The organism is Paenibacillus sp. cl123 (assembly GCF_900101595.1).
Taxonomy (GTDB): domain Bacteria; phylum Bacillota; class Bacilli; order Paenibacillales; family NBRC-103111; genus Paenibacillus_G.
The window spans coordinates 57,672-115,342 of the sequence record NZ_FMYY01000005.1; the positions used below are offsets into that span (position 1 = coordinate 57,672).

Annotated in this window: 48 protein-coding genes and 1 riboswitch (2 of these 49 cut by a window edge); of the genes, 39 read left to right on the top strand and 9 right to left on the bottom strand. The window is 57.2% G+C overall.

Features of this window, described 5'->3' with window-relative positions; translation table 11 throughout:
• The 3 genes from BLR08_RS11170 to BLR08_RS31095 form a co-directional block, all read left to right on the top strand.
• Positions 1-1,010 carry the end of a helix-turn-helix domain-containing protein gene (locus BLR08_RS11170; RefSeq protein WP_143014364.1) on the top strand. 1,336 nt of this gene lie to the left of the window's left edge, so 1,010 of the gene's 2,346 nt are visible here — the last part of the coding sequence; the start codon falls outside the window, past its left edge; it ends in the stop codon at positions 1,008-1,010.
• Between the two features lie 217 nt (positions 1,011-1,227).
• On the top strand, positions 1,228-1,389 hold the full coding sequence (locus tag BLR08_RS31090) for a hypothetical protein (RefSeq protein ID WP_176835485.1): 162 nt from the start codon (positions 1,228-1,230) through the stop codon (positions 1,387-1,389).
• Positions 1,390-1,408: 19 nt separating this feature from the next.
• Complete coding sequence (locus BLR08_RS31095) at positions 1,409-1,567, top strand: hypothetical protein (RefSeq protein ID WP_176835486.1); 159 nt, start codon at positions 1,409-1,411, stop codon at positions 1,565-1,567.
• Positions 1,568-1,627: 60 nt separating this feature from the next.
• On the opposite strand, the gene BLR08_RS11175 is transcribed toward BLR08_RS31095, so the two are convergent.
• Positions 1,628-2,380, bottom strand: a complete 753-nt coding sequence (locus tag BLR08_RS11175) for a cupin domain-containing protein (RefSeq protein ID WP_072329425.1) — start codon at positions 2,378-2,380, stop codon at positions 1,628-1,630.
• 468 nt (positions 2,381-2,848) lie between these two features.
• Positions 2,849-2,962, top strand: a riboswitch (TPP riboswitch).
• A gap of 66 nt (positions 2,963-3,028) precedes the next feature.
• Here BLR08_RS11175 and BLR08_RS11180 point away from each other — a divergent pair.
• The 8 genes from BLR08_RS11180 to BLR08_RS11215 all read left to right on the top strand — a co-directional run bounded on the left by BLR08_RS11180 (position 3,029) and on the right by BLR08_RS11215 (position 11,171).
• Positions 3,029-3,799 carry an ABC transporter ATP-binding protein gene (locus tag BLR08_RS11180; RefSeq protein WP_072329424.1) on the top strand — a complete coding sequence of 257 codons (771 nt, stop codon included), beginning with the start codon at positions 3,029-3,031 and terminating at the stop codon, positions 3,797-3,799.
• Positions 3,777-4,565, top strand: coding sequence for an ABC transporter permease (locus BLR08_RS11185; protein WP_256257524.1), 789 nt, complete (start codon positions 3,777-3,779; stop codon positions 4,563-4,565). The genes BLR08_RS11180 and BLR08_RS11185 overlap by 23 nt, the downstream gene beginning before the upstream one ends.
• Positions 4,562-5,617, top strand: coding sequence for an ABC transporter substrate-binding protein (locus BLR08_RS11190; RefSeq protein WP_072329423.1), 1,056 nt, complete (start codon positions 4,562-4,564; stop codon positions 5,615-5,617). The genes BLR08_RS11185 and BLR08_RS11190 overlap by 4 nt, the downstream gene beginning before the upstream one ends.
• A gap of 146 nt (positions 5,618-5,763) precedes the next feature.
• Complete coding sequence (locus tag BLR08_RS11195; protein ID WP_072329422.1) at positions 5,764-6,912, top strand: LuxE/PaaK family acyltransferase; 1,149 nt, start codon at positions 5,764-5,766, stop codon at positions 6,910-6,912.
• Positions 6,913-8,466 carry an acyl-CoA reductase gene (locus tag BLR08_RS11200; RefSeq protein WP_218131563.1) on the top strand — a complete coding sequence of 518 codons (1,554 nt, stop codon included), beginning with the start codon at positions 6,913-6,915 and terminating at the stop codon, positions 8,464-8,466.
• 174 nt (positions 8,467-8,640) lie between these two features.
• Positions 8,641-9,408, top strand: coding sequence for a 3-oxoacyl-ACP reductase (locus BLR08_RS11205; RefSeq protein WP_072329421.1), 768 nt, complete (start codon positions 8,641-8,643; stop codon positions 9,406-9,408).
• A 90-nt stretch (positions 9,409-9,498) separates the two neighbouring features.
• Positions 9,499-10,308, top strand: a complete 810-nt coding sequence (gene thiM / locus BLR08_RS11210; RefSeq protein WP_072329420.1) for a hydroxyethylthiazole kinase — start codon at positions 9,499-9,501, stop codon at positions 10,306-10,308.
• Between the two features lie 68 nt (positions 10,309-10,376).
• Positions 10,377-11,171: a GNAT family N-acetyltransferase gene (locus BLR08_RS11215; RefSeq protein ID WP_072329419.1), complete on the top strand. Its 795-nt coding sequence runs from the start codon at positions 10,377-10,379 to the stop codon at positions 11,169-11,171.
• 128 nt (positions 11,172-11,299) lie between these two features.
• Here the strand turns inward: BLR08_RS11215 and BLR08_RS11220 are convergent, their stop codons facing one another.
• The gene (locus BLR08_RS11220) at positions 11,300-12,220 is read right to left on the bottom strand and encodes a hypothetical protein (protein WP_072329418.1); all 921 of its coding nucleotides are present in this window, start codon (positions 12,218-12,220) and stop codon (positions 11,300-11,302) included.
• Positions 12,221-12,558: 338 nt separating this feature from the next.
• On the opposite strand from BLR08_RS11220, the gene map reads away from it, so the two are divergent.
• From map to BLR08_RS11240, 4 genes are all read left to right on the top strand, one after another.
• Positions 12,559-13,305 carry a type I methionyl aminopeptidase gene (gene map / locus BLR08_RS11225; protein WP_072329417.1) on the top strand — a complete coding sequence of 249 codons (747 nt, stop codon included), beginning with the start codon at positions 12,559-12,561 and terminating at the stop codon, positions 13,303-13,305.
• A gap of 348 nt (positions 13,306-13,653) precedes the next feature.
• The gene (locus BLR08_RS11230; protein ID WP_072329416.1) at positions 13,654-15,714 is read left to right on the top strand and encodes an LPXTG cell wall anchor domain-containing protein; all 2,061 of its coding nucleotides are present in this window, start codon (positions 13,654-13,656) and stop codon (positions 15,712-15,714) included.
• 78 nt (positions 15,715-15,792) lie between these two features.
• Complete coding sequence (locus BLR08_RS11235) at positions 15,793-16,542, top strand: class D sortase (RefSeq protein WP_072329415.1); 750 nt, start codon at positions 15,793-15,795, stop codon at positions 16,540-16,542.
• A 116-nt stretch (positions 16,543-16,658) separates the two neighbouring features.
• Positions 16,659-17,495 carry a transglutaminase-like domain-containing protein gene (locus BLR08_RS11240; RefSeq protein WP_072329414.1) on the top strand — a complete coding sequence of 279 codons (837 nt, stop codon included), beginning with the start codon at positions 16,659-16,661 and terminating at the stop codon, positions 17,493-17,495.
• Here BLR08_RS11240 and BLR08_RS11245 read toward each other — a convergent pair.
• The gene (locus BLR08_RS11245; protein WP_072329413.1) at positions 17,492-18,382 is read right to left on the bottom strand and encodes an AraC family transcriptional regulator; all 891 of its coding nucleotides are present in this window, start codon (positions 18,380-18,382) and stop codon (positions 17,492-17,494) included. The genes BLR08_RS11240 and BLR08_RS11245 overlap by 4 nt on opposite strands.
• A 168-nt stretch (positions 18,383-18,550) precedes the next feature.
• Between BLR08_RS11245 and BLR08_RS11250 the strand changes: the two genes are divergently transcribed.
• The 5 genes from BLR08_RS11250 to BLR08_RS11270 all read left to right on the top strand — a co-directional run bounded on the left by BLR08_RS11250 (position 18,551) and on the right by BLR08_RS11270 (position 24,379).
• Positions 18,551-19,462 (top strand): sugar phosphate isomerase/epimerase family protein, encoded by a 912-nt coding sequence (locus BLR08_RS11250; RefSeq protein WP_072329412.1) that lies wholly within the window; start codon positions 18,551-18,553, stop codon positions 19,460-19,462.
• A gap of 19 nt (positions 19,463-19,481) precedes the next feature.
• Entirely contained in the window at positions 19,482-20,285 is an 804-nt protein-coding gene (locus BLR08_RS11255; protein ID WP_072329411.1) for a M55 family metallopeptidase, read from the top strand.
• Between the two features lie 494 nt (positions 20,286-20,779).
• A complete protein-coding gene (locus BLR08_RS11260; RefSeq protein ID WP_072329410.1) occupies positions 20,780-21,616 on the top strand; it encodes an AraC family transcriptional regulator in 837 nt (278 codons plus the stop codon).
• Between the two features lie 34 nt (positions 21,617-21,650).
• Positions 21,651-22,487, top strand: coding sequence for a hypothetical protein (locus tag BLR08_RS11265; protein WP_072329409.1), 837 nt, complete (start codon positions 21,651-21,653; stop codon positions 22,485-22,487).
• Positions 22,484-24,379 carry an FAD-dependent oxidoreductase gene (locus BLR08_RS11270; protein ID WP_072329408.1) on the top strand — a complete coding sequence of 632 codons (1,896 nt, stop codon included), beginning with the start codon at positions 22,484-22,486 and terminating at the stop codon, positions 24,377-24,379. The genes BLR08_RS11265 and BLR08_RS11270 overlap by 4 nt, the downstream gene beginning before the upstream one ends.
• Before the next feature lie 206 nt (positions 24,380-24,585).
• On the opposite strand, the gene BLR08_RS11275 is transcribed toward BLR08_RS11270, so the two are convergent.
• The 3 genes from BLR08_RS11275 to BLR08_RS11285 all read right to left on the bottom strand — a co-directional run bounded on the left by BLR08_RS11275 (position 24,586) and on the right by BLR08_RS11285 (position 28,735).
• Positions 24,586-25,563: an aldo/keto reductase gene (locus tag BLR08_RS11275; protein ID WP_072329407.1), complete on the bottom strand. Its 978-nt coding sequence runs from the start codon at positions 25,561-25,563 to the stop codon at positions 24,586-24,588.
• Between the two features lie 209 nt (positions 25,564-25,772).
• A complete protein-coding gene (gene tnpB, locus BLR08_RS11280; protein WP_072329406.1) occupies positions 25,773-26,861 on the bottom strand; it encodes an IS200/IS605 family element RNA-guided endonuclease TnpB in 1,089 nt (362 codons plus the stop codon).
• A 233-nt stretch (positions 26,862-27,094) separates the two neighbouring features.
• Complete coding sequence (locus BLR08_RS11285) at positions 27,095-28,735, bottom strand: glycoside hydrolase family 13 protein (RefSeq protein WP_072329405.1); 1,641 nt, start codon at positions 28,733-28,735, stop codon at positions 27,095-27,097.
• A gap of 207 nt (positions 28,736-28,942) precedes the next feature.
• Between BLR08_RS11285 and BLR08_RS11290 the strand changes: the two genes are divergently transcribed.
• Positions 28,943-30,730 (top strand): sensor histidine kinase, encoded by a 1,788-nt coding sequence (locus BLR08_RS11290; RefSeq protein WP_072329404.1) that lies wholly within the window; start codon positions 28,943-28,945, stop codon positions 30,728-30,730.
• Complete coding sequence (locus BLR08_RS11295; RefSeq protein WP_072329403.1) at positions 30,705-32,336, top strand: response regulator; 1,632 nt, start codon at positions 30,705-30,707, stop codon at positions 32,334-32,336. The genes BLR08_RS11290 and BLR08_RS11295 overlap by 26 nt, the downstream gene beginning before the upstream one ends.
• Before the next feature lie 33 nt (positions 32,337-32,369).
• On the opposite strand, the gene BLR08_RS31100 is transcribed toward BLR08_RS11295, so the two are convergent.
• Positions 32,370-32,558, bottom strand: a complete 189-nt coding sequence (locus tag BLR08_RS31100; RefSeq protein ID WP_176835488.1) for a hypothetical protein — start codon at positions 32,556-32,558, stop codon at positions 32,370-32,372.
• Between the two features lie 13 nt (positions 32,559-32,571).
• Positions 32,572-33,039, bottom strand: a complete 468-nt coding sequence (locus BLR08_RS11300) for a hypothetical protein (protein ID WP_072329402.1) — start codon at positions 33,037-33,039, stop codon at positions 32,572-32,574.
• Positions 33,040-33,361: 322 nt separating this feature from the next.
• Between BLR08_RS11300 and BLR08_RS11305 the strand changes: the two genes are divergently transcribed.
• The 13 genes from BLR08_RS11305 (at position 33,362) to BLR08_RS11365 (ending at position 51,221) form a co-directional block, all read left to right on the top strand.
• Positions 33,362-35,626: a glycoside hydrolase family 3 protein gene (locus BLR08_RS11305; RefSeq protein ID WP_371117246.1), complete on the top strand. Its 2,265-nt coding sequence runs from the start codon at positions 33,362-33,364 to the stop codon at positions 35,624-35,626.
• Between the two features lie 356 nt (positions 35,627-35,982).
• Positions 35,983-36,852: an ABC transporter permease gene (locus BLR08_RS11310; protein ID WP_083536955.1), complete on the top strand. Its 870-nt coding sequence runs from the start codon at positions 35,983-35,985 to the stop codon at positions 36,850-36,852.
• Positions 36,853-36,874: 22 nt separating this feature from the next.
• Positions 36,875-37,762, top strand: a complete 888-nt coding sequence (locus BLR08_RS11315) for a carbohydrate ABC transporter permease (protein WP_072329400.1) — start codon at positions 36,875-36,877, stop codon at positions 37,760-37,762.
• Positions 37,763-37,832: 70 nt separating this feature from the next.
• Complete coding sequence (locus BLR08_RS11320) at positions 37,833-39,353, top strand: ABC transporter substrate-binding protein (protein WP_072329399.1); 1,521 nt, start codon at positions 37,833-37,835, stop codon at positions 39,351-39,353.
• A gap of 29 nt (positions 39,354-39,382) precedes the next feature.
• Complete coding sequence (locus tag BLR08_RS11325; RefSeq protein WP_072329398.1) at positions 39,383-40,921, top strand: sulfatase family protein; 1,539 nt, start codon at positions 39,383-39,385, stop codon at positions 40,919-40,921.
• Positions 40,918-41,685, top strand: coding sequence for an MgtC/SapB family protein (locus tag BLR08_RS11330; protein ID WP_072329397.1), 768 nt, complete (start codon positions 40,918-40,920; stop codon positions 41,683-41,685). Before BLR08_RS11325 ends, BLR08_RS11330 begins: the two co-directional genes overlap by 4 nt.
• Before the next feature lie 111 nt (positions 41,686-41,796).
• The gene (locus BLR08_RS11335; protein ID WP_072329396.1) at positions 41,797-42,087 is read left to right on the top strand and encodes a DUF3817 domain-containing protein; all 291 of its coding nucleotides are present in this window, start codon (positions 41,797-41,799) and stop codon (positions 42,085-42,087) included.
• A 142-nt stretch (positions 42,088-42,229) separates the two neighbouring features.
• Positions 42,230-42,952: a response regulator transcription factor gene (locus tag BLR08_RS11340; RefSeq protein ID WP_083536943.1), complete on the top strand. Its 723-nt coding sequence runs from the start codon at positions 42,230-42,232 to the stop codon at positions 42,950-42,952.
• The gene (locus BLR08_RS11345; RefSeq protein WP_072329395.1) at positions 42,949-44,715 is read left to right on the top strand and encodes a cache domain-containing sensor histidine kinase; all 1,767 of its coding nucleotides are present in this window, start codon (positions 42,949-42,951) and stop codon (positions 44,713-44,715) included. The genes BLR08_RS11340 and BLR08_RS11345 overlap by 4 nt, the downstream gene beginning before the upstream one ends.
• A gap of 139 nt (positions 44,716-44,854) precedes the next feature.
• On the top strand, positions 44,855-45,778 hold the full coding sequence (locus tag BLR08_RS11350) for an ABC transporter permease (protein WP_072329478.1): 924 nt from the start codon (positions 44,855-44,857) through the stop codon (positions 45,776-45,778).
• Complete coding sequence (locus BLR08_RS11355; RefSeq protein ID WP_072329394.1) at positions 45,772-46,632, top strand: carbohydrate ABC transporter permease; 861 nt, start codon at positions 45,772-45,774, stop codon at positions 46,630-46,632. The genes BLR08_RS11350 and BLR08_RS11355 overlap by 7 nt, the downstream gene beginning before the upstream one ends.
• Positions 46,633-46,762: 130 nt before the next feature.
• Positions 46,763-49,684: an FAD-dependent oxidoreductase gene (locus BLR08_RS11360; RefSeq protein WP_072329393.1), complete on the top strand. Its 2,922-nt coding sequence runs from the start codon at positions 46,763-46,765 to the stop codon at positions 49,682-49,684.
• A gap of 28 nt (positions 49,685-49,712) precedes the next feature.
• A complete protein-coding gene (locus BLR08_RS11365; RefSeq protein WP_176835489.1) occupies positions 49,713-51,221 on the top strand; it encodes an extracellular solute-binding protein in 1,509 nt (502 codons plus the stop codon).
• 65 nt (positions 51,222-51,286) lie between these two features.
• Here the strand turns inward: BLR08_RS11365 and BLR08_RS11370 are convergent, their stop codons facing one another.
• A complete protein-coding gene (locus BLR08_RS11370; RefSeq protein ID WP_072329391.1) occupies positions 51,287-51,859 on the bottom strand; it encodes a glutathione peroxidase in 573 nt (190 codons plus the stop codon).
• 339 nt (positions 51,860-52,198) lie between these two features.
• Here BLR08_RS11370 and BLR08_RS11375 point away from each other — a divergent pair, with 339 nt between their 5' ends.
• The 4 genes from BLR08_RS11375 to BLR08_RS11390 form a co-directional block, all read left to right on the top strand.
• Positions 52,199-53,935, top strand: coding sequence for a cache domain-containing sensor histidine kinase (locus tag BLR08_RS11375; protein ID WP_072329390.1), 1,737 nt, complete (start codon positions 52,199-52,201; stop codon positions 53,933-53,935).
• A gap of 3 nt (positions 53,936-53,938) precedes the next feature.
• On the top strand, positions 53,939-55,528 hold the full coding sequence (locus BLR08_RS11380; RefSeq protein WP_072329389.1) for a response regulator transcription factor: 1,590 nt from the start codon (positions 53,939-53,941) through the stop codon (positions 55,526-55,528).
• A gap of 151 nt (positions 55,529-55,679) precedes the next feature.
• Entirely contained in the window at positions 55,680-57,281 is a 1,602-nt protein-coding gene (locus BLR08_RS11385; protein WP_072329477.1) for an extracellular solute-binding protein, read from the top strand.
• 82 nt (positions 57,282-57,363) lie between these two features.
• On the top strand, positions 57,364-57,671 hold the beginning of the coding sequence (locus BLR08_RS11390; RefSeq protein ID WP_072329388.1) for an ABC transporter permease. 652 nt of this gene lie beyond the right edge of the window; only the first 308 of its 960 coding nucleotides appear in the window; the start codon lies at positions 57,364-57,366; its stop codon lies beyond the right edge, outside the window.

A 57,671-nucleotide genomic window follows, 5' to 3' on the forward strand; every position in this document is an offset into this window, starting at 1 on the left:
AGCCGCTCGTTACATTTGCTGCGGCCAATGTGATTAACGAGGTGGCGCGCAGGCGCTTCGACCAGGCGCATGTGATTCATTTCCAGGACTTGCATGTTGGTCTGGTTGCCGCAGCTCCGGGGCAGCGTGAGCAGCTGCGCTCTGTCGTGCTGGCGACGATTCGGGAGGCGATGGACGCCTTGACGCAGACGCTCCGGCTCCAGGTTACTGTCAGCCTCGGGAAGAGCGCCGACCGCGCCGACCGCATAGCCGAGGCGATGGAAGAGGCGCTGCATGCGCTGCGTTACCGGAATATGAATGAAAGCCAGCAAATTCTCGACATGGAAGAATGGATCGCCCACGGAGACAGCCGGTTTGAGTATCCGTTCGATGAGGAGAAGGCCATTGTTCAGGCATTCAAGATGGGACTGGCGGAGGAAACGACGGCGCTGCTGGAGCCGTTCATGCTTCGTCTGGAGCGGCAGTCGGCGCGGCAGCTTCACGTACAGCAAGGGATGACGCAGCTGCTGGGCAACCTGCATCATGCGATCCTGCAGGCGGGATTTGATCCGTCCGAGCTCTACGAGGGAGCGAACCATTACGTGGAGCTGAGCGAGCTGAAGGATGCCGACAAGATGAAGAAATGGTTCGCTCACAGAGTCATCGAGCCGTATATTCAGGTCTATTTGTCTTCGCAGCAGCTGCATATGAAACAGCTCGCGGAGCAAATTATCCGGTATCTCGAGCAAAGCTACGCGCGGGATATTTCGCTGGAGCAGTGTGCCGACAAGCTCGGCACTTACCCCAAGAAAATCAATCAGGCGATCAAGCTGGCAACGGGGATGACCTTTGTCGATTATTTGACGAGCTTCCGGATGGAGAAGGCGAAGCGGTTTCTGGTGGAAACGGACGAGAAGATCAATGATATCGCCGAGAAGGTCGGCTATCAGCCGTCCTATTTCAACCGCTTGTTCAAGCGACAGGAGGGCGTAACGCCCGGGCAATACCGGGAGCGGCGGGAGCGGGGGTAGGCGCAGATTGGGCTTATGGCTTCCAGGTGAGCCAGAGGCTCATTGAGGCAGGCGATTTTCGGCAGATGAGAAAGAGGCGTTTCTAGGAGCAGTTTTCTGCTTAAGGATGCGCCTCTTTAAATTTATTTGGGGCCTGTCAGCTAGGGCCGCGGCATCTGCCGTTCTGGCTCATACGATAAAGCGAAGTTATCGCGCAAGGAGGGGGAGTGTCGCCGGAATGCTCCATTCCAAGATTAAAACGATCCGTCATCGTGTCGGCAAAAATCATTATTTGATCATCCAGATATTCCAGTCCGCTTCAGCGAAGGCGTTTTCGGGAAACGTGCTGGCCAGCAACGCGGTCAATGTAAAGATCTACAAGTCGGCTAAACGAAAATAGGACAGGAGTGAACGAAAGCATGAAGAAGAAACGGAAATCGTTTACGAACAAGGAAGCCCGCAATGCGGTGAAGGTCGGTCAGCGCGCCAGAGCCAGCACCGGGCAGGGAGGCAATGCATTCGCTATCAATGCCTCGGACGTAGGCGTCGTCCGCACGGATGTCGCGCCCGGCAGGTAGCTCGGATCAAGCGGTTGGAGCGGATGAGCCCTAAACTCGGGTCAAGCGGGCTGGATCTGATCAGCCATACGGGTGATAGGGGTTGAGGTAGCCGTTTCCGATGACCGGGTTTGCGTGTGGCATCGGCTCTTGCGGAGCGAAATGGACATAACTGGGAGGTATCTGAGCGTATCCTCCCGGCCCCGGTGCGCGCATGGCGTTCGGATGTTGAGGATAAGGCTGATGATGCCCCTGCTGCTGCTGGGCATGTTGGGCATGCTGGGCATGCTGGTCTTGCTGGCCGCAATGAGCGGGAGGGCCGATGACTGTCGTGTCGCTGATGGGAGCGAGCGCCTCTCTGAGCTTCGCTTCATCCAGACAATAGGTATGCGACAGCAGGCCTGCCGGAGCGAGCCGAAGAAAGTCGGATACCGCGATAAACTCGGGAACCGGGGCATCGAATACGGCCAGCAGGTGCGTGTGATTTTCTGTAGCCACCTCCCAATGGAACCAGCCCTGCGGCACATTGGCGACCTGGCCGGGCTTGATGGTGAAGCTGAGCAGTTCTTTCGTAAACGGGTTGATCAAAGAAACTACCGCCGCCCCGGATATACAGTATACAAGCTCTGAAGCGTTCTGATGGACATGCGGCTCCACCACATTGCCCAAGCTTAGACGTATATCCAGCAAAGATACGTTGCCAAGGGTATTAAGCTGGCTGATTCCGAGCGCGTTGATGTAATTATGACTGTTTTTCGTGAAAAACCGGTTATTGTTCATATCAAAGGTGAATTGGGTATGAGGCGAAGTAAAATCCATGTAAGATACGGCCATCTGATCATTCCTCCCGTTTAATCGTAGTATTTATGCATGAAAACCTCAGGTTGGGTGCCCGGATATATCTAACTCGGCAGTGTGCCGATGGCGGGATTCCCTATGTTCTTCCGTAGGCATTGTCAGCGATGCAGGAAATAATCTACTGTATTCCGGAGCAAGCGGGATTATGTTTTCGTGCGGAAGGCGGAGTGGAGAGATGGACAGTTGGACGGCTGGAGAGTGTTGGAGTGCTGGAGAACAGGGGGCTGGAAAGTTGGAGACTGTTGTGGAGTGCTGGAGAACAGGGGGAGCTGGAAGGCTGGAAAGTTGGAGACTGTTGTGGAGTGCTGGAGAACAGGGGAGCTGGAAGGCTGGAAAGTTGGAGACTGTTGGAGTGCCGGAGAACAGGGGAGCCGGAAAGCCATTGTGGCAGAGCTCCATCAGCTTGACCAGCCCCCGAGCTTCCTATATGCTAGAGGAAGAATCGAATACGACCATGGGAGTCCGGGGGGAACCGGGCTGAGAGTACGGCTGAGCCGCCGTTAACCATTTGAACCTGTTGGGTCATGCCAGCGTAGGGAGAGGTGGATCAACACACTTTGCTTAAGTCGCGGGGTGTGTTTTTTTGGATGCAAGTTAGCAGGCAGGAACAAGGAGAGAGACAGAATGTCCTATTTGGACTTTGAGCGCATCACCCATACATACAGCCGGGAAGGACAGCCGGTCCTGCGGGACTTGAGCCTGCGGGTGGCAAAAGGAGAGTTCGTCTCGCTGCTCGGAAGAAGCGGCTGCGGCAAGACGACGCTGCTGAAGATGGCTGCCGGTCTGCTGAAGCCTTCGGCAGGAAGCGTGCGGATCGGAGGCGAAGCCGTGACGAAGCCGCCCGAGCGGATGGGGATGGTATTTCAAGCCCCGACTCTGCTCGAATGGCTGACAGTGCTGGACAATGTGCTGCTGCCGGTCGCGCTGCGCGGCAAGCCGACCAAGGCCGACCGCGATGCGGCGGAATCCCAGTTGGCGCGACTGGGGCTCAACGGCTTCGGGCCTAAATTCCCGAGCCAGCTGTCGGGCGGCCAGCAGAGCCGCGTAGCGCTGGCGCGAGCGCTGATGCGTGAGCCGTCGCTGCTGCTGCTCGACGAGCCGTTCGCTGCGCTGGATGCGCTGACGCGGGAAGAACTGCAAGAGGAGCTGCTGCAGCTGTGCGCAGCCCGGACGATGACAGTGCTGTTCATCACGCATGATATTGCTGAGGCCGTGTACGTATCGGACCGTGTCGTCATGCTGCAGGATGGGGGCGTCGCCGGGGATGCGCAGGTCCCGCTGCCGGCTCCGCGGCATTACAAGCTCCGCTATGAGGAGCCTTTCAACAAGCTGTGCCTCGCCCTGCGGCAAATGATGGAAGGCGGTGAGCGCCATGAACATGAACGGCGAGCGTAATCGTACAAGCCGCGGCGGATGGCTGTCAGCTGCGCTGCTTGTCATACTGCTGCTGGTCTGGGAGCTGGGCGTTCGGCTCAGCGGCGTCTCCGCGCTTGTGCTGCCCGCTCCGACAGTTGTGGCAGCCGCCCTGTGGAAAGGACTGTCCAGCGGCTACTTTATCCCGCATATCGGACAGACGGTGCTGGAGATTGTGCTCGGGCTGCTGCTGGGAGGCGCGCTTGGCTTGCTGATCGGCATCGGGATGGGCGAGTGGAGCTGGCTGCGAAGGCTGCTTTCTCCTTATGTTATTGCCAGCCAGGCGGTGCCCAAGCTGGCCCTGGCGCCGTTGTTCATGATCTGGTTCGGCTTCGGCACGACGCCGAAGGTTGTCATTACGGCGCTGATCGCTTTTTTTCCGCTGCTGGAAAGCACGGTGACCGCGATTCAATATGTCGATCCGCTCAAGCAGGAGCTGTTTCGCGTGCTGGGGGCTTCGCGCTGGCAGACGTTGTATCGGCTGAAGCTGCCGGCCGGGCTGCCGGGCATGCTGGCCGGCGTGCGGGTAGCGGTCGTGCTCGCGGTTGTGGGCGCGGTAGTCGGCGAGTTTATAGGGGGAAGCAAAGGGCTCGGGGCGCTGCTGATCGCGTCGCAAGGGATGATGGATACGCCGCTCATGTTTGCGGTGCTGCTGCTGCTGACGGTGCTCGGCATGGCGTTGTATCAGCTCGTGCTGGCCGTCGAACGGATCAAGCTTAGACCATATAAGAGGGAGAACGACCAATGAATAAGCCATCATGGACCATACCGGCGGCCCTGCTGCTCGCGGGGAGTCTGCTGCTGTCTGCATGCGGGTCAGGCGCGGCAACGAAGGGAATGGAGAAAGAAGGACCGGGAGGAGCGGCTGCGCCAGCCGCGCAAACTCAGAAGCTCGTCATGGCGAGCTGGAGCAAGCCGATCGCCGAGCAGACGAATTTGTATCAGGCCGAGGCGCAAGGCTGGTTCAAGGAGAAGGGCATCGACTTTACCTTCGTGCCTGGCGCTGGCGGGGGCGATGCGATCAAAAACATTTTGACGAAACAGGCGGATATTGCCTTCACTGACCCGGGATCGCTGTATTTCGCGCTGGAGAAAGGCGAGAAGCTGCGCGTCATTTACAACATTTATCCGCAAAATGTATTCAACGTGGTATCGCTGAAGGAGAAGGGCATCCGTGAGCCAAAGGATCTGAAAGGGAAAAAAATCGGCGTATACAGTCTGGCCAGCGGAACCCGGCATAATCTGCTTGTGCTGCTGCATCAGGCGGGATTGTCGGAGAAGGACGTCACGATTATCGAGACGGGGGTGTCGAATTTCGCTCCGCTGATTCAAGGCCAGGTTGATGCGACCGCTGCGACGGATACGGGGCTGGCCGATGCGAAGCTGAAGGGGCTGGGCGAGGTGAACGAGCTGCGGGTGGCCGATTCGTTGAATGTGCCGAGCGATGTGTTTGTCGTAACGGAGGAGACGTTGACCCAGAAGAAGGAGCTGCTGAAAAGCTTCCTGGCTGTATACAAGCGCAGCGCCCAGTGGATGATCGACAAGCCGGAGGAGGCGGCGGCCGTGGCTGTTGCCAAAGCGATCGACGGGCAGGACAAAGCTCGCAATAGGGAAGTGATCAAGCTGCGCAATGCCTCGGCGCTGACGCCGGGCGGACAGCCGCTCGGTACGCTGGATGCGGCTTTGCTGCAGCAGGGGGCCGACTTGTACAAGCGGCTGGGGCTGATCCAGAAGGACTTGAGTCTAAAGGATATCGTGACCAATGAGCTGTTGCCCATAGAGGAAGGCGCGAAGAAATAACCCGGGCTGCTGAAAAGTTCAGGAGGCAAGCAGGCGAGAGAGGAAGGCAAGGGAGTACTAACCTGCTCGCCGACTAACCGACTTGACCGGCTTAACCGACTTAACCGACTTAACCGACCTAAAGAGAAAGGATGTGACAGCAGGCGATGAGAACGGAATCCCGGGAACTCGTGGAGCATGTGCTTGCTTATATAGATCGTTATAAAGAAACGGATATGGCGGGCGGAGCTCCTGAAGCACTCGAAGCGGATGCCGGGTTTAACCGACTGGCGCTGGAGGTATTCGCCTATCAGTTCAAACATATTCCCGCTTACCGCAAATATTGCCAGGCGAGGCGCAAGTCGCCGCTGACGGTGCGCAGCTGGACGGAGATTCCTCCGCTGCCGATTCAGGCGTTCAAGGAGCTGACCTTGTCCTGCGAGCCTGTGGAGGAAGCGCAGGCTGTGTTTATGACCAGCGGCACGACGCAGGCAGACAAGCGGGGCAAAAACTACCATCCGACGCTGGAAGTATGGGATGCTTCGATGGCCCCTCCGTTCAAGCGCTATGTGCTGCCGGACCGTGAACGAATGACGATCTTCGTCCTGTCGCCGGCCGAGGACGTGAATCGGAACAGCTCGTTGTCCCGGTATTTGTCCAGGTCGGTCGAACTGTTCGGAGAGCCGGACAGCCGGTTGTTCTTCTCGCCGGAGAGGGGCATAGACCTGCAGGAGGTGCTGGCTGCGCTGCAGCGGCGGGAAGCGGAAGGCCGGCCCGTGCTGCTGATGGGCGCCACCTTCGCATTTGTCCACCTGCTGGACGCTTGCGAAGAGCAAGGCATTCATATCCGGCTGCCCGAAGGAAGCCGGCTGTTCGATACCGGCGGACTGAAAGGACAGGCGCGCGAGGTTACGCCGGAGGAGCTGTACGCTCATATAGAGCGGCATCTGGGTGTGAAGCGCGAGGATTGCGTGAATATGTACGGGATGACGGAGCTCAGCTCGCAGCTGTATGACCGCCATATTCGCAGCCGGTCGCTGCAAGAAAAGCCGGGACATGAGCATGAGAAGGCCGGAGGTCCTTGGATCAGGACGCTTGTCCTGGACCCCGATACCTTGAAGCCTGTAGCCGATGGAGAACCAGGAGTGCTGGCTCACTTCGATCTGGCCAACTGGAACTCCTCGCTTGCCATTCTGACCGAGGATCTGGGTTACCGGACGGAGCGGGGACTGGTGCTGCTCGGCCGCATCCAGGGCTCGGAGGCGCGGGGCTGCTCCATTGCCGTTGACCAACTGATGAATGCCAGTCGAAAGTAGGTGGCCCGCATAGCTGAGCAATATGACAAACAAGCCCCCTCGAGCCGGTCAGACGGAAAGTCCGGCCCTGCCGGGCACGCCGCCAATGCGGTGGCTGCATCCGGGGCTGTCCTGGAAGCCTGCCTTCTGCCGCGCGGGCTGGAGCCGGAGCAGTGGACCGAGCGGAAGCTTGAAGGCCCGGCGGGGACGCTCGTGCTGAAGCTGCCGGTGCTTTCGCCGGAGCTGCTCGGACAGATCGCCCGGGAGGTGGCCGCTCGCCGGGAAGCTTATTTGGCCGGACTGCGCACGGAGCGGATCGTGGAGCTGCTGGACCGGGCTGTCGCCCGCTGGCTGGACCCCGCTTACGAGCTGCGGCTGCTGGCCGAGACCTGGCTGCCGGTTATGACAGGCTATGATGGCGAGATGATCCGGCTGGAGCTGAAGCGTTTTTTTCGCACGTTCCGCCGGAAGGAGCTGCTGCGGTTCCTGGACGAAGAATTCGACGCGGCCGGGGTGCTGGACGAATTCCGTCCGCGCAAGCACGGAGGGATGAGCCGGGCCTATGGACCGGAGCTTATTTTCCACGTGTTCTCCGGCAATGTGCCGGGACTTCCGGTGTGGAGTCTGATCATGGGGCTGCTGCTCAAGTCGGCCGCCATCGGCAAAACGTCCTCGGCCGAGCCGCTTATGGCGGTGCTGTTCGCGCGAACGCTTGCCGAGATCGATGAGGAGCTGGCCGATTGCCTCGCCATCCTGCCGTGGAAGGGCGGCAGCGAGGAACTGGAGCAACCCCTGCTGGAGGCGGCGGATGCGGTTGTCGTCTACGGTTCGCAGCGGACTGTGGAGCAGCTGCGCAGCCGTACGCCTGCCGGGCGGACATTTCTCAGCTACGGGCACAAGATCAGCTTCGCGATGATCGGACGCGAGGCACTGTCGGCGGACCGGTTCCGCGAGACGGCGAGAAAGCTGGCCGAGGATGCCTCGGTGTATGATCAGCAGGGCTGCCTGGCCCCTCATGGGGTATTTGTGGAAGAAGGCGGGGCCGTCTCTGCCCGACAGTTCGCACAGCTTGTTGCGGCCGAGATGGAGCATTACCAGCAGAAGAAGCCGCGGGCCGTGCTTACCGAAGCGGAGGCCACCGCGATCCGGCTGGTCCGGCAGCGTATGGAGCTGCGGGGGCTGCAGGGGGAGCCGATCTCGGTGTATGCGAGCGCCGGGGGGACGGAGTGGACTGTGATCTATCACGGGGCTGCCGGCTTTGAAGCGTCGCCGCTGAACCGGACGCTTCATGTTTTCGCTTGTGAGGAGCTGAGTCAGGCGGTCCGGCTGCTCCGGCCTTACCGCGATTATTTGCAGACGGCCGGCCTCGCGGTCGGTCCCGATCGTTTGGAGCGGACGGCTGCCATGCTCGGGAGCTGCGGCGTGACCCGGCTATGCGCCATCGGCCAGATGGCGCGTACGCCGGCAGGCTGGCATCATGACGGGCGGATGAACCTGCTCGATCTGGTGCGCTGGGTGGACCTGGAACGAAGCGCTGAGCTGGAGGCCGAGCGTTATGACCCGGACTTTGAGTAGCCAGTGACAGCTTTTTGCGGGGTGTGAAGAGGCGGAGCAAGCCTTATCCGCTAGAATCCGGCGCCATCCGCTCTCGCCCGTCTCGTCTAGGCGTTAGGGGCCGTCAGGCGTTTTTCTTAGAGAGCAAGCAACTATCTATCCCGATAAGACTCAGAGCAGGAAGGAGGAGGAAGCATGGATTTTAGCGGCAAAGTCGTGCTGATCACAGGCTCCAGCCGCGGAATCGGCGCAGCCGTCGCGGAGGCTTTCGGTTCGCGCGGCGCCCAGGTTATTGTCAATTATATCCGCAACAAGGCGGCCGCCGAAGCGGTGGCGGAGCGTATCCGAGGGCAAGGCGGGGAAGCGGTCGCCCTTCAGGCGGATGTAACCGATCCGCAAGCGGTGCAGGCCATGGTCAGCGAAGCGGAGGAGGCGTTCGGGCGGCTGGATGTGGTCGTTAACAACGCGCTTAGTCCGTACAGCTTCGATCCGAAGAGGCGTAAAACGGCATGGGAGATCGGCTGGAACGATTACCAGGAGCAGCTTGAGGGCAGCTTGGGCGGAGCGTTCCATGTCTGCCGAGCGGCTATCCCGCTGATGAAGGAGGGGGGCGGCGGGAGGATCGTCAATTTGGTCACCAACCTGATTGATTTCCCTGTCGTGCCCTATCACGACTATACGACAGCGAAGGCGGCGCTGCTTGGCTACAGCCGTAATCTGGCTGCGGAGCTGGGGGCGTTCGGCATAACGGTCAACTGTGTGGCCCCGGGACTGACCTCTCCTACGGACTCGAGCCGGGAAACAAAAGAAGATACGAAAAATGCGATCATCGGGCTCACCCCGCTTGGCCGGCTGGCCTCTCCGAAAGATATCGCGGGGGCGGTGCTGTTTTTCGCTTCCGACTGGGCTGCATTCGTGACCGGGCAATGTCTGAATGTCGACGGCGGACTGGTCATGCGCTAGCGCGCTGCACGGTTGTCGGGACGCTGGGGCCGGACAAAGCGGGAGGTCCCGCTGTCCAAACTTTTAACTTATCAGGGGGATGATCTGAGGATGAGAATCGAAGCAAGCATCGACATGTTGAGCAAGCTGCGCGAACAGAAGCCGCTTGTCCACAATATTACGAATGTAGTCGTTACTAATTTTACGGCCAACGGTTTGCTGGCTCTGGGGGCATCGCCGGTCATGGCTTACGCTCATGAGGAAGTGGCCGATATGGCGAAAATAGCGGGGGCGCTGGTCGTCAATATGGGGACGCTGGATGAAGAGCTGGTGGAGTCCATCCTGATCGCGGGACGTTCGGCCAATGAGCATGGCGTCCCGGTTATTTTCGATCCGGTAGGCGCGGGGGCGACGCCTTATCGAACGGCGGCCGCCAAGCGCATTCTGGAAGGCATACGCGTCTCCGTGCTCCGGGGCAATGCGGCCGAGATCGCCAATGTGATCGGCACGCAAACGGAGATCAAGGGAGTGGACGCCGGAAGCTCGACCGCAGCGGATGCATCCCTGCTTGCCCGGCAGGCGGCTTCCCTGCTTGGGATGGTCGTCGTCGTGACGGGAGCGGAGGACCATGCAAGCGACGGACAGACGACGTACCGGATCAGCAACGGCACTCCGCTGCTGACGGCCGTCACGGGAACGGGCTGTCTGCTGACCAGCGTCATCGGAGCTTTCGCCGCTGTCGAGAAGAATATGCTGGCTGCAGCCGTCACGGCATTGACTTATTACGGCATCGCGGCGGAGCTGGCCGTCGAAATTTCCGGGCCGAACCATCCCGGCACGTTCCAGGTCGAATTCCTCAACAGGCTGCATACGACATCCTCCGAGGATTTGCGCTCGCGTGCCCTGATCAGCCGTATATAGGGGAGTGCGTCGCTGGCTGCCGCGTGGTATGATCAGGGATAACTTGTATAGGTCTGGAGGCTGGGTCCATGTCATCGTCTGCGTCATCATCAACTGCGTCTTCATCATCGTCCAGGAAGGAATTGCTGCTGCTGGAGGAGCTGGCTGCCAATGCTTGGCCTGCTTACATCCAGCAGTCGTACGGAGACTGGAAGCTTCGTGCCACCTTCGGTGTAACAAGGCGAGCCAACAGCGTGCAAGCGATCGGAGCGATGCCGGAGGACGGCTGGCTGGCCGAGGTGGAGCGCTTCTACCGGAAGCGCGGCCTGCCGGTCTATATCCAGGTCAGCGACGTCTCGCCGGAAGGGCTGGATGAATGTCTGGCCGAAGCGGGGTATGAGCTTGAGCTGCCATGCTTCCTGATGACGGCCCAGGCGGACAAGCTGCTCGAGGCTGTCCGGCCGAACGATGAATCGGTTCAATTCGAGCTTGCCGAGCAGGCGGATGAACAGTGGCTGGACGAATTTCTGCGGCTGGAGGGCTTCGGCAAGGAGCGTTTGCGTGGCTATCGGCATATTTTCTCGGCCATCGGGCCGGACAAGGCATTCGCCCGGGTGCTGAAGCAAGGCGAGACAGCCGCGCTCGGGACGGTTGTAGCGGAGCGGGGCTACGCCGGAATCAGCAACATTATCGTAAGCTCCCGGCATCGTCGCCAAGGAATAGCGGAGCAGCTGCTGAGCAAGCTGGCCGCTTGGTCGCAAGAACACGGCGCGCGCAAGCTTTACTTGCAGGTGCTTAGAGACAATGCGCCGGCCGTGGGCTTGTACCGCAAGCTTGGATTCGAAGTTGTGTCGAGCCATCATTACCGGTTCCAACGGACTTGAGTATTCCGCTCGTTAAGGGCGGGCAGTTTCGCGGTGTCCGGCCGGCTTGCCGCGAATGCCGTAACCCGCCGCGGCGCTCCTCGAACCGTTCGGATGAGAGAGAGAACGGTTCGAGGGGACGCACACCGTTAACGGGAATGCGTGATGAGAGGGCTCAGCCAGATGGCTGGGCCCCTCCGGCGTCCTGCCGAGGCCGCTGGCTGCGAGCCGGCGTGGCGTTCCCTGCCGGACTGCCGAGAGGCGCGAGTCCAGACTCGTTGGCCGGTCGTACCCGTCCGTGAAGCCGGAACGGACACCTTGTGCGAAGTGGCGCTCGCTATTGTCGAATAAGCTCCGGAGCCGCCTTTGCCGGAGAGCGACGCCTGCCCGGAACGATGGCTTTTGGTCCGGCTGCTTTTAACGGGACGCGGAGCGGGTTCTTCAGGCTCCTGAGCGAGTGCTGCCGCTGCGTCGCCGATAGCGAGCGTTTTTGTTTTCTGGTTATAGGCAAGCGGTACGGGAGCCCCGGGAGAAAGTCCGAGCTTTCCGCTGAGGAAAGCGGGCAGGCGCAATTCCTCGCTGATTTCGTTCTCGGGCACCACTAGCCGCGCTTTCATGCTTCCGGCGCCGCTTCTGACGGTAAGCACGGTACTGGAGGTCCAAGGGATGCCCAGCGCGGCAGCCAGGGCGGCCCCTACGACGATGCGCGGCTCGCGCTTGCGGTGCCGGTCGGTTTCCAGCACTGCCTGGCTGCGGCTGACGGTAATCCGCGTCAAGGTGAGGGTATCCTGCATCGAATTGTAGTCGGCCAGATACCGGCTTTTATCCTGAAGTCCCAAAGATTTGGCGGCGGCAGGATCAACTTCGAGATAAGGAAATGCGCATTCATCTCCTTCGCCCCGGCGTATGCGGAGCTTTTGTTCCTTACTTCCGTTTTTCAAAGTGACGGAGGAGTCGTTCGGCACATCGCTGAGGCCGTAGGCCGCGCTGCTGAAGCATTCCAGAACAAGCGTCGCTTCGCCGCCAGGCTGATGATGGGTGACCGATATGTCCAGGATGTCTCTTCCCATAGTCGGTTCTTTCCTTTCTGCGCCAAGTCTGCATAGTTTCGCTTTACAACATATGTCATTTGCCCTCCGGGCGCTTGTATAAATGTCCCTGTCCTGCGCATAACGGGCGCTTTCTCTGCAGAAGGATCGATTGTATGCGCGGAAGAAGCCCGGAGGCTGCGCGAAAGCGGCACGAAAAACGACAAGGAAAAGACAAAGAAATCGACAAAGCAGGGAAGACAGGCGCGAACAGAGGAGGCACAGGCGATCCGGTCCCGTGAGTATCCTGCTGCGCGACTATCGTGAATCGGCCCGAAATCTGTTATGATTCAACTAACAGCTAAGGGAGGCGTGCGAGCATGACGGTTGAGTCCCCGGAAGATATGGAAGCTTTGCAAAGGATAGGGAGCATAGTGGCCTCGACGATCGCGGAAATGAAGCGGCTGGCGCGTCCGGGCATGTCCACGCAGGAGCTCGACGATATCGGTTTTCGCTGGATGGAGGAGCGGAAGGCGAGGCCAGCGCCGCGTTTGGCCGTCGGATTTCCCGGAGCAACCTGCATCAGCATCAATCAGGAGGCTGCGCACGGAATTCCGGGACGGCGGAAGCTGAGGGCGGGGGATGTTGTCAATATCGATGTGTCGGCCGAGCTGAACGGCTATTATGCGGACGCAGGGCAGTCTTTCGTGCTGGAGCCTGGCGGCTCGAGCAGGCTTACCTATTTGTGCGAACATACGCGTTTGACGATGATGAAGGTGATTTCGCAGCTGCGGGCCGGGGTGAAGCTGAATACGGTCGGCAAAATTATCGAAGAGGAAGCGCTCGCCGGGGGCTTTAGCGTGATCCGGAATTTATGCAGCCACGGAGTCGGGCGCTCGCTGCATGAGGAGCCGAGACAGATTCTTCCCGTATACGACCCGCATGACAAGCGCAAGCTCCTGGAAGGGCAAGTGATCACGATTGAGCCGTTCCTGTCCACGGGAGCCAAATTTGCCTATGAAGCGGGCGACGGCTGGACGCTGCGCGTACCGGACGACTTTTTCGTAGCCCAATACGAGCATACGATTATTGTGACTAAGCAGCAGCCGATTATTGTAACGCTTTGAGCAGGGATAAATTTTACGAAAACTGATTCGAGCGATGTGTGAGGCCGCATATAGTTAGAGGAGGACGGTGCGGGAGAACTGGGGAAAAGGGCCTTCCGACGGTCCGCTGCTGGATGTACCCGGGGGAGCCCTTAGACGGAAAAAACCTCCTCCGGCAAATTAAGGCTAGAGTTATTTTATAATTTGTGATACAATTTGTATCTAAAAATAGGCCGTACGTTAGGGGGGCGAGCTATAAAAAAACTTTTAAAAAAACGAAATTCCTTGTTTAAATGGCCGTTTCCTGGTGTAACTAGTAACAGGGGCAGTACATATTTCCTAGATTAGGATACAAAAAGGAGCAGAGTCATGAGAGTGAAAAACAAGCACAAATTAGCCCTGTGGTTGTCGATACTTCTTGTGGTAGCCCTAGTATTTCCGGCTATCGGAACTATCGATCTGACCGCCCGGGCCGCCGATGACCCGACGCAGTCATCCCTAACCGTCCAAGCAGAAGTTGACAAGGGTTCGGAGTCGGTGGGGCAGGCCGTCTATTCAAATGCCTGCACGCCAATCGTCGCGACAACGCAACCGGTCTGGCAGAGCATTCTCAAGCCAACCATGACGGCCGGCAAAGTCACCTTCACGATTCCCGACGAGTATTGCAGCATTGAGTTGTCCTTTACAAGCTATGCCTTCCAGGGCAACATACAGCCCGACTATATGGGCAGACCTTACAACAAGCAATATGTGTTCGACAACAAGACAGCAACTTACGGACCGGGCACGCATACGGTTGAGATCGACATGCCTTGCGGGTACTGGCAGATCGACCTGTATTCGGGACCTCTCATCGAATCCGTTCCTTACGGGCACCCGGCAGCGTTATTGATCAAGGCCCTGGTGAATTATCAGGACAATAATTGTCCGCCGGACCCCGAACCGCCTTCGCTCGATCTGATCGATGTGACCGTTATGTGCGTGAACACGACTGGCACCGCACGGTTCGAGCTGAACAACCGCAATGACAGCGACGTTACGCTGGAATACGCCTTGGCCGATCAATCCGGACAAGTGACTTTGGGAGCAAACGAAACCAAAGTGATTGAAATCGTTTCCAACAGCAGCGAGCTGCTGAAGCTGTCGCTTAACGGGGAAACCAGGGATACAGTCGCGCCGAATCCGGCCAACTGCAATCCGGGTCCTGAACCGCAGCCTTCCGTGGAACGGATCGACGCAGCTGCGATGTGCGTCAATGTGCCTGGTGTTGTCCGCTTTCAACTGACGAACCGCAACGAGATGGCTGCTGAAGTCACTTATACGCTTGGCGGCATTGTCAATCAAGTGACACTGACAGCCGGCGAAAGCCGGACGGTGGAAATCGCTTCGGCCAGCACGGAGCTGCTGAAGGTCGCCGTTAACGGCGTCAGCAAAGAAACGGTGGCCGCCGATCGCACCAGCTGCAACCCGGGTCCGGGGCCGCAGCCTTCCGTAGAGCAGATCGATGCAGTGGCGATGTGCGTCGAGGAGCCTGGTATTGTTCGCTTTCAATTGACTAATGGCAACGACATGGCAGCCGAAGTCACCTACACGCTTGGCGGTATTTCCGATCAAGTCACGCTCGCAGCCGGCGAAAGCCGGACGGTGGAAATCGCTTCGGCCAGCACGGAGCTGCTGACTGTCACCGTCAACGGCGTTAGCAAGGAGACGGTGGCTGCCGATCCGACCAGCTGTAATCCGGGTCCGGTAAGCACGGTCGCCCTGATCAACGCATCCGCTATGTGCGTGAATCAGACGGGCATTGTCCGCTTTGCGCTGACGAACCAGAACTCTACGGTTACGGAAGTGACCTACAGTCTGAAGGGCGTAAGCGGTCAAGTTACGATTCCAGCGAACGGAGAGACAATCATTCAATTGGCAGCTCCCGCAGATGGTGAGCTGCTGAAGGTGGCAGTCGGCGGGGAAAGCAAAGATACGGTTGCTCCTAGCGCCACGCTGTGCGGAAGCACTGGCGGCGGCGAAGGTGGCGGCAGTGAAGGAGGTGGCGACGATGACGACACGATCGTGATTGTTGAGCCTCCGGTTCCGACAGGCCCTCCTGCTACCCAGCCGCCTGGAACGACGCCTCCGGGGGGAACGAATCCGGGCACGTCAACACCAGGAACTACGCCTCCTGTTCCGTCCGTGCCTGACACGGAGGTCACGCTTCCTGAAGATTCGGGAGTTCCTCGCGGTCCGGGCCAGCCGAGCGAAGAGCAGCCTGCAGAATCAGATCCGGCGGCTGTTATCGAAGATGCCGAAATTCCGCTTGGCTATCCATCTTTGCCGCAGACGGGCGAGAAGACGCCTTGGGCTTATTACGGGATCGGGGCTCTGCTGATTGCAGCAGGTATCGTATCCGGACTTAAGCGTCGTCGTACCGGCTTGTAGCTCAGTGTAAAAGGGGACCTAGGTCCCCTTTTCGCATGGAAAGGGAATAGATTCACAACAAGGGAAGGAGCTGGTGGTATGCGTAAATGGGCTTTCGCCCTTGTGTTTGTCGGGTTGTGTACGATCGCTTATCCGCATGTTCAGCAAGCGCATGAAGACAAGCAGCAGAGGGAGCTGCTCGCCTCTCTGCAGGAGTATTCGGCCTTGATCGGTACAGAGGATGCAGCTGCGGATACGGAAGAAGCGTCGCTATCGCTGCTGCCCGGACAGGGCGACGAACAAGTGGAGCCGGCTGACGGAGCTGCGGGGCCGGCTGCTGTCCCCGAGACAAGCGGAGAAGCAGCGGCGTCTCCCCGCCAGGAGGCGGTCGCCGTGGAACAGCCTCCGACCCCCAAGGCAACGGCCAAGCCTAAAACTGCGGTCAAACCGGCTGCCATGGGGATCATCGAAATTCCGAAGATCGCCTCCAAGCTTCCGCTGCTGGCGGGAGTAACCGATGCCAATATGAAGCTCGGAGCCGTTCATTTCAAAGGAACAGCGGTGCCGGGACAGCAGGGAAATGCCGTCATTGCCGCCCATCGCAGCTTGAACTACGGCCGTTTGTTCAACCGCTTGGTCGAGCTGGAGAAGGGCGATACCGTTGTTGTGACGATGGGCGGAGAGAAAAAATCGTTCGAGGTCACGGCTACCGAAATCGTCGAACCCGATGAAATTTCCGTCCTGAAGCAGCCCCGGAAAGGCACGTATCTGACCTTGATCACATGCGATCCTATCGACACGGGAACGCATCGCTTTATCGTACATGCCAAAGCTGTCGAAATTTCATAAAAAATAACCTAAAATTCGACAAATAAAGTCGAATTTTAGGTTGACTCTATTGGAAATATCAGGATATAATAGGGGCTGTTGATAAACGATAGAAACTCGTTTGGAGGAGCCCAAAAATGAATAACATCATGATCCTGCTCACCGTATCCGGCTTCCTGCTCGGCAACCCCGTCTCCGTCCCCGCTTCCGCTTCCATGCCTTTGACTGCTGCGGACATGTCTCATCCAAGAGGACAAGCCTTCTCCCATGATGGGGCCGTGCTTGTTCGCGTACCGGAGCATGCCTCCCCGGAGGCCCGTAAGAGAGTGATGGTCCAGTCGGGGATAGATCGGCAATATTATACGCTGCCTTCTTCCTTCCGATCGGGAGAGTTCCCGCTGAAGGACGGCAATGGCACATACACCGTTACTTTGTATCAGTATGAGGGAGGAAGCTCGTACAAGGAGCTCTCCAAGCAGGTCATCGAGCTGCATTTGAAAGACAAGAATGCCGTCTATTTGCGATCGATTCAGCCGATTCATTGGAATGGGCAGATGAGCGCGATACAAAAGGCGCTGGAACTGACCTATAAAGCGACGTCTCCGACCGAGAAGACCGAATTGATCTATACGTACCTCGCGCAGCGCTTCAGCTACGATTATGAGAAAGCCAGAAGCAATCTGTCGCCGGACTATACGCCGGATGTAGAGGCAACGTTTCTGGCAAGCAAAGGAATCTGCTATGACGCTTCTGCGACGTTTGCCGCGATGCTCCGCAGTGTGGGCGTTCCGGCGAAGCTGGTGAAGGGATATGCGCCCGATGTGGGAGAATTCCACGCCTGGAATGAAGTATATATAGAAGGAAAAGGCTGGGTGACGATGGATCTCACATTCGACGCTCCGTATGTCCAGGCAGGACGGACCGTGGAGAAGTGGAAGGACGGTTCGCGGTATCGCCCCGAAGCGTCATTTTAGCCGGACCCCGCCCGCTCCCGGTGTCTGTATACGGCAGGGGTCGCCTGCTCATGCTGCTTAAATACCTTCACGAAGTGGGAAGCGTCGTTAAAGCCGGATTCTTGCGCGACTGCGCCGATGGAAAGCTCTGTTTCGCGGAGCAGCTTTTTGGCATGATGAACCCGCTTGAGCGTAAGAAATTTATGCGGCGTGCAGCCCGTATATTTCCTGAAAATGGTGGACAAATAACTGGGATTTAGATGAACGAGCTCCGCCAGCCGCTCCAGCGTAAGGGGTTCCTGAAAGTTGGAGCCGATATATTGCACCAAATAGTGAATCTCTTTCGGAAGCTGCATCGATTTCAGATCGATGACGGCTTCTTTGGCCTTCAGATGAAGGCGGTAGGTCAGCATAAGCAGCTGCTTCACCAGACTTTGGACGATGGTGGCAAAACCCGCTTCGCGTTCCGTCAGCTCCTCCTGGATGCTGCGGTAGATCGCCTCGATTTTTAGCCGGTGCTCCGCATCGGCCTGTACAAACATGCAATCCTCCGTCAGCGTATGCAGCGGATGCTTGTCCGGGATGAAGGAATCGCCGAGCAGCAGCTGCTCCTTCCAGATCAGCACATGCCTGCCTACATTCTGGTGCAGATCCGTCTGAAGTACCTTGTGCAGCGTATTCGGGCGAATCAGCATAAGCGTTCCCGGCTGCAAAGGGTAAATTTTATTGCCTACGAGATATCCCCCGGCGCCGGACCACACATAATACATTTCAATCCCGTTATGGCTTTGAACATCGGGAAAAGGCGCCACGGAGTCCAAGCCGTAATACAGGGCTACGGGGAAATCCTTAAACAATTCGTCGATGGCGTGCTTGAGTTCGGCAGCCGTGTCGAATGAAACCCTCATGAGGCGGAACCTCCTGTGCAGTCTGGTGTAGTTATTTTACCATGAGCCTGTGGCTCGCAACGAAAATTTCTTCCATAAACCTCAAAAGAATGAACCATTCCCCCCGTGATACCTGCGATACAATGGAGGCATACCGCGCCAGGAGCAGGAAAGGGGAGAAACCGGACAATGAATAAGCATTGGGACGCATATATGAGGCTTGGCATCAATCATCACCTGCTGTTCCCGCAAACCTTTGAATCGGTGGACGATCATGTAAAGACGCTGCCGTTCGTGCTGGAGCATCCGGCCTTCGAAGTAGTGGACATGTTCATCCTGCAGGGCGGCGGCGTAGAGGAGGCGGAGCGGGCGATGGTGCTGGAGAGCGGCAAAGAGCCGGTGTACAACTGCCCGCTGATGACCGGGGAAGGACGCAATCCTCACCACCCGGATGCAGCTGTGCGAGCGGGCACCTTGCAGGAGGTGCTGATGCATGCGGAGCGTGCCAGACGGCTGGGCGCGCGCAAGATGGTCATCGCCAGCGGCATTGACCCGGGAGCGGAGCAGCGGGCAGAGCAGACGGACTATTTCATCGACTACTTGGCGGAGCTTTGCACCCATGTGCCGGAGCTGCTGTTTCTGATCGAGCCGTTCGACCGTTCCATCGGCAAAAACCTGATGGTCGGTCCAAGTCTGGAGGCTGTCTCGATCATTGGCGCCGTGCATGAGCGGGGCGCGAAGAACCTCGGCATCCTGATGGATATGGGGCATGTTCCTCTGATGGAAGAAACGTTCGAGCATGCGCTCGCCGTTTGCGCTCCGTATATTCAGCACATTCACCTCGGCAGCTGTGTGATGAGCAACCCGAGCAATCCGCTATACGGCGATATGCATCCTCCGTGGGGCTACCCGGATGGGGAAAATGACGTGCCGGAGCTGGTCGCGTTCCTGAAGGGACTGTTTCAAATCGGGTATTTGGCCGATGGGAAGCGGCCGACGGTGACGCTGGAGATGCGGCCGTACCCGGACAAGAGCGAGTCGGAGAGCATCGGGATATTTATCGCGAAGCTGGATGAGGCCTGGCAGCAGCTGGAGCTCTAGAAAGGAGAACGTGAGCTTGATGAAGTGGATGATTCGTGTGGATATGGAAGGGCTGACGGGCGTCGTCAACATGAGCCAGGTCGTGCCGGGGGCCGGCGAATATCCGTTTGGGCTGAGCATGCTGAAGCATGATCTGCTCGCGGTGATCGACGGGCTGCTGCAAGCCGAGAATGATCGGGTTGTGCTGTATGATATTCATTTTTTCGGTACAAATGTGGAGTTCTTCTCCCTGGACCCTCGGGTGAGCGTCATCTGCGGCAAGCCGAACTATACGCCGGAGAATAAAGCTTATCTTCAAGAGGGCTATGACGGCATGGTGCTGCTCGGTTTGCATGCCCGCGCCGAAAGACCGGGCTCTGTGCTGAATCATAACTACGAGCATGATATCCGCGTGATGAGCGTCAATGGACTTGTCGTAGGGGAAATCGGTCTGGAGGCGCTGATGGCGGGAGAGGCGGGCGTGCCGCTGGTGCTGGTTACGGCGGATTCGGACGGCGCCAAGGAAGCCCGGGAGCTCCTACCGGGGGTGCTTACCGTAACCGTCAAGGAATCACTGGGGGATGCGGCGGCGTTATGTTATCCTCCGTCCGTGACCGGAGAGCTGCTCCGCGAGGGAGCGAGAGCATGCGCGAAGAAGGCGGCGGAGCTGAAGCCGTTTGTGATCGACGGGCCGATCGAGCTGGATATGCAGTTTAAGCCCGGTGAGCTGTTTCATAAGCTGGTGAAGCGTGTGCCGGAGGCGTTCGTTGCGCCGGACCGGTTTGTATTCAAGGGCGATTCGGTGCTTGAGGCTTGGGAGAAATATTTGGTTGCCAAGGCATAAGCGGGACGAAGGCGAAGAAGCTCCGATTCCACTAGTACGTGGAGACGGGGCTTTTTTTTGCTGATGACATCTAGCTCTAAGTGGAAGGGAGGGGAATAGCTAGTGCTCCAAGCACGCGGGCGGATTTGCTCCAAGGGCACGATGGACGGCGCGTTCACCGCCAATTTGGGCTTTCACGGTAATTGTCACTTGGACCCGATGGTCGCGTATATGATCGGCGATCTCCCTGCGGCAGTAGGCGCTTGCCGTTCACGGTATCGCTTTCTGCAGTCGCCTAGCTCATTATCGATAGCCGCCCTCAGCGTGATTGTGCGTCTGCGGGGCGGCTGTTTGGCATGTCGAAGCCATTCCGTACGGCGGAGCCAGACGGCCCGGATATATTCATACAAAAATCCATGTTGATCATCCGATTGTGAATTTACATTGATGAACAAGGGTTTTATAGTACATATAAAGGCAAGACGATTTTCGATTTATCTAGAGAGGCGAAGGTTATGTCAGCGGCCAAAGAGTTCCTGCATCAATTTTATCCGAACATCATCAATGTGCTGCACAGAGACGCTGCTTTTTGGGAGAACTCCGGATTTCGGGTGACCCGCTCCAGGACGACCCTGAATAATATGGCGTTTATTTATGCGGGAGAGGGACGGCTGGAGCTGGATGGGAAAGGCTTCGAGCTGGGGCCCGGCCGGCTTTTTCACCTCTCCCCGGGCATGAGCATGGCTATTGCCAGCTCGCGGGAGCATCCGCTGCTGTATTATGGCGTACATTTTCATCAGCTGCGGATTCAGTGGGAGGGGACGGAATGTCAGACATCGCTTTCCGAGACGCCCCTTCCGTTCCCGAGAGTGCTGGCGCTGCCCGGGACATCCTTCCATGAGCAGGCTGCCTCCATGCATGCGGCCTGGCAATCGAAGGAGGCGGGCTACGACTGGACGGTCAAGCTGGCGCTGCTTCGTCTGCTGGATGCGTTATGCGACGCAGCCGCCGCAGTCCCGAGTGTCGTTCCCCCAATCGCCGCCCGGCAGGTGGAGGGCGTGGTGCAGTACATTCAAGAGCATTATGGAAAGCCGCTGGACCGGGACATTCTTGCCGGTCAGGCGTCCATGTCCGTCAGCCATTTCGCAGCCTTGTTCAAGTCGGTGGTGGGCATCAGTCCCCAGCGCTATGTAGAGAAGGTGAGGATGGATCATGCCAAATCGCTGCTGGCCGGAACGGTTAAGCCCATCTCGCAAATTGCGGCAGAAGTCGGGTATAGCGACCCTTTGTATTTTACGCGCGTATTTACGAAGACAACCGGGATGTCGCCCAGGGATTATCGCGGCGCTTGACGGTTCCGTCTCAAACTGAGAGGAGTGAAGCAGCATGCAAAAGGAGACAAAAGTGGGCGTTTTGGTGGCGGGAGCGACCTTTGCCGGACTTGGTCTTGCCCTTAGCCTGGGAGAGCAGGCGCTTGTAGTGGAGAGAACGGGGGCCGTAGGGGCTGAATTTACAGCTGCATTCCGCCCTGCCAAGGCCGATTTATCCAGCCGGGTGTCTACAGACACTGCGGAGCTGCGGGAGGAGGCGGTGGGGAGAAATATCGTGGGCGAGGACGGAGGGATGCATTGGCCGGCTTTCGTTCCTGTGCTGCAGCAGTGGATTCACAGCCGGAATATTCGCGTGCGGTTCCTGACCCGCATCGTCGAAGTGAAAGCGCTGCCAGGCGCCGGCTTCGAAGTCACGCTGCTGGATGCCGCGGGGCTGTCCAAGGTGCGCGCGGACCGGCTGGTGGACACGACCAGCTTCTGCGAAACGGAGCCGGCTGCGGCATCCGGCGGCAGGCTGCACGGCAAAAGGCTGAATGCGATCATTCACCGCCCGGACGCTCCGCAGCTGGCTCCGCCGACTATCGCGGGGTACCCGATCCATCGCGGCCGCTTTAATTCCGAATGGGCGGCGTCCTGCCAGCTGAGTCTGAGCGACGATTGGTTCGCAGCGAGGACCCGTCTGCTGTCTTGGTGGGATGCCAGACCGGAGGAGCTGCAGCCGTGGCGGCTTGCTGCGATCGCCGACGGCTTTGACGCCGGGGTGGATGGCGGAACAACGGAGGTGGCGGAAGGCTGGGCGTGGCATCCTTCTGCCGCATATGCCGATCCCTTTGCCGCGTTTGAGGCTGGCGTGCGATTTCGCTATCAATGGGAGGAGGTGTCCAAGCGATGATGATCTCGGAACGGTGGAGCGGCCAGGTGCGGCAAACGGACTGCGCGCCTGACTTGGACGATGCTTATGATGTGATTGTCGTCGGGCTGGGGACCGCAGGCGCTATGGCGGCCATCCGCGCCGCCCGGCTGGGAATGCGGGTGCTCGGCGTGGAACGGATGCACGCCATGGGCGGCGCGGGCACGCTCGGCGGAGTAACCGGCTACTACTTCGGTACGCGGGGCGGCATCTATGAGGAGATGGACAGACAGACCGCCGAGCTGGAAGCGGCTTCGTTTCTCAAGGCCGGAGGCGTCAATGCGGCGGCCAAGAGCATCGTGCTGGAGCGCGCGGCGGCTCAAGCCGGGGTTGACTTTCATTACGAGTCGGTCGTACTGGGCGTTATCATGGAAGGCAGGCGAGTTGTCGGCTTGCGCTGGACCGGTCCGCTGGGGATTCGCCGTTCGGGCTGCCGCGTGCTTATCGACGCCTCGGGAGAAGCGGAGGTATGCGCCCTGGCCGGCTGCGAGACGCGCCAGGGCCGGGATATCGACGGTCAAGTTCAGCCTTTCTCGAATGTCGTGCAGCGGCTGAGCGGGCATAAGGTAGTTCATCATTATACGGATTCCGGTTATGTCGATGCGGCCGATCCTGAGGCGCTGTCGAGGGCTATCGTGGAATCGTCGCTGCTGGAAACCCATTTGAAGCCCGTCTATGAGGAAGAGCCGCTGCTGCTGAAGGTGGTGCCTCAATTGGGCCTCCGTGAAGGCAGATTGATCGTCGGGGAGGAGACAGTGACGTTCCATGACTTTATCGAGGAGCGCTACAGCGGCCAACCGCTTTTCTACGCCTATTCCAATCTGGACAACCACAGCAAGGATATCGCCTTCGAGAGCGAAGCGCAGCAGGACTGGACGGTCGTGGCAGGACTGTGGGGACTGAACTTTACGGTACCGATCCCGATGGGCTCCCATATTCCGCGAGGGACGGAAGGCTTGCTGGTCGCGGGCCGCAGCCTGTCCCTTGACCATGACCTGGCGGGCTGTATCCGGATGAAGCGGGATATGCAGAAGAGCGGGGAAGCGGCGGCGGATATGGCTTACCTCAGCATCCGCAAGGGCTGCTCCCTGAAGGAGCTGCCTTATGAGGAGCTGCGGCCGCTGCTGGAAGAGACGGGCTGCCTGGAGCGGGACAAGGGCGTAGAGTTCAAGGACAGCTCCATGCCGGCGGAGCATGGTTATCTTACGCGGAAGTGGCTGACCGACCCGGCGGAAATCCGGCAGGAGCTTGCCGGCACAAAGCCCGGCATCGCCATCTGGTCCGCGCGTCGCCTCGGCGGGCAGCTCGCGGCCGAGCTGCGCGAATGGATGGCAGAAGCCGCAGAGGAGGAGGAAGAGCATCTGATGAAGCACAGCGCGATGGCGCTTGGGCTGATCGGCGATCCGGCCGCTATCCCGGCGTTGCGGCGGATTGTGGAAGAACGCGACATGTTCGTGCCGTATACGAGCCGCAAGTACAATCAAGTGCGCGGCTACGCGGCCATTTATTTGCTGGGCAAGCTTCGGGATAAGCAAATCGTGCCGGAGCTGCTGCGCATTCTCCGTGATCCGGACGCCTTGCCGGATCTACCGCCCGAGGAACGCAACTGGGAGTTTATCTCCGACTCGCAGGAGTTGTATTTTCAATACGCGTCCTACTCCGTTATGGCATTGCTGCGCATCGGGGACGGCCATCCGGAGCTGAGGGATAGCATAGCCGCCGCCATCCGGGACTGGCTCGGACAGCCGGAGCTGGCGCTGCGGATTTCCTTCAAGGGCTCCCGCGTCATCAAATATGCGATGCAGGATCGCACAAGGATGATCGTGGAGAAGCATCTGAGCGGTTGGAGCCGGAGTGTCAGTGAAGCCCCGTGAGGCAAGCATGACGATTCGTCCATAAACGAAACCAAAGAAGACCTCGGAACCACTGTCGATGTGGATGCCGGGGTCTTCTTGCGCACAGATGAACGAGAGGCGGGTGGCGCGGCCGTAACGGCACCGGAACTCAGCGGCTCCGCTGCGACGAGCTACCTCTAAGCTCGCCCGCGGTTCGAGCCCTCGGGCTCCGCACGGCGAGAGCCTTAAGGCAAAGCTTTGCCGCGTGCGCTGACGTACAGCGTATACCATTCCTCGCGCGTCATCAGTTCCGCCTGGCGGGCGGCGTCGGCGCAAGCGCGGATGCGCGCGGCATTGGCGGTGCCGATCACGGGCTGGATCAGCGCGGGATGGCGCATCATCCAGCCGAGCACGATCGCTTCCGGCGTCGTCTCTTTGTCCTTCGCCATCTGCTGAACAAGTCCAGCCGTTGCCAGCACATGCCCCGGCGCATCCGGCGACGCGTTGCCGGTGAACAGCCCTTTGGACAGCGGCCCCCACGCCTGAAGCTGAATCCGCTCGGTCTGGCAATACTCCAGCAATCCATCGCCGAAGTGGACCGCGGTTCCGGCCTTCTGGTTCACATGAACGGTCTGATCCAGCCAGTCCAGCTTGGACAGACTTATCTCCAGCTGGTTGACGATAAACGGCTCGGGGCTGGCCTGCTGCAGGAAGCGGATTTGCGACACGTTCATATTGGATACGCCGAACCGGCGCACCTTCCCGGATGCTCTCAGCGTCTGGATCGCTTCCGCTACTTCATCCGGCTCCATCAAAGGATCGGGCCGATGCAGGAGCAAAATATCGAGCGTTTCGATGCCCAGACGCTGGAGGGTGCCGTCGACGGAGGCCAGGATATGCTCCTTGGAGAAGTCGAAATGGTTCGGCACGGCGCCTTCGGCAAAGCGGATGCCGCATTTGGATTGAATCGTCATGCAGTCGCGCAAGCCGGGATTGCTTTTCAACACTTCGCCGAACACGGCTTCGGCTTTCCCTCTCCGGTAAATATCGGCATGATCGAACATCGTGATGCCGGCCGAGATAGCGGCTTCGATCGCTTCCTCGGCCTTTTTCACGTCGGCTTGCGTGTAAGGATTAAGATTCCATTCTCCCCCTAGTCCCATACATCCAAGGACCAGGCGGCTTGTCTCGATGCCCCAATGCGAGAGCGGCTGCTGCTTCACACAAACTCCTCCTAACATGATGCGTTTCATCTTGATGATACGTATGCGGATGACTAAGCCTCTTCATCTTGAACACTCCCCCACTTAGCCAAGCTTGAAGTGGCGAATTCTTGGGTAACTGCTTCCAACGAAGCAGAGTTATCAGGTATTTTCTTCGGAAATACCTCTACCAAGCGATCCCTGCGGTTCCCGCAGTTCGAAGAGAGGCGCTAAATCGCAACTCTCTTTATATTCATTGCGGCATTTTCGCCACGGTCATGAACCGTCTGGCACGTCGGACACTCCCATTGTCGCACAGCTAGGTTCTTCACTTCTTTGCACACAAATCCGCATGCATGACACCTTTGGCTCGTTGGCTCGAACGTATCTGCAAGCTTTACTGTGCGTCCATACCACGCGGCTTTATACGTCAACTGCCGTCTGAATTCGCCCCAGGATGCATCTGCAATCGATTTTGCCAGGGTGTGATTTTTTAGCATGCTTACCACGTCCAACTTTTCGATGCTGATCATTTGGTTTTCACGTATCAGCCTTGTGGTGAACTGATGCAAAAAATCGCGGCGAATATTCGCGATTTTCTCATGGATCGAGGCAACCTTGCGTTTGGCTTTCTGCCAGTTGGCGCCGCCCTTTGTGCGGCGAGACATCCGGCGTTGCCACATGACTAGCTGCTGTTCGTGTTTGCGATAGGCTTTGGGATGCGGAACTCGCGGTCCATCGGTGCAAACGGCAAATTCCTTCAGTCCAACATCAATACCAATCTCTTTGTTGCTTGGCGGCAGGGGCTGTACATCCACCTCGCAAACCAACGCAACAAAGTATTTGCCTGCGGCATTTCGCCGAACGGTTGCCGAAAGGATGCGTCCCTCCAGTTCCCTGGAGTGGGCATAGCGAATCCATCCAAGCTTCGGAAGTTTGATGCGATTTCCTTGAGCCGCGATGTTCCCGTTGGTGAATCGGGTCGTATAGCTCTGCATCGGATGCTTGCGGCTCTTGAAACGGGGCCGATCCGTTTGCTTTTTGAAAAGGCGATCAAAGCTGTCGGCCACATGCCGAACCGCCGATTGCAGCGCAATGCTATCGACCGACTTCAACCACTCACATTCGGCTTTGAGCGAAGGAAGCTGCGTGGCACAGGTATTGTAGGACAACCCTTTACCCGTTGCCGCATACGTATCGTTCCATTTGCCAAGAAAGTGATTGAATACAAACCGGCAACAGCCAAACATCTGCTGAATGAGCTTTTGTTGTTCGGTAGTGGGGTAGATGCGGTACTTAAAAGCTTTGTGATAAGGCATGCCACGCAACCTCCTTTCGTTTATGAACATGCTTTATTATAGCACATATGTTCGTTTGAATCACACAACCGCCGTTTCATCTCCTACCTAGATAGGAAGGAGTATTTTTGGCAGGAAGGAGTATTTTTGGCTTTTTGAGATAAACGAAGGGGGGCCGGCTTGGAAGAGTTGAAATGATTTTCGCTTACTTACTGAGGCAAGTAAGCGAGAACCCTTCCCTATTCAACCGCCGCCTACAGCCGGTAAATCCGCGCTTCATGCGGACGCAGCGTGAGCGAACCTCCCGCATCGGCTCCACTTTCGTCCGCGTCCGAATAGTTGGCGAGCAGCAGCTCTTTTCGCCCGCCATCCAGACCTTCCGGCCACACAAATTCCGTGGCATGGTCCGCATGATTCAGGACGATCAGCCAGCATACGTCTTCCCAGGTGCGCGTGTAGGCATACAGATGCGGATCTCCGGCGGAAAGATCGCGGTAATCCCCATACACCATGACATCATGTTCCTTGCGGAACGCGATGAGCTGTTGGTAGTAGCGATAGATGGAATCCGGCTGCTCCAGATCGCGCTTGACGTTGATGTCCTTGTAATTCGGGTTGACCTTGATCCAAGGCGTTCCGCTCGTAAATCCGGCATTTTTCGAATCATCCCATTGCATCGGCGTCCGGGAGTTGTCGCGGCTGAGCGGCAGCAGGCTTTCGAATACGGCTTGCGGGTCTTTGCCCTTGTCAACTTCCTCGCGGTAACGGTTTTTCATCGCGATGTCATTGTAATCCTCGATAGAGGGGAAGCGCACGCCCGTCATGCCGATTTCTTCCCCTTGATAAATATAGGGCATACCGGGCAGCGTATGGATCATCGTAGCCAGCAGCTTGGCCGACTGCATGCGATACGATCCGTCGTTGCCGTAGCGCGACACTTGGCGGGTATGATCGTGATTGTTCAGAAATTGCGAGTTCCAGCCCTTGCCCCGCAGCCCTTCGTACCAGCGGCTCTGAATATCTTTGAACCGTAGCATGTCCCAGGCAGGCATCTCGTCGGCCACCTCGAAGTGGAACAAGGTATTCAATTCATGCCGGTCCTCGCCGACATACTTCAGCCCTTCCTCGGGGGTGACGAACGCGGCTTCCCCGACCGTTACAATATCATAGTGCCGCAGCACCTTGTCATTCATTTCCTTCAGGTAGGCATGCAGGCCGGGATTATTGGTCAAATACCGGATGTCCTCAGGGTTCGCGGCATCGGGATAGCCCTCCGACTTGGCGAGCAGCGCGATCGCATCCAGACGGAAGCCGTCGATGCCCTTGTCCAGCCAGAAGCGCATCATGGCGTAGATCGCTTCGCGCATCTCGGAATTGGCCCAGTTGAGATCCGGCTGCTCCACCGCAAAGGAGTGGAAATAATATTGCTCCGTCCGCTCATCCCACGCCCAGACGGACGGCGAGAAATAGGAGCGCCAATTGTTCGGCTCCTGTCCGTCCTGCTTATCCTTCCAGATGTACCAGTCGCGCTTGGCGTTGTCCCGCGAGGAGCGGGATTCCAGGAACCACGGATGCTGATCCGAAGTATGGTTGACGACAAGATCCATGATCAGCTTCATGCCGCGTTTATGAGTTTCCTCAAGCAGGATTTCCCATGTGTCGAGTGTTCCCGCCTTCGGCATCATCGCATAATAATCGGAAATGTCATAGCCGTTGTCCCGGTCCGGCGACTCATAGGCCGGGTTCAGCCAAATCACATCGACGCCAAGTTCCCGGATATAGTCCAGCTTGGCCAGGAGTCCCTGAAGATCGCCGAAGCCGTCTCCGTCCGTATCCAGGAAGCTGCGCCAGTATACCTGATACACGACAGATTCCTTCCACCATGTCCGTTTCATAGCCAACACTCCTATCCATAGTTTGTGAAAATGTTCAATTCCCATCGATGCCCCTATTATTGCGTAAAGGAAAAGCATTTGCAAAGCGGGCCTGGATGGCCTGAATTAATCATTGTTGAAAACGCTTTATTCATAGTAGAATGAAACAAAGTCAAGCCTGGACTGGCATGGACAAAAGCTATACGGACAGGAAGGAGCCGGTGCAGCGTGAGGCGGTATCTGAAGGAACTTAGATGGTTCAAGTCGCTGCAAAACAAGATTTTATTCGTATTTTTCTTGCTCATTCTGCCCTTGGGCCTGCTGCTTGTTTACTACAATTTCTATGCCTCCGAGGTCATCCGCAATCAGGTTGCTCATTCCAATGCCAACGTGCTCAGCATGTATTTGGGAACGCTGGACCGGGAACTGGAGGATATCGACAAATATTTGTTTAATCTGATAGCCAAAGAGCCGGACCTGCTGGCGCTGGACAGGCCGGAGGACAATGACGCCGAGGCGTACAATCTGGCCCGCATCCGAATCCATAACAAGCTGGCCACGGATGCCGTATATTATGACCGCATCGGGATGTTTTTCGTATATTCGCAGAGGAACGGAGATCTGATCTCCGCCTACAACCAGCAGATGACGTATCCGGAGCAGCATCGGTTGAAAAGCGAGCTGACCGCATTGTTCGCTCAAGACCTGAGCGGTTATACGGGGCGCAATCTCTGGTTTCTGCATCAAGAGGGGGATTCTCCTTCCTTATATCGGATGATCCGATACGGCAATGTGCTGATAGGCGCGCTGATGAGCATGGAGCATCTGATGGCTCCGTTCGAAGCGGCCGATCTGGGGAACGGAGGCCGATTTGTTCTGGTGAACGAGCAGGACCGGCCCGTACAGGCGAACCCTGCGCTGGAGGAGGAAGGCATCGAGTTTCATGCGCCTGACGGAGCATACCGGATGGAGGGCAAGCGGGATTCTTACATGGTCGTGAGCAAGGATTCAAGCAAGGGAGCCTTTCGGGTGGCCGCGCTGATCCCGGACCGGCAGATCATGGAAAATATTCCGTATCTGCACCGGATCGTCACGATGATCGTAGCGGGAACGCTCATCGTATTGCCCATCGTCTATTTCTTCTTGCGGCGAATGGTGCTCGTCCCGATGAAGCGTCTCGTGACGGCGATGCGCAAGATCAAGTCCGGCGACTGGGAGACGCGGATCGATCCGAATGCCTCGTCGGATGAATTTTCCATGATTAATGAAACCTTCAATACGATGGCCACGCAGATCAAGGAATTGAAGATTCATGTGTACGAGGAGCAGCTGCACAACCAGAAGACGGAGCTCAAGCATTTGCAGCTGCAGATGAATCCGCATTTTTTCCTGAATTCGCTGAACATTATTTATCATCTGGCCCAAGTCAGGAACTTTGAGCTTATTCAGGAGATGTCGCTCAGTCTAGTGCAGCATTTCCGGTATATGTTCCGCAGCAGCGGCTCCTTGGTTCCTCTGCGGGAGGAGATTGAGCATACGCGCAATTATGTCCGGATTCAGGAACTGAGATTCCCGGCCAGGCTTACGGCGTCTGTCACGGTGGAAGATTCATGCATAGAAGCTTTGGTGCCGCCGCTGGTGTGCCAGACGTTCGTCGAAAATGCGATCAAGCATGCCGTATCGATGGACAGCCCGCTTCAGATCACCGTCAAGGCGTATGTCGAATGGGAAGACCCTCACTGGATATGGCTGGATATCCGCGACACGGGCAAGGGCTTTGACGAGGAAGTGCTGAGCAAGCTGTCGGAAGGCGTCGATATCGGCGATGAGCGGGGCAACCATATCGGGATTTGGAACATCCAGCGCAGAGTGCGACTGATGTATGAGGAAGAGGATGCCGGGGTTTATTTGTCCAATGCGATCGACCGCGGGGCGGTCGTGCAAATCCGGCTGCCGATGAAAGTTAGAGAGACGAAGGGGGCGGAAAGCGATGTATCAAGCGCTGCTGGTGGATGATGAACGTTACGCGCTGGACGGTCTGCAGTCCGGGATCGATTGGAGCGGCCTGCAGGTCGGCGAGGTCCACTTGGCTTCCAACATACGACAGGCGAAGGAGACGATGCGCAGCCATCCCGTCGATTTTCTGATCTGCGACATCGAGATGCCGGAGGGCAGCGGCCTTGAGCTGCTGATATGGGTCAGGGAGCATTATCCGGAGAAGGAATGCGTATTCCTGACCTGTCACGGAGATTTCGGCTACGCGAAGCAGGCGATCCAGCTCGGCAGCCACGACTATCTGCTGAAGCCTGTGCGATATAGCGAGCTGGAAACGGTCATACGCAAAGTACTCGAGAAGGTGGAGAAACGGCGTCAGGATGAAAGCTTCAAACAAAGCTACGATCACTATGTCACCTTGTGGCAGCAGCATCAGCCGCTCATTGTCGAACGGTTCTGGCTGGACCTGCTGAACCGGGAGCTGTCCTCCGATCCGGCCGAGATTGTCAAAGCGCTGGCGCAGCGCAACATCTCATATACCGAGAAGATGAGATTCGCCCCGATTCTGATCAGTGTACAGCGGTGGCGGCGCAAGCTCGCGGTCCGCGACGAGAAGATCATGGAGTACGCGTTGCGGAATGCGGCTGCGCACAGCCTGATCCCGGGCCAGGATATGGGCCAGGTCATTCCATGGCGTCCCGGCTCCCTGCTGGCTATTTGGCCTTGCGGGGATGGCGGTGAGGAAGAAGCGGAGAGACTGGCCTGGAAGGCCCGGTGTCAGGCGTTCATCGACTTTTGCAGCCAAAGCATGTATTGCGAGTTGTCCTGCTATATCGGGCGGGCGTCTTATCTTCACGAAATAAGCGCGTTGGCGGCGCGGCTCAGCGCTTTTCATGCCAATAATGTGATGGAAGTGAATCAGGCTTATTTTATGGAGGACGAGCTCTCCCGGATTGAACCGGAGCAAGACTTCAAGCAGGAGGGGATCGCGTTCCCGGCCGAATGGACCGAGCTGCTGACGCAAGGGGAGCGGGAGAGGCTGCTGGCGGAGGTTCGCTCGTTCCTCGTGCGGATCAAGACGAGCGACGTGTGCAGTCCGCGAACGCTCCATTCCTTTTACCATGATTTTATCCAGATGATCTATTACGTGCTCCATGCGAAAGGGCTGAAGGCGCACGAAATTTTCTCCGATCTTCTGTCCCCGGAGCAGGCGATCATGGTGACCCGTTCGTTCTCCTTGCTGAACGAATGGGCGGGGCATGTGATTGAGGTGGCGATAGCGAACCTGCACGAGCGGGAAGAGAGCGAGACGATTGTGGACAAGGTCCAGCTGTTTATTGCGGCGAATCTCGACCAGCCCCTGACGCGCAAGGATATCGCCAATCATGTGTACCTGAACCCGGACTACTTGGCCAAATTGTTCAAAAAGCAAACGGGCACGGCGCTCTCGGATTATGTCGTAGGCGAGCGGATGAAGCAGGCGAAGTCCATGCTGGAGCATACGGGCGCCTCGATCGGAGCCGTCGCGCTGTCGGTCGGGTACTCCAGCTTCTCGTATTTCTCGAAAACGTTCAAGAGCAGGTTCGGCATGACGCCTCAGGAGTTCCGCGCGGAGCTTGGGGATTAGGGGGCGGGGAGAGAAATAAAAAGGTCCGCCTCATCAGCGGACCTTTACTCTGCTTGCTTTATAATCTGCAATCGCAATGCTCACTTCTTCCTGCCGCTGCTTATCGCCAGGTCCAGGGAGAGTGGGGGATACTTCGAACTGATTATAACGATGATCTGACGAGTGAGCTGCACCAAGACGCAACTGACGACGAAGACCTTGATTGAACGGACGTTTAGGCATAGAATGATCACCTCTAAGTTAAGTATACATCAATCAGACGCTGCCCAGCAACATCCGGTATAAACATACGCGTCCTGCCCACTGCTATGGCACCATACTCTTGCTGATAATGCTCCATAAGTCCAGTTTTCGCATCAAAAGCAATGAAACCTTCAGCACCAAGCTCTTGGCTTCTCTTAGCTGCAAAAGCAAATAAATGATGAGCCACATATTTATATTGTTCAGCAGCTCCACGGTTAAAGGGAGATTTCTCAATTAAGTGTATCCACACATGATCGCCCTGATACTCTAATGCAAGAGCTCCTTCAATACGATTAGAGCCAGTCACCATGATCTTGTACACTTCAACAGCGGGATACTTGAAATATAATCTCCAGTTAAACCCTGGCGTCCATCCTGGGCGCATCTCTTGAATATCTCGCAACTGCATCCTGGTTACAGTAACAGGAACTTGTCTGCCCGTCGCATTTTCTATTAGCATACCAACCCTCCTAATCATAAGATGATATCATACTATAGTTCAGTGAAAAGGAAATAATTCCATACCTGCCGAACATACCCTCAACCAGACGAAGATGCCGTGATATGCCGGTATCTTCGTTTTTCGTTTATCCCAAATTTCTCCGGATCAGGAGCCGGGACGAGCGAGGATATCCGAATATGGACAATAACAGGTCCGCTTTCCGTTAGAAAAATGGCCGGAGGTTCCGTACACTAAGGGTAGTTCCTGACAAGGTCAGGGCAGGGCGCGCCATGCAGGCGAGAAGCCCCGAAACTCTTGAAGCGGGAAATGGAGGATGACGATGCGTCCAAGCCTGAATCACGAAACCATCTGTTATGTCCAAAATGAAGGAGGCCCTCTGCTGGGCTATAGCGAAGGCTCCGGAGTGGGGATTATTTACCGGGACGGTCTTGCCTTCAAAGATCATAGCCGGGACGGGGTACTGGATAAGTATGAAGACTGGAGGCTGTCCCCGGATGAACGGGCCAAAGATTTGGCCTCCAAGATGTCGATCGAGCAGATCGCCGGATTGATGCTGTACAGCTCCCATCAGGCGATTCCCGGTACGCTCGGCTGGAATACGGCTACTTACGGAGGCGTTTCGCTGGAAGCAAGCGGGGCTCCTGCCTGGGAGCTGACCGATCAGCAGCAGGCCTTCCTGTCCGCGGATCATATCCGTCATGTGCTGATTACGCGGGTGGAAAGCTCGGAGGCGGCGGCTCGCTGGAACAATACGCTCCAGGCTTATGTCGAGGGTCTGCCGCTGGGCATCCCGGCCAATAACAGCTCGGACCCGCGCCACGGGCGGGCCTCCGCTGCCGAATTCAACAGCAGCGGGGACGGCGGACTGTCGGTATGGCCCGAGTCGCTGGGGCTGGCAGCGACGTTCGACCCGGAGATAGCCAGGCGGTTCGGCGAGGTAGCCTCGCGGGAATACCGGGCGCTTGGTCTGGCGACGACGCTGTCTCCGCAGGTGGACATCGCGACTGATCCGCGCTGGTTCCGCTTCGGAATGACATTCGGCGAGGACCCGCAGCTGGCGGCCGACATGGCCCGGGCGTATATCGACGGCTTCCAGACGTCGGAAGGAGAAGCGGAAATCGCCGGCGGGTGGGGTTGTCACAGCGTCAATGCGATGGTGAAGCATTGGCCGGGCGGCGGCTCGGGCGAAGGAGGACGCGATGCCCACTTCGGCTATGGCAAATACGCCGTGTATCCCGGGAACAATTTCGACGAGCATCTGATTCCGTTTACGGAAGGGGCGTTCCGTCTAGCGGGCCAAACGGGGCAGGCGTCTGCGGTTATGCCGTACTACACCATTTCTTACGATCAGGACAAGAAGAACGGGGAGAACGTCGGCAACAGCTACAGTTCCTATATCATCAACGACCTGCTGCGCGGGGGCGCCGGCTATGACGGCGTCGTTTGCACGGATTGGGGCATTACGGCCGACGAGCCCGAGCACATCGAGCGGCTGTTCCCGGGCGGGCGCTGCTGGGGAGTCGAGGAAGCGTACACGGTGGCGGAGCGTCACTATAAGCTGCTGATGGCCGGCGTGGACCAATTCGGCGGCAATGATCAGGCCGGGCCGGTTCTCGAAGCGTACCGGATCGGCGTGGAGAAGCACGGCGAGCCCTTCATGCGCCAGCGTTTCGAGCAGTCTGCCGTTCGTCTGCTTCGCAACCTGTTCCGACTGGGACTGTTCGATAATCCATACGTCCGGGTGGAGGAGACGGCTGCTGTGGCTGGCAGCGAGGAATTTGTCCGGGCAGGCTTCGAGGCGCAGCTGAAGTCCTGCGTCTTGCTGAAAAATGAGCGGCGGATTCTGCCTCTGGCTCCGAGGAAAAAAGTATATATACCGAGAAGAAGTCTTCCCGCCGGGACAGACTGGTTCGGACGGCCGACGCCAGCGACGGAAGCCTACCCGATCAGCCTGGACAAAGTCAGCCGATATTTCGAGGTGACGGAGGATGCGGCTGAGGCGGATTTCGCGCTGGTCTGCATCGAGAATCCCCACTCCTCCATGGGCTACAGCCGAGCTGACGCGGAGGATGGCGGAACGGGTTACGTGCCGATCAGCCTGCAGTACCGTCCGTACACGGCGGAGCATGCACGCGCCGAAAGTATCGCGGGCGACCCGCGGGACGTAGCGAACCGCACTTACCGGGGCAAACGGATCACGGTGGCGAATGAAGGCGATTTGGAGATGGTTCTGCACGCGCGCGAGCTGATGAAGGAGAAGCCGGTCATCGTGTCGCTTACGTTGTCCAATCCGGCAGTGGTGGCGGAGTTTGAGCCAATGGCCGACGCGATTCTCGTCAACTTCGGAGCCGAGGACGAAGCTGTGCTCGAGGTGCTGAGCGGAGGAGCGGAGCCGAGCGGACTGCTGCCGTTTCAGATGCCGGCGCATATGAGAACCGTGGAGGAGCAGCATGAGGATGTGCCGCATGATATGGAGGTGTATGTCGATGCGGCCGGACATGCTTATGATTTCGCCTACGGCATGAACTGGAGCGGAGTGATTCGCGACGAGCGGGTAGCCCGTTATGGCAAGGGCCGGAGCTGACGCTGCCGGTAACATACAGGCAACACACAGGCAACACACAGGCAACACACAGGCAACACACAGGCAACACACAGGCGACACACAGGCAACACACTTGAGGGGACGCGCGCTGCGCGTCCTCTTTTTGTTCGGCCCGCCGGCGACGATATCTGGATTTTTACAACGACAGGTCTGCTTTACGTTAGAGGCCGGCTGGAGGACGTTGTACAATAAAAGCATCCCAAACGAAGGAAGGAGCAAACGAGGTGAATACAGCGGAGGCGCTGAAGCAGCGCAGAAGAGAAAGCCGCACGGACAGCAGAGCCGGGCTGGCTTCGACGCTCAAGGCTTGTTCCAAATACGGTGTATTGTATCTCATGATGGTGCCGGGCTTGATCTATTTTATCATCAATAACTACTTGCCCATGTTCGGTATCGTCATTGCATTTAAGGAGGTTAACTTCGCCAAAGGATTGCTAGCGGGCGAATGGGTCGGCTTTAAAAATTTCGAATATTTGTTTCTGACGGAAGACGCGTGGATTATAACGCGAAATACAATTCTTTATAACAGCGCTTTCATTCTGCTGAATCTCGTTGCGGCGCTGTTCACGGCGATTATCCTGAACGAAGTGCGCAATCGGGTGCTGAAGCGCGGGTACCAAAGTCTGGTGCTGCTACCTCACCTGATCTCATCGGTTATGATCGGCTATCTGGTCTATGCCTTCCTCAACATGGAGACGGGCTTCGTGAACAAAACGATCCTGCCCCTGCTCGGCCTGGAGGAGATTTCCTGGTACAGCGAGCCGAAGTATTGGCCGTTTATTCTCCCGCTCGTCAGCATCTGGAAGCAGGCAGGTTACTTGTGCGTCGTCTACCTGGCCTCGATCATCGGCATCGACAAGGAATATTACGAAGCGTCCACCATCGACGGGGCTACGAAATGGCAGCAGATTCGCAGCATTACCATTCCGCTGATTACGCCGGTCATTATGATCATGACGCTGCTGCAGATCGGGCGTATTTTCTACTCCGACTTCGGCTTGTTCTATCAAGTTCCGCTCAATTCGGGAGCGCTGCTCGATACGACAAATGTCATCGACACGTATGTGTTCCGCGCGCTGATCAATCTCGGCGATGTGGCGATGTCCTCGGCTGCGGGCGTGTATCAGTCGCTGGTCGGCTTCGTGCTTGTCATCACGGCCAACTACGTGACACGCAAAATCAATAAGGATAACGCGTTGTTCTAAACGGCCGTAAGGAGGAGTTCGCATGAGAGCGAAAGAAAACGTCTATCAATGGCTGATCAATCTATTCATGGCGCTGCTGGCCTGCCTGTGTGTGCTGCCCTTTGTGCTGCTGTTCTCGGCTTCGTTCACTTCCCAGGAAGCCATCATCCGCAACGGCTTTACGTTTATTCCGTCCGAATTCAGTACGGAAGCCTACACGTATCTGTGGAACGACGCCGCCAAGCTGGCGAGAGCCTATGGGGTGACGATAACCGTAACGGCTATCGGGACGGCAGTCAGTCTGGCGATCACGACGCTGCTTGCTTATCCGCTGTCCCGCAAGGATTTGCCCCTGCGCAATTTCTTTGCCTTCTTCATCTTCTTCACCATGCTGTTCAATGGCGGGCTGGTGCCGTTGTATCTTATCTACACCAAGCTGTTCGAGCTGAAAAACACGATCTGGTCGCTCATTATCCCGATCGGTCTGACCAATGCATTCTTCGTCATGATTACGAGAACGTTCTTCCAAACCACGATCCCGAACGAGGTCATCGAATCCGGCAAGATTGACGGGGCGGGAGAGCTGCGGATTTTCGGTCAAATCGTGCTTCCTCTGTCGCTGCCGATTTTGGCGACGGTCGGTCTGTTCCAAACGATCCATTATTGGAACGACTGGTTTAACGGCCTTATTTTCCTCACGGACAGCCGCCTGTTCAGTATCCAGAATCTGCTGAACCGGATATTGCTGGACGCCCAGTATTTATCTACGATGGATTTCGGATCGGCCCAAGGCGAGTTGACCTCGTCCATCCCCACCCAGTCCATCCGGTTCGCGATCGCCGTGATCGGCATAGTGCCGATCCTGCTCATCTATCCTTTCTTCCAAGGCTTTTTTGTAAAAGGGTTGACCGTCGGCGCGGTCAAAGGATAAGGCTTGGCCCGATGGTTATCGGTTCAGCATACGGTTACACTAGAACAGAGATCTATGAGGAGGGGTACAGATGAATAAAAAGTTGCGACTGCTGGCAGGACTTCCGCTAGCGTTATCGCTTGTCGCATCCGGTTGCTCGGGCGGAGGTGCGCCAGGCGACGGAGCGAAGCAGGGAGGAGAAGGAGCTTCGCCATCGGCGGACAACGGAAAGGCTCCCTATGAGGTGACGCTCGTCTACATGGGCAATGAGTCGACGGATATCAAGAAAGTCTCCGAGGCGATGAGCCAGATCACCAAGCAGAAGATCAATGCCACGATCAAGCTGCAGCCGATCAGCGCCGGGGCTTGGGCGCAGCAGACGAATCTGGCGCTGACCAGCCAGGAGAAAATCGACATCTTCATGGCTTCCTCCATTTACAATTTCTCGACGCAGGTGGCTGCCGGACATTTTCTGCCGGTGGACGATCTGCTCGCCAAGTACGGACAAGACATCACGAAGCTGCTGGACCCTTCCTACCTGAATGCGGGCAAGGTCAACGGCAAACAGTATGCGCTCCCGACAAATAAGGATATGGCAACGCAAGGCGGCGTCATTATGCGCAAAGATATGGTGGAGAAATACAAGATCGATCTGTCCGCAATCAAGACAATAGCGGATTTGGATGCCGTGTTCGCCACGATCAAAAAAAATGAGCCTCAGCTCACTCCGATCGCGACGGCCAGCGCCCTCACGCCGGTCGACATTCTGGCTAGAAACGATGCGCTGGTAGATAAGCTGGGCGTATTGCCCAATTACGATAACGGCTTGAAGGTTGAAAATCTGTATGAACGTCCCGAGTATGCGGAGCTGCTGAAAACGATGAGAAAATGGTACGAGGCCGGCTATTTCTCCCGCGATGCCGCCACCTCGACGGAGCAACCGCATGATGTCGTCAAGGCGAACAAGGCGTTTGCGTTCTTCAATGTGATGAAGGTCGGCACGGCCGAATCGCAGAGCTTGAGAACGGGCATGCCGATGGTGACGGTGCCGCTGACGGATGCGGTATCCACCACCTCGCATGTTACGAACTTTATGCATGCGATACCAAGAGGCTCGCAAAATCCGGAGAAAGCGATGCAGATGCTGAACTTGCTTTATACGGACAAGGAATTGGTGAATCTGCTGAACTGGGGCATCGAAGGCACCCATTATGTGAAAAAATCGGATACCGTCATCGATTATCCTCCCGGCGTGGACATCAAGACGGTCAGCTACAATACAGGCAACATCAGCTTTATGTTCGGCAACCAGTTCCTGAACTATATTTGGCCGAATCAGCTGAAGGATATTTGGCAGCAAACGGATCAATTCAACAAAGGCGCCAAAAAATCGGTTGCGCTCGGCTTTACCTTCGACGCGACGCCGGTCAAAACCGAAGTTGGGGCTGTCAACAACGTGCTGCAGCAGTACAAGGCGGGGCTTGAGACGGGTACGCTCGATCCGGAGAAGACGCTGCCTACCTTTATCTCCAGATTGAAGACGGCAGGGATGGATAAAATTATTGCCGAGAAGCAGGCGCAGCTGGATCGCTGGAAGGCTGCGATGAAATAGACGGGCCCGGGGGAGGAAGAGTCAGCATCATGAACGTTATCCTGATTACGCTGGACAGTTTGAACCGCCATTATCTGAAAGCCTACGGCCAGCCGGCCGGGCTGGAGGTCAGCACGCCGAACCTGGACCGCTTTGCGGCCCGGTCGGCCGTGTTCGACCGGCATTACTCGGGCAGTCTGCCGTGTATGCCGGCCAGAAGGGAGCTGTACACCGGCACACAGGAGTTTTTGTGGCGGTCCTGGGGGCCCGTGGAGCCTTATGATCTGCCGATCGCGCGCGCTGCCGGCCGGGAGGGGTATGTGACGCAATTCATCAGCGACCAGTTCCATTTCTTTCTCGGCTACAGCCACGGGTATTACGACGATTATCACGGCTTCGAGCTGGTTCGCGGACATGAGCTGGACCCGTGGAAAACAGCCCCTCTCGGAGGCGATGACCAGCCGTTTCTGAAGCGGATCAGCTACAGGCCCGGATCGCTGAAGGCATTCGACCGGGCGGCTTACGCCCGGAATGTGCGGGGCTTCAGCCGGGAAGAGGATTTCTTTGCCCCGCGGGTATTTACGTGCGCGGAGCAGTGGCTGGAGGACAATCATACGCACGACAAATTTATGCTCGTCATCGACAGCTTCGATGTGCATGAGCCCTTCCATAATCCGGACAGCGTCGCCGGGATGTATACGGAGGAGGAGCTTCATGACCCCGATCTGCCCGTCTGGGCCCATTCGGGCCGCACGGATGAAGGGCATGGGCAGCTCAGCGAGCGGCAGCTTGCCTTTATCCGGTCGCAGTATGCGGCCAAGCTGACGCTGACCGACAAGTGGCTGGGCAAAGTGCTGGATAAGCTTGACGAGCATGGGCTGTGGGAGTCGACGATGGTCATCATCACGTCCGACCACGGTCATTACTTGGGCGAACGCAATCTGATCGGCAAGCCGGCGTACAACAACTACAACGTGCTGGCGAATATTCCGCTGATGATTTGGCATCCCGAGGGAGCGCATCAGGGAGGGAGGGTTCCGGCCCTGACCGCTACCGTCGATATTTATGCGACGATGATGGAGGCCGTCGGCCATCAGGCCCCGCAGCGCCCGGGTCATGGCCGCAGCTTGCTGCCGCTGCTCAGGGGCGAAGCGGATAAAGTGAGGGACTGGGCGGTATACGGCTATTTCGGCGGAACGCTGAATATCACGGATGGCAGCCATACGTATCATGTGGCGCCCGACGAGCGCGTGCCGCTGTACAATTATTCCACCATGTACATGAATCCTGCGGCGTTTTTCCTTCCCGGGTATGTGCCGGAGCAGGTGGAAAGCGGCCGGTTCCTGCCGTATACCGACGCGACAGTCTGGAAGTACGAAGTGCGGATTCCGCCGGAATTCGCCAGCTACAGGAAGACGGGCTACGCGACCGAGCTGTACGATACGGCCGCCGATCCTGGGCAGACGAATAATTTGCTGGACAGCTCGCCTGAACTGCACAGCCGGATGAAGGAGCTGCTGAGAGCGGCGTTGTCCGAGCTGCAGGCGCCGCCCGAGGCGTTCGCCCGGGCCGGTCTCGCTCCGTTATGACGGCCGGATCAAGCGTGTGGGTGATCTCCCACACCGATCTGATCATCCGGATGATGGTGGCGGCCGTACTCGGGGGACTCGTCGGAATGGAGCGGGAGTGGAACAATCATGCGGCAGGCTTCCGGACCCATATTCTCGTATGTCTGGGATCGGCGACGATTATGCTGCTGTCGATCTACGGCTTCTCGCAGTTCGTGAACGAACCGAATGTAAGAACTGACCCGGCCCGGCTGGCGGCCCAGGTGATCAGCGGGATCGGCTTCCTGGGCGCGGGGGCCATCCTGCGCAACGGCTCGGCGATCAGCGGGCTGACGACAGCCGCTTCCGTCTGGGTGGTAGCGTCGATCGGCTTATGTGTGGGAGCAGGCTTCTTCGTCCTGGCTGTCGTTTGTACCGTTATTACGTTAATCAGCCTGCTGATCCTGAACAAATGGGAGAAACATCTGCTCCGCTCCCGCCGTTATCATGAGATCGGGGTCCAGGTGGCGGATCATCCCGAGGCGCTGGGGGCTATCGCCTCCATCCTCGGCCGGGAAGGCATCCAGATCCGCAGCGTCAAGCTGGTCAGCGATCTGGAGATGAGAAGCAGCCATGAGGCCCGGCCGACGCTGCAGCTCACGTTCAAGCTCAGGGCGCATGACCGCAGCAAGCTGCTCGGTGCGCTCGGCGAGATTCAACGGCTGGACTATGTGCTGAGCACGGATTCGGCGTGGGGAGATGCGCTCAAGCAGACACAGGCCGGACATTCTCCCTTTGCTTCCTAGCTAGTTGAGGCGGCGTGCGGTTGTCACGCCGGGCCTGCTTTTGTTATGATGAAGAAAGCGGCTTATCGAACGTGCCCGCCAAATCTTTATAACAGGAGTCAGGGACTTATAATGAAAAAATACGCTTTGCAAAGCTTTCGGGTCATCAGCTTTCTGGAAGGCATATCCTTCCTCGTTCTGCTGCTGATCGCCATGCCGCTGAAATATATGGCCGACAAGCCGGAAGCGGTTTCCGTCACAGGCTCGATTCACGGCTTCCTCTTCGGAATTTACCTGATTGCCGTCGTCGCGATGGCCATCTTGTTCCGGTGGAAATTGATCCGGATATCCGGTGCGGTATTGGCGGCGTTCCTGCCCTTCGGGCCATTTGTTCTGGATCGTCGTATTAAACACGATACGTAAGCGCATGGGCGCGCGGGCAGAGCCTCCTTCGGGAGGCTCTGTTTCGTTTGGTCATCGTTGATTTTCTGACATTTTAGTTTGGCGAAGGTCTAGCATTTCGGCCGGCGCTTTATTTACAATACAAATAGAAGGAGGGGTCGCCTTGAGATGGTGCAAAGTATTGGTTGTCGAGGATGAGGTCCCGATGAGGGAGCAGCTGCGGTTATTTCCGTGGCGGACGCATGCCTTTGAATGGATAGGCGAGGCCAAGAACGGATTGGAAGCGCTTACTATATATGAGGAGAAAAAGCCGGACATCGTGCTGACGGATATCGCCATGCCGTTCATGGACGGGCTCGAGCTGATGAGGCAGCTGAAGTCGGTCAGCTCTGACGTCCAGATCATTCTGCTGACGTGCCATAACCAATTCGACTATGTCCGTGAGGCTCTGCTGCTGGGCGCCTGCGATTATTTGATGAAGGGAGCCTACCGTGACGAAGATCTGGTAGAAGCGCTCAACCGGGCCAGAGGACGGCTGGGGAAGACGGCCGGTCCGGAGGAGCCCCACCGCTACGAGGTGCAGCAGGCTATTCAATATATCGAAGAGCATCTCCATCTTCCGATCAGCCTGAACGAAGCGGCGAGCCATGTCGGCTTAAGCCCGAATTACTTCGGTATCGTCTTTCGCCGGGATACGGGAAGTTATTTTCAGGATTATGTCAAGAAGCTGAGAATGGACCAGGCCGCCTTTCTGCTGAAAAACAGCTCGCTGAAAATTTATGAGATTGCCGAAAGGGTCGGAATCCTGAACTACCGGTATTTTACGGATGTGTTCACCAAGCATTTCGGCACAACGCCCAGAGACTACAGAGGTTCGGGCGCATGAGAGCGAAGCGGGCAGGCATCTTTATCAAGCTTTTCCTGTCTTTGACCCTTGCCAGCGTGCTGATTTTCTCCGGATTGCTTTACTTCAGCCTCAACAGCTTCAAGGAAGCTTTCTACAGCCAGAAGACGGATGACATGTCGCTCTATACGGAAAGAACCGGGCAGTTTCTGGATATGTATGTTCAGAATGTGCGCAATCTGCTGCTGGAGGTGTCACGCCAGCTGGATGCGGAGGACATGCAGAAGGAGCCGTGGAAGACGGAGGAAATGCTTGCCCGGCTGCTGGAGTGGAACAAGGAGCTGATCAGCCAAGTATATGTGCGGACGGCCGACGGCCGGGTGCTGACAGGCAACCGGTTGCTGTATGATACGATCGAGCATCCGCAGCTGCTGGAGACCTTCCGGATCGTGGACGACAACCCCGGCATCATCAGCTGGAGCCAGCCGTATTATTCGCCAATGCTCGTGGATGAAACCGTGGCCTTTGCCTTGGCGGTCCGCGACAAATCCGGCAGGCGCATCGGCATCGTGCTGGCCGAAATTAATACCCCGCAGCTGTCCGGACAGCTAAGCAAGCTGTTCTATGGACAAGAGAACAGCTTCGTTCTCTTCTCCGAGAAAGGGCGGCTGGTCGCTTACGAACGCAGCAGCGCGCTGCTTCCCTACGAGCAGGCCACCGTTCCGAAGCGGCTGGACGCTTCCTTCGTCTCCCGGCTGTGGAACGCGGAGAACGGGGTAAACCGGCTGAAAGGGCCGAAGGAGGCGCTGCTGACGGTAAAAAGCAACCGCAACCAGCTTGGCTGGTATCTGGTTACGGTGACCGGCGAGCAGCGGTTTATGGTAAGCGTCCGGGAGGTAATCGGGCGTTATGTGGGGATTAGCGTGCTGTGGTTTGCGCTGCTCATCGTATTCACTTATTTCATCAGCCGTCACTTCATCAGACCGCTTAAGCTGCTGGCCCTGCAGATGGACCGTTTCAACGGGGAGCTGTTCCCGCTGATCGTCTCTCCAGAGCCCCGTAATGACGAGATCGGCGACCTGACGCGCAGCTACCAGCTGCTGATCGAACGCATCCGCGGGCTGCTGGAAACGGTACGCGAGAAGGAAGAGAGAAAGAAGGAGTCCGAGCTTAGGCTGCTGCTGAGTCAAATCCGGCCGCATTTTCTGTACAACACGCTTGCTTGCATAGGGAGTCTGGCCAAGCAGCACCGCGCAGCCGACGTAGTGGAAACGATCCGGTCGCTCATCCGCCTGCTGACCTTCAGCATCGACAAGAAGACGGAGATGGTGACGCTGTACGAAGAGCTGGATCTGCTGAAGGCGTATGTGCAGATTATGAAAATCCGCTACGGAGATACGTTTACGCTCGTGATCGAGGTGCCCGAAGAGGACATGGGGCGCATTGTCCCCAAGATGCTGCTGCAACCGCTCTTGGAGAACGCCTTGTTCCACGGCGTGGTGCACAAGGAGGACGGCGTCATCCGGATTAGCGTGCGGCAGGAGGGAGAGACCTTCGAGCTGCGGGTGCAGGATAATGGCCAGGGGATGACGGCCGAGCAGCTGGCCGCAGTGCAAGGAGCGCAAACGGCCGTTCATGACGATGGAACGCGTCCGGTTCGCCAAGGTCTTAACGGCATAGGACTAAGCAATATCCAGGAACGGGTCAAGCTGCTTTATGGGGAAGAATACGGGTTAGCCATCGAATCTGAAGTAGGCTTCGGAACCTGCGTACGGGTCAAGCTTCCCGCCCGGCCGTTTCGTTGATAATATGACATTTTCGCTTTATCGCCGCCTATTTCCCGGACGGTGCAGCCTCTATGATGGAGATATAGATTCCGCATAGAAAGGGGACTGCACCATGTTCAGCAAAAAAGCGGCTTTGCCCGCAGAGAGCGGTTCGTTGATGACCGACGGCTGGATCAAGCCTGTGCTTCGTATAGTATGGAAGTACAGGGCATTGTACTTGATGCTGCTGCCGGGACTGCTTTATTTTGCCGTATACCGGTATGCGCCGCTGTTTGGAGCGATCATTGCCTTTAAAGATTACCAGGTGATGCGGGGCTTCTGGGAAAGCCCTTGGGCCGACCCGTGGTACAAGCATTTTAAGTATTTCTACGATTCCCCCTATTTCTGGGAAATTATCCGCAATACCTTTCTCATCAGCCTCTACAAGCTGGTCTGGGGGATGCCGCCGGATATTATTATCGCGATTCTGCTCAACGAGGTTAGACACCGGTTGTTTAAAAGAACGGTTCAGACGCTCAGCTATTTGCCGCATTTTCTGTCCTGGGTCATTATTTACGGGATTCTGATCGCCTTTCTGTCGGAAACGGGAGGCTTGATCAACTATTGGCTGAAGGAGTGGACGGGGCAAACGGAATCGTTCCTGACTTCGGTCGAATGGTTCCGCACCATCATCGTTGCTTCCTCGGTGTGGAAGGATATCGGCTGGGGCGCCATTATCTATTTGGCGGCGATTGCGGGGATCGATCCCGGGCTGTACGAAGCGGCGCGTATGGACGGAGCGGGCCGGCTGCGGCAGATCTGGCATATTACGCTGCCCGGCATCAGCCAAGTGATCATCCTGCTGCTGGTGTTAAGGCTCGGCAGTATTCTGGACGCGGGCTTCGACCAGATCTATATCATGTACAATGTGCAGGTATATCCGGTTGCGGACATTATAGACACCTGGGTATTTCGCGTCGGGCTTGAGCAGATGAATTTCAGCCTGGCTTCCGCCGTCGGCTTGTTCAAATCCGTGATCGGTCTTGTGCTGGTGCTGACTGCCAATAAAATCGCCAAAAAGTGGGAGGGGCAGCTATGGTAACCTCTTGGCCGGAGAAGCTGTACCTGAGCGTCGTCTATCTGATTCTGACTATCGTGGGAATTGTCGCCGTATTCCCGCTCCTCTACGTGGTGTCGGTGTCCGTGACTCCTTACGAGGAGCTGATGAAGTACGGCGGGTTTCGGCTGATCCCGGACACGTTCACCTTCAGCGCGTATTCGATTTTTCTGAAGGACCCGATCATCCCGGGCGCGTATAAGGTGACCTTGTTTATTACAGTGGTCGGGACGGCGGTCAATCTGCTGCTCACCATGCTGATGGCTTATCCCCTGAGCAAGTCGTACTTGCCGGGCAAAAAGTTTTTTTTGCTCGCGATCGTGTTTACGCTGCTGTTCAGCGGAGGCGTGGTGCCAACGTATCTGGTCGTGAAGGCGACGGGGCTGATCAACTCGGTCTGGGCGATGATTTTGCCCAATGCGATAGCCGCGTTTAACCTGCTTATTATGAAAACGTTCTTTGAAAATTTGCCGGACGCGCTCGACGAAGCGGCGCGGATCGACGGGGCCGGGGAAACGCGTATTCTGCTCTCCGTCGTGCTGCCCATCTCGGCGCCGATTATGGCGACGATCGGATTGTTTTATGCGGTCAGCCACTGGAATACGTTTTTTCCGGCCATCATGTACATCAATGACGCGACTCTGCATCCGCTGCAGGTGATTTTGCGGGGAATTCTCAATCGTTCGACCAACCCTGACGTCCAGCTCGAAGAGGTGCTGCCTACCGAAACGCTGCAGATGGCGGCCGTCGTGCTGACCTCGCTGCCCATCGTTGTCGTCTATCCGTTTATTCAGAAATATTTTACGCAAGGCGTGCTGCTCGGCTCGGTCAAGGGATAAGCTTCGGGGACGATGATGGCGAAACTGACATTTTCGGTGATCGTCTGTATATTTTCGTAGCAGCTGCTGTTCTACGATGAAAGTGGGGAAATCAACCAACAGGCTGATGGATGGTCCGAAGGGGGAGCTTATGAATCAAGAGGGTATCGTGCTGGAAACCGATGTGCTTGTCGTAGGCGGAGGAACCGCAGGCTGTCTGGCCGCTCTGTCGGCAGCTCGGGAGAACGTCAAGGTGCTCGTGCTGGAAAGCGAATCTGCGCTTGGGGGCGTTGCGACAAGAGCGGGCATTCACCGCTATTATTACGGCTCGCCCGGCGGGATGCAGGAGGAGATCGACCGGCGGACGGAGGAGGTCGGCCGGCTGCTGGGCGGCAGCACGATGGGCTTCCATCCGGAAGCCAGACGCATAACGCTCAGCCGATTATGCGAGGAAGCCGGGATTACGGTGGTGCTGAACAGCATCGTGTACGAGGTGCTGCTGGAGGGCCGGCAGGTGCTGGGGGTCAGGGCCTCGACGGAGGAAGGGAAGCTGACGGTCCGCGCTGCCGTCACGATCGACGCCACGGGCAACGGCAACGCGGTCAAGCTGGCCGGAGGTGCTATGAGCTATGGACGGGAGCAGGACGGGGTGTACCATAATTATTCGCTGGTGCCCCGCAGAATCCGGGACGGGCAGATCGGCTATGACAATCTGGATGCCGGCTGGGTTGATCCTTACGACCCGTGGGATGTGTCCCGGGCATTTCTGCACGGCAGAGCGTGGATCGGGCAGGCTTATCGGGAAGGGCTGCATTACTATGGCATCTCCTCTGCGCTTGGTTACCGGGAGGGCGGACTGATCGAAGGAAGGGGCCGTCTGACGATCGACCACTACATGGAGGACGCTTCGCTGCCGGATGTGATCGCCAGAAGCTATTCCCATCTGGACAATCACGGCTTCGATACCGGCAACGAAAGCGACTTCAGCCAGCTCTGGATTTCTATTCTCGGCTTATTCGCCAGAGGGCTGTGGTGCGACATTCCTTACGGCAGCTTGCTGCCGTCCGGACTGGAGGGCATAATGGTCGGCTGCCGGGCGCTGTCCGTAGACCGGGATGTTTCCATGGGCGTCAGAATGCAGAAGGACATGCACAAGGTCGGCGAAGCGGCGGGCCTTGCAGCCGCCATGAGTGTGAAGGCGGGAGCACCGCCCAGCAGGGTGGATATCTTGGAGCTGCAAAGACGGCTGCTGGAGCGTGGCGTGCTTGAGGCGGACGATCTGAACCGGACCGAGTCGCGCAACCTGGGCTTCCGCCAGGGGCCGCTGGCCGGGAAGACGGTGCCTCCGGAGCGGGCCGGCGCGTATGTCGAGCCGCTTATCTCTTACTTCGGAGGCGAGGAGCAGTGGAAGGCGGTATGGCTGCTCGCCAAACGGGTGAAGCCCGAGGCGGCGGCCGGACCGCTGAGACGCGCGCTGGAGCAAGGCTCGCCAGCGAGCCGGCTGTGCGCTGCCATGGTCCTCACGATGCACGGCGGGAAGGACGCGGAGGCATTTCTGCTGGAGCTGCTGGCCGCTCGGGAGAGGACGAGGCTGACGGATCATCCGAAATGCCTGCCCTTCTGGATCGCAGCGCTCATCCTGCTGCGGATGATGAAGAGCTCCGCCGCCGTGAACGAAGCGGTGCAGCTGCTGGAGGAGCCGCTCACATCCGTCGAAGCCGTATTCGCGCTGACGTACTTGAGCCAGGCGGCAAGCCCGCTTTCGGACGTACGGAAGCGGGCGGTTGCCGAGGCGGTCAAACGCTTCGCGGCACGTCCGGGACTCGGGGACGATTACAAGATGCACGGCAGCCGCAGCGAGTCGCTGCGCTGGAGTCTGGAGCTGCACGCCGCCGAGGTGCTGGCCGTATGCGGCGATAGCGGGTACCGGAAGCTGCTCGAGCCGTACACAACAGATCTGCGGGGCTACGCGCGCAGCGCTGCCCGCGAGCTGATCAGGCGGCTGCCGCAACGGGAAGCAGCCGCTGTGACGGGCGTGGCGGCGGATGCGCCGGATGAGATCGGAGCGGGGGAGCTGCGTCCTGTCGACTATGATGTGGCCGTCCTTGGCGGAGGCATCGCCGGAGTTGTCTGCGCGGCCGCTCTGAGCCGGGCCGGCGCCCGGGTGCTCTTGGTCGAGACCAGCAGCGCTTTGCTCACGGAGGTGACGCGCAGCCGCCTAACCCGCTGGCCGCAGCCGCCGGGGCTGGCCCGTGGCGGAGCGGCCGCAGCGCTGACCGCCTGCCTCGCGGAAGCGGGAGCCTTGCGCGAGGGCGAGGTAGAGCCTGTGCTGGCGCAGCTGGCGGCCGACCGCTTCGTCCGGGAGGCGGGGGTAACGGTCTTGTTCGAAGCCCGCTGCCTGGAAGCGAGCATGGAGGTGCAGGGCGGCGGACAGATGCTGCAGCTGGTACACAAGAACGGGAGGCTGAACATTTGCGCAAGCAGAGTGGTGGATTGCACGCCCGAAGCGTCGGTGCTGAGCCTTGCGCCGGGGATGGAGCGCAGGGCGGCCGCCCCGGGGGAAGGCAGGCTCGTCTCCACGCTTGTGTGTGCCGAGCCGGTGAGCGAGCTGCGTGCCGAGCTCGGCGCGGGGCAGGGCAAGGTTGCCGTTCGTATTCGCCCGTCCTTGCATGAGAAGGAAGCTTATCTGGAGACCGCATGGCATCGGCCAGCGGGGGGCAAAGACGGAGCGGCCGGCGGCTTGGCGGCCGTTGCGGAAGCCGTGAAGCGGCTGCGTGAGGAGGGGGCCCTTCCGGCCCAGGCTGCGCTTGCTTATATCGCCGACATATCTTGGCAGCTCCCCGACTTCATAATAGATGCGAATGCTTCAACCCCGGCTGCCGCAGGCTCGCGTATTGCGGCCGTGCCGGACGGCCGGCTCCTGGGGGCCGGACTGTGGCAGGCCCGTGTCCGGGAGCGCCTGGAGCAGGCGGAGAAGCGGCAGCGCGACGAGCTGGCGGCAGCCGAGTTGCTGCTCGCGGGCGAGGAAGCGGCTCGGGTAGCGTGGCCGGAATCGCAGGAAAGAGAAGGATGATCATAGCTGGAAAATGGGGGCGAATATATTGCTTAAGCAAACATGGACAACCAAGATAACCGTTGTGGCGGTCGGCTCGTTACTCCTCACCGCATGCGGCGGACAATCCGCGCAGCCGCAGGGCACGGCCCAGGAGCCGAAAACGCCGGTGAAAATCAGTGTGTTCGTCAATGGCGGAGCGGGTCTGCCTACGCCGGATAAGGACGTTATTTTGCAGCGGCTGAACCAGGATTTGAATATGGACATGGAATTTAACGCCCCGGCCTCGGATTACGACCAGCAGCTGAGCGTGAAAATCGCGGGAGGGACGCCGCCCGATTTATTCAACGTGTCCAAGGAGTCGATGGAGCAATATGCCAAGCAAGGCGTATTGCTGGAGATCGGCAAATACATCGACCGGATGCCGAACGTGAAGCAGAAATGGCCGGCTGACGAGCTGAACAAGGGCAAGGTTGACGGCAAGGTTTATGCGCTGCCGAAGCGTCCGCTTATTCCGATTAACAATACGTACTTTATCCGCAAGGACTGGCTGGACAAGGTGGGCTTGGCAGTGCCGACCAATACGGAGGAGCTGTTGAAGGTCGCCGAGGCGTTCACGTACAAGGACCCGGACGGCAACGGCAAGCAGGATACATTCGGCCTGACAGGACTTCAGCTGGCCGGCACATCTCCGTTTCTGCCGATCTGGTCGGCTTATGGCTCTCCGGGACGCGGCCACATTATGATCAAAAATAACAAGCCGGTCTACTCGACGATCGAACCGGAGTTCAAGGAATCGCTTGCGGCCATTAAGAAGTTTGTTCAGGCGAAAGTTGTCGATCCCGAATTCATGGCCAACACCGGCACGAAGGCCGACGAGAAAGCTTACAAAGGGCAAGCCGGCATTAACTATGCGCACTGGGCGCGGATGACGAAGGAAACGAATGTCGCCGTGTATAAGGCGGTGAATCCGAATGCGGAATGGCAGCAGATGGATGCGCTGACCGGACCGGGCGGCAAATATCAGGGTTATGTCGATATGGGCGCAGCTCCGGGCTTTATCGCGCTGCCGAGCTCTCTGGAGAAGCAGCCGGAGAAGCTGGCGAAGGTACTGGCGTATATCGACTACGTATCCGGCGGCAAGGGGGAGCAGCTTGTCAATTACGGGATCGAGGGTCAGCACTATGCGCTGAAGGACGGCAAGGTGGAGGTGCTGCCGGCAAGCAGCGAGGTGGTGTATTCGTTCATCCATCAGATCACGAACCGCGACGACTACGAGTATTTGAAGGTGAAATTCCCGACGCTGGAGCCTTATTACAATTTCGCCATGAAGCAGCCTTACCTGAAGGTGTACACCAGCTTCGTATCGTTCCCCGCCACGATGAACGCTGCGGATCTGAAGCGGTACGAGGAAGCCGAGATCATCAAGTTTATTTATGGCCAGCGTCCGCTGGAGGAATTCGATCAATTCGTCAAGACGATCAAGGACACGTACAAGATCGACGCCTATCTCGCCGAAGCGGAAGCCAAGCTGAAGGACGTGGGCATTATCAAGTAAACGCCGATTATGCAGGTCATTAGACCAGGGAGCCGAAGGCGGGCTCCCTGGTCTTTTGCGCATGGCTAGTTTTCAGTTTCCGTACCTGGGATGGAGAAGGAGCTCAGAATAAATGGCTCTATTTCAAATGGTTCCGTCGTTGTTTCATATCTTCCGTACAACTGACCATTCTGAACGATCAAAAACTTTGTGAAATTCCACTTGATCCCATCACCAACGAGTAGGTCAGGGTATTTTTCTTGCAGAAAGCTGTGCATTTTCTGAGCGTCTGATGTCTGGATATTGAAACCTCGAAATGGAGCTTGCTCTGTCAAAAATTGAAATAATGGGTGAGCATTTTGACCTCTAACCTCCACTTTCTCAAATAACGGAAACGTCACTCCAAAGTTACTCTGACAATAATCCCTCACTTCCGAGTTGCTCCCCGGCTCTTTCTCGTTGAATTGGTTACAAGGAAAACCGAGAATTTCAAACCCTCGCTCTTTATGATTTTCGTAAAGCTTTTGAAGATCAGCGAACTGGCGGGAATAACTGCACCTGCTGGCCGTGTTGACAATTAGGAGAGCTTTTCCTCGGTAAATTGACAATTCAATAGGACTACCGTTAATTGTGTTCACTTGAAAATCATAGATAGACATAAGGTATTCCACCTCAATTACGCTATTATAATTATAACAATAACATGTCGATTTCTATTGGGAAAATATATAATAAAAATAATACCTATAGGTTAATACAATAAATAATCCATCGAAGTTAGACGAAGGACCCGCATAACAACGTTGAATTTTTCCATATCGGCATCGAGGGAGAGACCTTCACCGTTTTGCCCTCGGCTTTCTCGCATTTACATTCATCCAAGGTCATTATACTATTACTGTAGACTGACTGCCGCTAAGCGCAATAAGCCACCTTTCCGAATGATGCATCGGTAGGTGGCTTTTTAGGGTCAACAAAGGAAGCCGGGGGGAAGAGGAATGCGCACGATTCAAGGAAAAATGTTTCTGGCCTTCAGCATCATGATCTGCCTGGCCATTATCCCGATTTCTTACAGCATGTATCGGAATGCTACCAGTGTCATTGAAGATAATGCGACGACGTTTATCTCCGACAGCATCCGCAGAGCGGACGAGAAGCTCCGCTCGACGATGGAGGAAGCGGATCAGATCGCCAAGGTGATCGTGACAAGGGATATGGTGGCCCAAAGCCTGCTCAGCGACACATCCGCTCCCTCGTACGAATGGTTTCAGGAGAAGAAGCTGATCGAGGACTACATCGCTTCCATGGTGACCTATAAGACGTATATTCAACGCATTTCCGTCATTGGCTACAGCGGCAAGGTGTTTCAGAGCGGCTTTGCCCGGATCGGCCAGGAAAAGCTGAAAGGGCTGCTCGGGAAGGAGGACTTGCAGGAGAACCGGAGGCATGTGCTGCTCGACGCTTCCACGGAGAATTCCGTGCTGCTAGTCCGGCCTTTGCTTGCAGGCGGGAAAAGCATCGGGCTTTGCGTCATCGAATTTCAACCCGATTTTATGAAACGGGTCTTCGAGATCCAGCCGCTGAAGGGAAGCATGATCGGCGTTGTGGACGACCGGGGCCAGGTCATCTATCACAGCGGTTCGAATTGGAGCGGCATGTCCGACTTGTCGCCGGTGATGGAGAGGCTGAGCAGGGAACAAGGGTCGGAAACGGGAGGAAGGCTGAGAACGGTAGACGGAGACACCTACTTAACCGTACAGATTGCATCCGACCTCATCGGCTGGACAACCATCGGCATGGTGCCGACAAGAGAGCTGCTGCGGGAAGTGTATCAAATCCGCAACGACATGATTCTGGTTACCGGGCTGGTTCTGCTGGCAGTGCATGTCATATCCATCGTGCTTTCGAAGCAGATTACCAAAAATCTGAAGCGGCTGCATAACACGATGAAGCGGGTCCGGGAAGGACAGCTGAAGGCAAGACCCCGTATCGATACCGAGGATGAGGTGGGGCAGCTCAGCGCGATGTTTTCCTCGATGATGACGCATGTTCAAGAGCTGATGGAGGAGACGGAGGAGCGGGGCAGGCAAAAGCGGGAGGCCGAATACCGGGCGCTGCAATCGCAGATCAATCCTCATTTTCTGTACAATACGCTGAATACCATCAATTACTTGTCCAAAATTCAGCAGGTGCCGAACATCGGCGAAATCTCCGAATCTCTGGTCGAGCTCATGCGCTTTGCAGTCGACCAGAAGCGGGATCTGATCCCGATCCGGGAGGAGCTGGATCTGCTGAAGCGGTATCTGAGCATCCAGAAATACCGCTTCCTGGACCGGATAACCGTCAATATCGATGCGGAGGACCAGACGCTGGACTGCCTGATCCCGAAGCTGGTGCTTCAGCCGATCGTGGAGAATGCGCTGCTGCATGGGTTTGGCGGCTTGCCGGAGCGGGAGGGCAGCATTACCATCAAGAGCTACTGCAGGGACTCCGATGTCATCATAGACGTAACCGATAACGGAGCGGGAATTGCGGAGGAGCAGATCGAAGTTATTCTCGGGCGCGAGGCCGAGCGGAATGAACAGGCAGGCACCGGCGTCGGCATCGGCAATGTACAGGACCGCATCAGGCTGACCTTCGGGGAAGAGTACGGCCTGTCGATTGTCAGCGTGCCGGGGATGCTGACGACAGTGGAGCTGCGGCTGCCACAATCCAAAGAAAGAAAGGCGGGCTGACCCATGAACTGGAAAATCGCTTTCGTCGATGATGAGCCGCTGGTGCGCAATCATCTGCGGTCTTTGCTGGACTGGGAAAAGGAAGGCTTCGTGTTATGCGGCGAAGCGGAAGACGGGCTGCAGGCGCTGGAGCTGATCAAGTCGCAGCAGCCGGATGCGGTGATCGTCGATATGAGCATGCCGGGCATGAACGGTCTGGAGCTGACCGGACATCTGCTTACGGCGAATCCCCGCTTGAAGGTTATCGTGCTGAGCAGCTATGATTCCTTCGAGTATGTTCGGGGGTCTCTCAGCTATGGAGCGGTCGATTATTTATTGAAGCACCGGCTCACATCCGAGTCGCTCGGCGCTGTAATCGGCAAGGTCCGCAAGCAGCTTGAAGAGCGGGAGGCCGAATCGCGGGTGAAGGAGATGGCGGATATCGCGTTGGCCCGATCCGTCCTGCGTGACTATCTGTCGGGCGTAGAGACCGATCTGCAGCCGCTGGCGCACTATTTCTCGGACAATAACGCCAGTGCGGATAAACCCCGCTGGGTGGTTATGCTCGCGCAGCTGGCTCACTATGACGTGCTTGCAGCGCGTCTGCAAGAGCAGGAGCTGGTGCGGTATTTTCGGTCGGTAACGGACTTGTGCGATCAGGCGGCCGGAGGTTATCCCTCAAGCTGCACCGTGGCGATGGATCGCGGGCGCTGGGTTATGCTGCTCGCCTGCGGCAAGGAGCGCAGCGAGTATGCGGTAGCCCAGTGGGTCGCTGCCAAGGGCGCCCGGCTGGAGTCTTCTCTGAAGCTTTACATGAACTTGGCGGCAACGATTCACAGCAGTCCGATCTTGCTTTCGCTTGATCAGAGCCGGGAGGCTTATCGCGGCTTGGTCGGGCAGCTAGAAGGACAGAGCCGGCAGCCTGTCCAGGCGGGGTTTTCCGCGCAAGCGCCCTATGTGACCATCGGGCACGAAAAACGGCTGCTCGCCGCGATGGAAGCCGCCGATGCCCGGGAGGCGGTCGTGATCATTGAGGAGATGATGGGAGCCGAGCAGCAGGGCGAGGGGCGGATGGCGCTCCTGGAGCGAGTGTCTGCGGAGCTGGTGCAGATCGCCGCCAAAATAGCCAGGAAAGCGGACATTCCGGCCGACTGGATGGTGCAGGAGCTTTCGATCTTCCAGCGCCCGGGGCTGACGGGCGAGCAGGCGCGAGCGACGGTATGCGGCATTTATACAAGGCTGGCCGAGAAGCTCCGAAAGCTGAACCTCTCATCCGGCCATTCGCGTCATGTGAGGCAAGCGCTGCAGCTGATGGCGGCCCGGTACCGGGAGGGCATCACGCTGGAGGAGACTGCGGAACGGTTGGGAATCACCCCGTCCTACCTAAGCCGGCTGGTGAAGGAAGAGACCGGGCGCACGTTTACGGAGCTGCTGACGGAGCATCGCGTCGAACGGAGCAAGCAGCTGCTGCTTGAAGGGGATACGCCGCTCAAGGAGCTGCATGCCAAGCTGGGGTTCAGCAGCAACAGCTATTTTATCCGCGTGTTCAAGGAAGCTACGGGGGAAACTCCGCTCGCCTACATGCAGCGAATGAAGGGACGCCCTGAATCCTAGAAGCTGGAGGCTGCATAAATTTGCTACAGAAGTACATAAATATGAAACGCTTTCCCCTGCTTGCGAGCTTTATAATCAGATCAGATTCCTTGTTGTAAGCCTTTCCATAAAGGCTGGGAGACTATGAATGAGAAAAGGGGATGGAACATTCATGAAGGCAAAGACAAGAAAGCGAATGATCATGATGCTCGCAGCCGTCTTGACGACAACGGCGCTTACGGCCGCCTGCAGCAATTCACCGGAGGAGACGACCGGGGACAAGGGGAATGCGGAGGCGACGGCCAACCTTACGCAAACGGGCCTTCCGATCGTGAAGGAGCCCGTCACCCTGAAGGTGTTCGGCTGCAAGGACCCGAACCATGCGGACTGGAAGGATGTTCTTATTTTCCAGGAATATGAGAAAATGACCAACGTCAAGCTGCAATTCGACGAACTCCCATCGAATACGCAGGGTTGCGACGAGAAGCGGAGTCTGCTCTTTGCCGCCAATGAGCTGCCGGATATTTTCCTGCGCGCCAACCTGAGCAATACGGATATTGCCCGCTACGGCCAGCAGGAGAAGATGCTCATTCCGCTGGAGGACTTGATTGACAAGCATGCGCCAAATCTGAAGAAAATCTTCGAGCAGTACCCCGAGGTCAAGAAGACGGTGACGGCCGCGGACGGCCATATTTATTCGCTGCCTACCGTACGTCTGCAAACCTCGGGCCGGTCGGACAAAATCTGGATCAACAAGGAATGGCTCGCGAAGCTCAATATGAAGGCGCCTACGAATACGGATGAACTGTTCACGGTGCTTCGCGCCTTCCGGGACAACGACCCGAACGGCAACGGCAAGAAGGACGAGATTCCGCTCGGTCTGCGGGATATCGGCATGGTGTATTCCGCTTTCTCCGGAGCTTTCGGTCTGGAGCAGCAGATGGGCTACCAGCTGAATATCAAGGATGATCAGGCGAAGATATGGCTGACCGACGACCGCTTCAAGGAGCTGCTGCAATTCCTCAACAAGCTGTACGGCGAGAAGCTCTTGTGGCAGGACTTCTATGCGGGCGATATCCCGAAGTGGAGAAGCAATTTGTCCCAGGCGCTGATCGGCATGTTCTTTATCCAGGCATCCGATCCGTTCCTGCAGGTCGAGAATCAATTCACCGGGATGGCGCCGATCAAGGGGCCTTACGGTGACCAGACGCATTCCGCTACCGGACCTATCGCCGCGCCTATCGGCACGTTCGCTATCTCGAAGGAAAACAAACATCCGGAGGCCGCCATTCGCTGGGTCGATTACTTCTACAGCGAAGAGGGCTCGAAGTTTTTCCAATATGGCGTTGAGGGCCAGACGTATACGATGAAGGACGGCAAGCCGGTCATCAACGATGCGATCAAAAACGACCCGCGGGGCTTCATGGCGGCGCTGGGTCAAGTGAATCTGGTGCCAGGCGGCAGCTTCCCGCATGTCGTCACAGACAAATTCGGCAATATCGTCGAGAACGATAAGGTGCTTGAGCTCAACAAATTCATCGAAAGCTATTTGCCCAAAACCGTCCATGGGGCTCCGATCTTCGATAAAGAAACGTCGGACGCCATCATTCCGATCAAGGCGGATATCGACAAATATGTAAGGGAATCGGTGGCAAAGTTTATTATCGGCGAGCTAAGCTTCGACAAATGGGGCGAATACGTAGCCACTCTCAAAAAGATGAAGATCGACGAGTTGGAGAAAGCGTATCAGAAGGCGTACGACGCCAAAAAGTAAGGGAGAGACCTGCTGGGGCGGCGGACATGTCGCCGCTCCCGGTTCTTTCTCATCATGAAGATGGCAAGAGGAGTGTGAGGCCATGCAAGCGGATGCTGCAAAGTCGACAACATCAACGGATGCCCGGTGGAAGCCGAAGCATGTCCTGTGGAAGCGGATGCTGGTCCGGTACGAGCTTTATGTGATGCTGTTGCTCCCGGTCGCTTGGTATATTTTATTCAAATATGTTCCGATGTACGGAATCACCATCGCCTTCAAGGACTTCTCCGCGACGAAGGGGATTCTGGGCAGCTCATGGGTGGGATTGAAGCATTTTGACCGCTTTTTCTCCTCGGTCTACTTCTGGGAGCTGATGTGGAATACGCTTTCCTTAAGCTTGTTTCAGCTGCT

Bases quoted from the DNA above. Each gene is read 5' to 3' on its own strand.
- BLR08_RS11375 (WP_072329390.1), top strand. From the start codon at position 52,199: ATGCGCACGATTCAAGGAAAAATGTTTCTGGCCTTCAGCATCATGATC.
- BLR08_RS11385 (WP_072329477.1), top strand. From the start codon at position 55,680: ATGAAGGCAAAGACAAGAAAGCGAATGATCATGATGCTCGCAGCCGTC.
- BLR08_RS11240 (WP_072329414.1), top strand. From the start codon at position 16,659: ATGAATAACATCATGATCCTGCTCACCGTATCCGGCTTCCTGCTCGGC.
- BLR08_RS11285 (WP_072329405.1), bottom strand. From the start codon at position 28,735: ATGAAACGGACATGGTGGAAGGAATCTGTCGTGTATCAGGTATACTGG.
- BLR08_RS11220 (WP_072329418.1), bottom strand. From the start codon at position 12,220: ATGGGAAGAGACATCCTGGACATATCGGTCACCCATCATCAGCCTGGC.
- BLR08_RS11380 (WP_072329389.1), top strand. From the start codon at position 53,939: ATGAACTGGAAAATCGCTTTCGTCGATGATGAGCCGCTGGTGCGCAAT.
- BLR08_RS11260 (WP_072329410.1), top strand. From the start codon at position 20,780: ATGTCAGCGGCCAAAGAGTTCCTGCATCAATTTTATCCGAACATCATC.
- BLR08_RS11205 (WP_072329421.1), top strand. From the start codon at position 8,641: ATGGATTTTAGCGGCAAAGTCGTGCTGATCACAGGCTCCAGCCGCGGA.
- BLR08_RS31090 (WP_176835485.1), top strand. From the start codon at position 1,228: ATGCTCCATTCCAAGATTAAAACGATCCGTCATCGTGTCGGCAAAAAT.
- BLR08_RS11250 (WP_072329412.1), top strand. From the start codon at position 18,551: ATGAATAAGCATTGGGACGCATATATGAGGCTTGGCATCAATCATCAC.
- BLR08_RS11215 (WP_072329419.1), top strand. From the start codon at position 10,377: ATGTCATCGTCTGCGTCATCATCAACTGCGTCTTCATCATCGTCCAGG.
- BLR08_RS11270 (WP_072329408.1), top strand. From the start codon at position 22,484: ATGATGATCTCGGAACGGTGGAGCGGCCAGGTGCGGCAAACGGACTGC.
- BLR08_RS11325 (WP_072329398.1), top strand. From the start codon at position 39,383: ATGAACGTTATCCTGATTACGCTGGACAGTTTGAACCGCCATTATCTG.
- BLR08_RS11235 (WP_072329415.1), top strand. From the start codon at position 15,793: ATGCGTAAATGGGCTTTCGCCCTTGTGTTTGTCGGGTTGTGTACGATC.
- BLR08_RS11315 (WP_072329400.1), top strand. From the start codon at position 36,875: ATGAGAGCGAAAGAAAACGTCTATCAATGGCTGATCAATCTATTCATG.
- thiM (WP_072329420.1), top strand. From the start codon at position 9,499: ATGAGAATCGAAGCAAGCATCGACATGTTGAGCAAGCTGCGCGAACAG.
- BLR08_RS31095 (WP_176835486.1), top strand. From the start codon at position 1,409: ATGAAGAAGAAACGGAAATCGTTTACGAACAAGGAAGCCCGCAATGCG.
- BLR08_RS11295 (WP_072329403.1), top strand. From the start codon at position 30,705: ATGTATCAAGCGCTGCTGGTGGATGATGAACGTTACGCGCTGGACGGT.
- BLR08_RS11265 (WP_072329409.1), top strand. From the start codon at position 21,651: ATGCAAAAGGAGACAAAAGTGGGCGTTTTGGTGGCGGGAGCGACCTTT.
- BLR08_RS11335 (WP_072329396.1), top strand. From the start codon at position 41,797: ATGAAAAAATACGCTTTGCAAAGCTTTCGGGTCATCAGCTTTCTGGAA.
- BLR08_RS11330 (WP_072329397.1), top strand. From the start codon at position 40,918: ATGACGGCCGGATCAAGCGTGTGGGTGATCTCCCACACCGATCTGATC.
- BLR08_RS11370 (WP_072329391.1), bottom strand. From the start codon at position 51,859: ATGTCTATCTATGATTTTCAAGTGAACACAATTAACGGTAGTCCTATT.
- BLR08_RS11185 (WP_256257524.1), top strand. From the start codon at position 3,777: ATGAACATGAACGGCGAGCGTAATCGTACAAGCCGCGGCGGATGGCTG.
- BLR08_RS11195 (WP_072329422.1), top strand. From the start codon at position 5,764: ATGAGAACGGAATCCCGGGAACTCGTGGAGCATGTGCTTGCTTATATA.
- BLR08_RS11190 (WP_072329423.1), top strand. From the start codon at position 4,562: ATGAATAAGCCATCATGGACCATACCGGCGGCCCTGCTGCTCGCGGGG.
- tnpB (WP_072329406.1), bottom strand. From the start codon at position 26,861: ATGCCTTATCACAAAGCTTTTAAGTACCGCATCTACCCCACTACCGAA.
- BLR08_RS11310 (WP_083536955.1), top strand. From the start codon at position 35,983: ATGATGGTGCCGGGCTTGATCTATTTTATCATCAATAACTACTTGCCC.
- BLR08_RS11230 (WP_072329416.1), top strand. From the start codon at position 13,654: ATGAGAGTGAAAAACAAGCACAAATTAGCCCTGTGGTTGTCGATACTT.
- BLR08_RS11175 (WP_072329425.1), bottom strand. From the start codon at position 2,380: ATGGCCGTATCTTACATGGATTTTACTTCGCCTCATACCCAATTCACC.
- BLR08_RS11345 (WP_072329395.1), top strand. From the start codon at position 42,949: ATGAGAGCGAAGCGGGCAGGCATCTTTATCAAGCTTTTCCTGTCTTTG.
- BLR08_RS31100 (WP_176835488.1), bottom strand. From the start codon at position 32,558: ATGCCTAAACGTCCGTTCAATCAAGGTCTTCGTCGTCAGTTGCGTCTT.
- BLR08_RS11245 (WP_072329413.1), bottom strand. From the start codon at position 18,382: ATGAGGGTTTCATTCGACACGGCTGCCGAACTCAAGCACGCCATCGAC.
- BLR08_RS11255 (WP_072329411.1), top strand. From the start codon at position 19,482: ATGAAGTGGATGATTCGTGTGGATATGGAAGGGCTGACGGGCGTCGTC.
- BLR08_RS11300 (WP_072329402.1), bottom strand. From the start codon at position 33,039: ATGCTAATAGAAAATGCGACGGGCAGACAAGTTCCTGTTACTGTAACC.
- BLR08_RS11320 (WP_072329399.1), top strand. From the start codon at position 37,833: ATGAATAAAAAGTTGCGACTGCTGGCAGGACTTCCGCTAGCGTTATCG.
- map (WP_072329417.1), top strand. From the start codon at position 12,559: ATGACGGTTGAGTCCCCGGAAGATATGGAAGCTTTGCAAAGGATAGGG.
- BLR08_RS11360 (WP_072329393.1), top strand. From the start codon at position 46,763: ATGAATCAAGAGGGTATCGTGCTGGAAACCGATGTGCTTGTCGTAGGC.
- BLR08_RS11180 (WP_072329424.1), top strand. From the start codon at position 3,029: ATGTCCTATTTGGACTTTGAGCGCATCACCCATACATACAGCCGGGAA.
- BLR08_RS11350 (WP_072329478.1), top strand. From the start codon at position 44,855: ATGACCGACGGCTGGATCAAGCCTGTGCTTCGTATAGTATGGAAGTAC.
- BLR08_RS11305 (WP_371117246.1), top strand. From the start codon at position 33,362: ATGCGTCCAAGCCTGAATCACGAAACCATCTGTTATGTCCAAAATGAA.
- BLR08_RS11355 (WP_072329394.1), top strand. From the start codon at position 45,772: ATGGTAACCTCTTGGCCGGAGAAGCTGTACCTGAGCGTCGTCTATCTG.